Origin of the sequence: Delftia sp. DS1230 (genome assembly GCF_040112715.1) — a bacterium.
GTDB classification, from domain to species: Bacteria; Pseudomonadota; Gammaproteobacteria; order Burkholderiales; family Burkholderiaceae_C; genus Comamonas; species Comamonas tsuruhatensis.
On the sequence record NZ_CP157763.1, the window covers coordinates 4955565 to 5011900 of the forward strand.

General features: G+C 68.9%; 50 protein-coding genes (2 of these 50 cut by a window edge). 34 read left to right on the forward strand and 16 right to left on the reverse strand.

Annotated features, from left to right (window positions below):
• Positions 1-577 carry the 3' portion of a tripartite tricarboxylate transporter substrate binding protein gene (locus AAN986_RS22345; protein ID WP_047219779.1) on the forward strand. The gene continues 353 nt to the left of window position 1, outside the view, so only the last 577 of its 930 coding nucleotides appear in the window; its start codon lies beyond the left edge, outside the window; its stop codon occupies positions 575-577.
• Positions 578-640: 63 nt separating this feature from the next.
• Here AAN986_RS22345 and AAN986_RS22350 read toward each other — a convergent pair whose 3' ends face one another.
• Positions 641-1504 carry a DMT family transporter gene (locus AAN986_RS22350; protein WP_012203816.1) on the reverse strand — a complete coding sequence of 288 codons (864 nt, stop codon included), beginning with the start codon at positions 1502-1504 and terminating at the stop codon, positions 641-643.
• Between the two features lie 123 nt (positions 1505-1627).
• Between AAN986_RS22350 and AAN986_RS22355 the strand changes: the two genes are divergently transcribed.
• The gene (locus AAN986_RS22355; RefSeq protein ID WP_047219778.1) at positions 1628-3007 is read left to right on the forward strand and encodes a PLP-dependent aminotransferase family protein; all 1380 of its coding nucleotides are present in this window, start codon (positions 1628-1630) and stop codon (positions 3005-3007) included.
• Here AAN986_RS22355 and AAN986_RS22360 read toward each other — a convergent pair.
• Complete coding sequence (locus AAN986_RS22360) at positions 3004-3591, reverse strand: TetR/AcrR family transcriptional regulator (RefSeq protein ID WP_012203814.1); 588 nt, start codon at positions 3589-3591, stop codon at positions 3004-3006. The two genes, AAN986_RS22355 and AAN986_RS22360, sit on opposite strands and share 4 nt — an antisense overlap.
• A 95-nt stretch (positions 3592-3686) precedes the next feature.
• On the opposite strand from AAN986_RS22360, the gene AAN986_RS22365 reads away from it, so the two are divergent.
• The 5 genes from AAN986_RS22365 (at position 3687) to AAN986_RS22385 (ending at position 11230) form a co-directional block, all read left to right on the forward strand.
• A complete protein-coding gene (locus tag AAN986_RS22365; RefSeq protein WP_047219777.1) occupies positions 3687-4883 on the forward strand; it encodes an MFS transporter in 1197 nt (398 codons plus the stop codon).
• A gap of 249 nt (positions 4884-5132) precedes the next feature.
• Positions 5133-7628 (forward strand): TonB-dependent receptor, encoded by a 2496-nt coding sequence (locus AAN986_RS22370; protein ID WP_241150463.1) that lies wholly within the window; start codon positions 5133-5135, stop codon positions 7626-7628.
• Positions 7625-9793, forward strand: coding sequence for a TonB-dependent siderophore receptor (locus tag AAN986_RS22375; protein WP_047219776.1), 2169 nt, complete (start codon positions 7625-7627; stop codon positions 9791-9793). The genes AAN986_RS22370 and AAN986_RS22375 overlap by 4 nt, the downstream gene beginning before the upstream one ends.
• A gap of 100 nt (positions 9794-9893) precedes the next feature.
• Positions 9894-11036, forward strand: coding sequence for a PepSY domain-containing protein (locus AAN986_RS22380; RefSeq protein WP_047219775.1), 1143 nt, complete (start codon positions 9894-9896; stop codon positions 11034-11036).
• Positions 11033-11230, forward strand: coding sequence for a hypothetical protein (locus AAN986_RS22385; protein ID WP_016450117.1), 198 nt, complete (start codon positions 11033-11035; stop codon positions 11228-11230). The genes AAN986_RS22380 and AAN986_RS22385 overlap by 4 nt, the downstream gene beginning before the upstream one ends.
• Before the next feature lie 24 nt (positions 11231-11254).
• On the opposite strand, the gene AAN986_RS22390 is transcribed toward AAN986_RS22385, so the two are convergent.
• Positions 11255-12055, reverse strand: a complete 801-nt coding sequence (locus AAN986_RS22390; protein ID WP_047219774.1) for a response regulator — start codon at positions 12053-12055, stop codon at positions 11255-11257.
• Positions 12052-12702: a response regulator gene (locus AAN986_RS22395; protein WP_016450119.1), complete on the reverse strand. Its 651-nt coding sequence runs from the start codon at positions 12700-12702 to the stop codon at positions 12052-12054. The genes AAN986_RS22390 and AAN986_RS22395 overlap by 4 nt, the downstream gene beginning before the upstream one ends.
• A gap of 113 nt (positions 12703-12815) precedes the next feature.
• Here AAN986_RS22395 and AAN986_RS22400 point away from each other — a divergent pair, with 113 nt between their 5' ends.
• From AAN986_RS22400 to AAN986_RS22450, 11 genes are all read left to right on the forward strand, one after another.
• Entirely contained in the window at positions 12816-13187 is a 372-nt protein-coding gene (locus AAN986_RS22400; protein WP_017407052.1) for a response regulator, read from the forward strand.
• Positions 13187-13357 carry a hypothetical protein gene (locus AAN986_RS22405; protein WP_017407051.1) on the forward strand — a complete coding sequence of 57 codons (171 nt, stop codon included), beginning with the start codon at positions 13187-13189 and terminating at the stop codon, positions 13355-13357. The genes AAN986_RS22400 and AAN986_RS22405 overlap by 1 nt, the downstream gene beginning before the upstream one ends.
• 15 nt (positions 13358-13372) lie before the next feature.
• Positions 13373-15898 (forward strand): ATP-binding protein, encoded by a 2526-nt coding sequence (locus AAN986_RS22410; RefSeq protein ID WP_154835356.1) that lies wholly within the window; start codon positions 13373-13375, stop codon positions 15896-15898.
• Between the two features lie 146 nt (positions 15899-16044).
• Positions 16045-16608: an RNA polymerase sigma factor gene (locus AAN986_RS22415; RefSeq protein WP_047217939.1), complete on the forward strand. Its 564-nt coding sequence runs from the start codon at positions 16045-16047 to the stop codon at positions 16606-16608.
• On the forward strand, positions 16605-17681 hold the full coding sequence (locus AAN986_RS22420) for a FecR domain-containing protein (RefSeq protein ID WP_047217940.1): 1077 nt from the start codon (positions 16605-16607) through the stop codon (positions 17679-17681). Before AAN986_RS22415 ends, AAN986_RS22420 begins: the two co-directional genes overlap by 4 nt.
• Before the next feature lie 88 nt (positions 17682-17769).
• Positions 17770-20151: a TonB-dependent siderophore receptor gene (locus tag AAN986_RS22425; protein WP_047217941.1), complete on the forward strand. Its 2382-nt coding sequence runs from the start codon at positions 17770-17772 to the stop codon at positions 20149-20151.
• Positions 20152-20335: 184 nt separating this feature from the next.
• A complete protein-coding gene (locus AAN986_RS22430) occupies positions 20336-21523 on the forward strand; it encodes a muconate cycloisomerase family protein (RefSeq protein WP_047217942.1) in 1188 nt (395 codons plus the stop codon).
• 28 nt (positions 21524-21551) lie between these two features.
• Complete coding sequence (catC, locus tag AAN986_RS22435; RefSeq protein WP_012203794.1) at positions 21552-21830, forward strand: muconolactone Delta-isomerase; 279 nt, start codon at positions 21552-21554, stop codon at positions 21828-21830.
• A gap of 42 nt (positions 21831-21872) precedes the next feature.
• On the forward strand, positions 21873-22865 hold the full coding sequence (locus tag AAN986_RS22440) for a tripartite tricarboxylate transporter substrate binding protein (protein WP_012203793.1): 993 nt from the start codon (positions 21873-21875) through the stop codon (positions 22863-22865).
• 47 nt (positions 22866-22912) lie between these two features.
• On the forward strand, positions 22913-23827 hold the full coding sequence (locus AAN986_RS22445) for a dioxygenase (protein ID WP_047217943.1): 915 nt from the start codon (positions 22913-22915) through the stop codon (positions 23825-23827).
• Positions 23828-23938: 111 nt separating this feature from the next.
• A complete protein-coding gene (locus tag AAN986_RS22450) occupies positions 23939-24934 on the forward strand; it encodes a tripartite tricarboxylate transporter substrate binding protein (protein WP_012203791.1) in 996 nt (331 codons plus the stop codon).
• Between the two features lie 16 nt (positions 24935-24950).
• On the opposite strand, the gene AAN986_RS22455 is transcribed toward AAN986_RS22450, so the two are convergent.
• Positions 24951-25907, reverse strand: a complete 957-nt coding sequence (locus AAN986_RS22455; RefSeq protein ID WP_047217944.1) for a DMT family transporter — start codon at positions 25905-25907, stop codon at positions 24951-24953.
• 72 nt (positions 25908-25979) lie between these two features.
• On the opposite strand from AAN986_RS22455, the gene AAN986_RS22460 reads away from it, so the two are divergent.
• Positions 25980-26864 (forward strand): LysR family transcriptional regulator, encoded by an 885-nt coding sequence (locus AAN986_RS22460; protein WP_047217945.1) that lies wholly within the window; start codon positions 25980-25982, stop codon positions 26862-26864.
• On the opposite strand, the gene AAN986_RS22465 is transcribed toward AAN986_RS22460, so the two are convergent.
• From AAN986_RS22465 to AAN986_RS22475, 3 genes are read right to left on the reverse strand one after another with little or no spacing between them, the layout of a single operon-like run.
• A complete protein-coding gene (locus AAN986_RS22465; protein ID WP_047217946.1) occupies positions 26861-27103 on the reverse strand; it encodes a formate dehydrogenase subunit delta in 243 nt (80 codons plus the stop codon). The genes AAN986_RS22460 and AAN986_RS22465 overlap by 4 nt on opposite strands.
• The gene (gene fdhF / locus AAN986_RS22470) at positions 27103-30039 is read right to left on the reverse strand and encodes a formate dehydrogenase subunit alpha (RefSeq protein WP_047217947.1); all 2937 of its coding nucleotides are present in this window, start codon (positions 30037-30039) and stop codon (positions 27103-27105) included. The genes AAN986_RS22465 and fdhF overlap by 1 nt, the downstream gene beginning before the upstream one ends.
• Before the next feature lie 12 nt (positions 30040-30051).
• The gene (locus AAN986_RS22475; RefSeq protein ID WP_047217948.1) at positions 30052-32238 is read right to left on the reverse strand and encodes a formate dehydrogenase subunit gamma; all 2187 of its coding nucleotides are present in this window, start codon (positions 32236-32238) and stop codon (positions 30052-30054) included.
• A gap of 300 nt (positions 32239-32538) precedes the next feature.
• Here AAN986_RS22475 and AAN986_RS22480 point away from each other — a divergent pair, with 300 nt between their 5' ends.
• A complete protein-coding gene (locus AAN986_RS22480) occupies positions 32539-32982 on the forward strand; it encodes a MarR family transcriptional regulator (protein WP_016449026.1) in 444 nt (147 codons plus the stop codon).
• 92 nt (positions 32983-33074) lie between these two features.
• Here AAN986_RS22480 and AAN986_RS22485 read toward each other — a convergent pair whose 3' ends face one another.
• The 4 genes from AAN986_RS22485 to AAN986_RS22500 form a co-directional block, all read right to left on the reverse strand.
• The gene (locus tag AAN986_RS22485; protein ID WP_016454172.1) at positions 33075-34391 is read right to left on the reverse strand and encodes an MFS transporter; all 1317 of its coding nucleotides are present in this window, start codon (positions 34389-34391) and stop codon (positions 33075-33077) included.
• Between the two features lie 353 nt (positions 34392-34744).
• Complete coding sequence (locus tag AAN986_RS22490) at positions 34745-37744, reverse strand: c-type cytochrome (protein ID WP_349335489.1); 3000 nt, start codon at positions 37742-37744, stop codon at positions 34745-34747.
• Entirely contained in the window at positions 37741-38298 is a 558-nt protein-coding gene (locus tag AAN986_RS22495) for a (2Fe-2S)-binding protein (RefSeq protein ID WP_046985986.1), read from the reverse strand. Before AAN986_RS22495 ends, AAN986_RS22490 begins: the two co-directional genes overlap by 4 nt.
• A 102-nt stretch (positions 38299-38400) precedes the next feature.
• Positions 38401-39558, reverse strand: a complete 1158-nt coding sequence (locus AAN986_RS22500; protein WP_016449030.1) for an FAD-dependent monooxygenase — start codon at positions 39556-39558, stop codon at positions 38401-38403.
• Positions 39559-39881: 323 nt separating this feature from the next.
• Here AAN986_RS22500 and AAN986_RS22505 point away from each other — a divergent pair, with 323 nt between their 5' ends.
• The 5 genes from AAN986_RS22505 to AAN986_RS22525 all read left to right on the forward strand — a co-directional run bounded on the left by AAN986_RS22505 (position 39882) and on the right by AAN986_RS22525 (position 45843).
• Complete coding sequence (locus tag AAN986_RS22505) at positions 39882-40670, forward strand: Asp/Glu racemase (protein WP_047217950.1); 789 nt, start codon at positions 39882-39884, stop codon at positions 40668-40670.
• Between the two features lie 11 nt (positions 40671-40681).
• Complete coding sequence (locus AAN986_RS22510; protein WP_047217951.1) at positions 40682-41533, forward strand: alpha/beta hydrolase; 852 nt, start codon at positions 40682-40684, stop codon at positions 41531-41533.
• Positions 41534-41651: 118 nt separating this feature from the next.
• Positions 41652-42737: a hypothetical protein gene (locus AAN986_RS22515; protein ID WP_012203775.1), complete on the forward strand. Its 1086-nt coding sequence runs from the start codon at positions 41652-41654 to the stop codon at positions 42735-42737.
• Positions 42734-43411 carry an N-carbamoylsarcosine amidohydrolase gene (locus tag AAN986_RS22520; RefSeq protein ID WP_047217952.1) on the forward strand — a complete coding sequence of 226 codons (678 nt, stop codon included), beginning with the start codon at positions 42734-42736 and terminating at the stop codon, positions 43409-43411. The genes AAN986_RS22515 and AAN986_RS22520 overlap by 4 nt, the downstream gene beginning before the upstream one ends.
• Positions 43412-43518: 107 nt before the next feature.
• Positions 43519-45843: a molybdopterin cofactor-binding domain-containing protein gene (locus AAN986_RS22525; protein WP_047217953.1), complete on the forward strand. Its 2325-nt coding sequence runs from the start codon at positions 43519-43521 to the stop codon at positions 45841-45843.
• Here the strand turns inward: AAN986_RS22525 and AAN986_RS22530 are convergent.
• Complete coding sequence (locus AAN986_RS22530; RefSeq protein ID WP_047217954.1) at positions 45840-46799, reverse strand: LysR substrate-binding domain-containing protein; 960 nt, start codon at positions 46797-46799, stop codon at positions 45840-45842. The two genes, AAN986_RS22525 and AAN986_RS22530, sit on opposite strands and share 4 nt — an antisense overlap.
• A gap of 19 nt (positions 46800-46818) precedes the next feature.
• Positions 46819-47910, reverse strand: a complete 1092-nt coding sequence (apbC, locus tag AAN986_RS22535) for an iron-sulfur cluster carrier protein ApbC (RefSeq protein ID WP_012203771.1) — start codon at positions 47908-47910, stop codon at positions 46819-46821.
• A 138-nt stretch (positions 47911-48048) separates the two neighbouring features.
• Here apbC and AAN986_RS22540 point away from each other — a divergent pair, with 138 nt between their 5' ends.
• The 4 genes from AAN986_RS22540 (at position 48049) to AAN986_RS22555 (ending at position 52406) form a co-directional block, all read left to right on the forward strand.
• Entirely contained in the window at positions 48049-48609 is a 561-nt protein-coding gene (locus tag AAN986_RS22540) for a restriction endonuclease (protein WP_016449037.1), read from the forward strand.
• Positions 48610-48665: 56 nt separating this feature from the next.
• Positions 48666-49904, forward strand: a complete 1239-nt coding sequence (locus AAN986_RS22545; RefSeq protein ID WP_047217990.1) for a patatin-like phospholipase family protein — start codon at positions 48666-48668, stop codon at positions 49902-49904.
• A gap of 138 nt (positions 49905-50042) precedes the next feature.
• Positions 50043-52109 carry a methionine--tRNA ligase gene (gene metG, locus AAN986_RS22550; RefSeq protein WP_047217955.1) on the forward strand — a complete coding sequence of 689 codons (2067 nt, stop codon included), beginning with the start codon at positions 50043-50045 and terminating at the stop codon, positions 52107-52109.
• Positions 52110-52121: 12 nt separating this feature from the next.
• A complete protein-coding gene (locus AAN986_RS22555) occupies positions 52122-52406 on the forward strand; it encodes a hypothetical protein (protein ID WP_047217956.1) in 285 nt (94 codons plus the stop codon).
• A gap of 2 nt (positions 52407-52408) precedes the next feature.
• On the opposite strand, the gene AAN986_RS22560 is transcribed toward AAN986_RS22555, so the two are convergent.
• Both AAN986_RS22560 and bamE read right to left on the reverse strand, forming a co-directional pair.
• Positions 52409-53059, reverse strand: a complete 651-nt coding sequence (locus AAN986_RS22560; RefSeq protein WP_016449041.1) for a YitT family protein — start codon at positions 53057-53059, stop codon at positions 52409-52411.
• A gap of 163 nt (positions 53060-53222) precedes the next feature.
• Positions 53223-53720, reverse strand: a complete 498-nt coding sequence (gene bamE, locus AAN986_RS22565) for an outer membrane protein assembly factor BamE (protein ID WP_016449042.1) — start codon at positions 53718-53720, stop codon at positions 53223-53225.
• Between the two features lie 46 nt (positions 53721-53766).
• On the opposite strand from bamE, the gene AAN986_RS22570 reads away from it, so the two are divergent.
• The 5 genes from AAN986_RS22570 to panD form a co-directional block, all read left to right on the forward strand.
• Positions 53767-53970 carry a DUF3460 family protein gene (locus AAN986_RS22570; RefSeq protein WP_016449043.1) on the forward strand — a complete coding sequence of 68 codons (204 nt, stop codon included), beginning with the start codon at positions 53767-53769 and terminating at the stop codon, positions 53968-53970.
• Between the two features lie 48 nt (positions 53971-54018).
• Positions 54019-54912 (forward strand): ScpA family protein, encoded by an 894-nt coding sequence (locus AAN986_RS22575; RefSeq protein WP_016449044.1) that lies wholly within the window; start codon positions 54019-54021, stop codon positions 54910-54912.
• A gap of 59 nt (positions 54913-54971) precedes the next feature.
• Complete coding sequence (queE, locus tag AAN986_RS22580; RefSeq protein WP_016449045.1) at positions 54972-55610, forward strand: 7-carboxy-7-deazaguanine synthase; 639 nt, start codon at positions 54972-54974, stop codon at positions 55608-55610.
• Positions 55611-55618: 8 nt separating this feature from the next.
• Entirely contained in the window at positions 55619-55984 is a 366-nt protein-coding gene (locus AAN986_RS22585) for a 6-carboxytetrahydropterin synthase (RefSeq protein ID WP_016449046.1), read from the forward strand.
• A 150-nt stretch (positions 55985-56134) separates the two neighbouring features.
• Positions 56135-56336 carry the 5' portion of an aspartate 1-decarboxylase gene (gene panD, locus AAN986_RS22590; protein ID WP_012203760.1) on the forward strand. The gene runs 179 nt beyond the window's last position, so the window shows 202 of its 381 coding nt (coding positions 1-202); it begins with the start codon at positions 56135-56137; the stop codon falls past the right edge of the window.

Sequence of the window (56336 nt, forward strand, 5' to 3'; positions counted from 1 at the left end):
CGTGATGCGCACGCCCATGCTGCTGGTGGGCACGCCGGCGCTGAAGGCCGCAGATTTCGAAGGCATGCTGGCCGAGGCACGCGGCATGCCCGGCGGCATACGCTGGGCCACCACGGGCGAGGGCACGACGGGCCACGCCGTGCTGCAGCGCATAGAGCAGGCCACGCGCATTCCCATCGTGCATGTGCCCTACAAGGGCGGGGGCCAGCAGCTCAACGATGCGCTGGCCGGGCATTTCGAGCTGCTGTCCACCAATGTGGCGCCGCTGCAACTGCAGGCGCTGCGCGCGGGCCGCCTCAAGGCCCTGGCCGTGGGCGCGCCGCAGCGGCTGGCAGCCCTGCCCGATGTGCCCACGCTGGCGCAGCTGGGCCATGCGCAGGCCAACCTGGATTCGCTGTTCGGCCTGTTCGCGCCGCCGCAGATGGCGCCAGCGCTGGCCCAGCGCATCAATGCCGCGGTGGCCCAGGCGCTGCGCGCGCCGGCCATCCGCAGCCGGCTGGAGGCGGCCAGCAACCAGCCGTTCGAGGGTTCGGCCGCAGAGTTCGCGCAGCAGGTGATGCGCGAGGCCGGGCGCTGACCGCCCTGCATCGCTCCCCCCGCACCACGCCCTGCACCACGCCCTGCACCACGCCGGACGGGCTCAGCGCGCGTACTTCTTGGCCCCGGCCACGCAGACCACGGCTGCCATGGTGACCAGCACCATGCCCCAGCTCACCTGTTCATGCAGCAGCAGGGCCGCCAGGCCCAGGCCCATGAAGGGCTGCAGCAGCTGGATCTGGCCCACGGCCGCAATGCCGCCCTGCGCCAAGCCCCGGTACCAGAACACAAAGCCGATGAGCATGCTGAACAGCGAGACATAGGCCAGGCCCAGCCATGCGGGCCGGCCCACATCGGCCAGCGATGCCGGCATGCTGAGCAGGGCGGCCGGCAGCATGACGGGCAGGGCCAGCACCAGCGACCAGCTGATGACCTGCCAGCCGCCCAGCGTGCGCGACAGGCGCGCGCCCTCGGCATAGCCCAGGCCGCAGACGATGATGGCGGCCAGCATCAGCAGATCGCCGCGCAGCGAGCCCCCGGCCCCGCCCACGGCCGCATAGCCGGCCACGAAGGCCGCGCCCGCCAGCGAGAACAGCCAGAAGGCCGGGCGCGGCCGCTCGCCGCCGCGCAGCACGGCAAACACGGCCGTGGACAGGGGCAGCAGGCCCACGAAGACGATGGAATGCGCCGAGGTGACGTACTGCAGCGCCAGCGCGGTCAGCAGCGGAAAGCCCACCACGCCGCCCAGCGCGCTCAGCGCCAGCGAAGGCATGTCGGCACGCGCGGGCCGGGGCTGGCGCAGCGCCAGCAGCATGGCCAGGGCCAGCAATGCCGCGATGCTGGCGCGCGCACAGGTCAGGAAGGTGGGGTCCAGGTCGGCGACCGCCACGCGGGTGGCCGGCAGCGATCCCGCAAAGATCGCCACGCCGATGAATCCGTTGATCCACCCGCTGCTTGTCTTGTCCATCAAAAAGCTCCTTGGTTTGCAGCGGGCAGTGGGCCATTGCACGGCCGGATCTTCCATAGACAGTCCAATACAATTCAAAAGAACTGTTATGCACACAAATCCACTACAGAAGAGAGAGCAACCATGCGCAGCGGCACACGCATCCAGGCGGTGATGGAAGAGATCCAGTCGCGCATCGCCGCGCGCACCTACCTGCCCGGCACGCGCCTGCCCTCGGTGCGCGCGCAGGCGCAGGCCATGCAGGTGTCGGTGTCCACGGTGGTGGAGGCCTATGAGCGGCTGGCGGCCGAGGGGGTGATCGCCTCGCGCCCGGGCTCGGGCTTTTATGTGGCGGGGCCGGTGGCGCCGCTGGCGCTGGGCGGTATCGGGCCGCGCGTGGACAGGGAGGTCGACCCCCTGTGGCTGGCCCGCCAGTCGCTGCAGGCAGATGCCCACGCGCTCAAGCCGGGCTGCGGCTGGCTGCCGCCTTCATGGCTGTACGAGGAAGGCGTGCGCCGCGCGCTGCGCTCCCTGGCGCGCTCGGGCACGCTGGAGCTGACGGAGTACGCAACGCCGCTGGGCCACCCGGCACTGCGCCGCCTGCTGGCGCGGCGCATGGCCGCCATGGGGCTGGAGACCTCGCCCGAGCAGATCCTGCTGACGGAGTCTGGCACGCACTCCATCGACCTGGTCTGCCGTTTCCTGCTGGAGCCCGGCGATACGGTGCTGATCGACGACCCCTGCTATTTCAATTTCCATGCGCTGCTCAAGGCGCACCGCGTGCAGGCCGTGAGCGTGCCCTACACGCCGCAGGGGCCCGACGTGGCCCGGTTCGCCGACGCGCTGCAGGCCCATTCGCCACGCCTGTACATCACCAATTCGGCCATCCACAACCCGACGGGCGCCACGCTGTCGCCACTGGTGGCGCACCGCATCCTGAAGCTGGCCGACAGCTCGGACCTGGTGATCGTGGAGGACGACATCTTCTGCGACCTGGAGACCCATGCGGCGCCCCGGCTGGCGGCCTTCGACGGCCTGTCGCGCGTGATCCAGATCGGCAGCTTCTCCAAGACCGTGTCGGCCTCGCTGCGCTGCGGCTTCATCGCGGCGCGGCCCGACTGGACGCAGGACCTGGCGGACCTGAAGATCGCCACCAACTTCGGCGGCGGGCGCATGGCCGCCGACATCGTACTGCGCACGCTGACCGACAGCGGCTACCGCAGGCACATGGAGTCCGTGCGGCTGCGGCTGGCGCAGGAGATGGAACGCACGGCCGCGCGGCTGCAGGCCCTGGGCATGAAGCCCTGGCTGGTGCCGCAGGCCGGCATGTTCCTGTGGTGCCAGTTGCCCGGGGGCATGGATGCCACGGCGCTTGCGCGCACCTGCCTGGAAGATGGCGTGGTGCTGGCGCCCGGCAATGCCTTCAGCCAGTCGCAGAGCGCGGGCGATTTCCTGCGCTTCAATGTGGCGCAGTGCTCGGATGCGCGGATCTTCGAGGTGCTGGCGCGGGCGCTGAAGGGCTAGGCCGTTTCAGCCTGCAGCAGGCCGCGCACCCGTGCCTGCACGTGTTCCAGGGACGGCGGCAGGTCGAACAGCACGCGGTAGACGATGGGCGCGGCCAGCGCGTCGATCAGGGTGTCCGCAGCGGGCATCGCCTCGCCACGCCGCGCTGCGCGCTCGCCGATCTGCGCCAGTTGCCCGCGCAGGATTTCCACGCAGGCGCAGGGCGTGTGCTCGTTGCCCGCTGCGGCGGCCATGTCGCGCAGCATGGTGCGGCCCAGCGGCGAGGCCGATTCCTCCAGGAACTGCTCGGCCCAGGCCAGCAGGTCGCCCTCCAGCGTGCCCGTGTCCAGCGGCGGCGCCGTGGGCCGGATGATTTCCACGGCCACATCGGCCAGCAGCTGCTGTATGTCGCCCCAGCGCCGGTAGAGGGTGGACGGCGTCACGCCCGCCTGGGCGGCGATGAGCGGAAAGCTCAGTTCCTCGCGCGGCATGGTTTCCAGCAGGCCCTTGACGGTCTGGTAGACCGTGGCCTGGATGCGCGCGCTGCGTCCGCCGGGACGGGCGGGACCGCCTGTTTTGGAAAGGGATGGGACTTGCGTGCTCATGGTTATTAAAGCTAAAAATTTGCGTTAGCAGCGCACAAGCGCAGAATTCGCTAACGCAAAAACTTTGCATTAATTGTGCAGCAGGGCTCTTAACCATGTCGGTACTGCAACCATCCAACTCCACTCCCGCTGCCCGGCCCGGCCGCAGCCTGGCCGTCCTGGCCTTCGGCCTGGGCAGCTTCTTCGCCGCCTCCAGCGCACCCACGCCGCTGTACCGGCTCTACCAGCAGGACTGGGGCTTTTCCTCCGGCATGCTGACCCTGGTCTTCGCGGTCTATGCGCTGAGCCTGCTGCTGGCCCTGCTCACCACGGGCGCGCTGTCGGACCACCTGGGCCGCAAGCCCGTGATCCTGGCGGCGCTGGTGCTGGAGATCGTCTCGCTGGCGGTGTTCGCCCGCGCGGGCGACGTGCAGGCCCTGGTGCTGGCGCGCGTGCTGCAGGGCTTTGCCACCGGCATGGCCAGTGCGGCCATGGGCGCGGCGCTGCTGGACCTGCACCGCGAGCGCGGCACGCTGGTGAGCACCATGGCGCCCATGGTCGGCATGGCGGCGGGCATTGTCGTGGCGGGCGAGTTCGCGCAGCTGTGGCGCCAGCAGCTGGGCCTGGTGTTCTGGCTCATGGCGCTGATCTTCGTGGCCGTGGCCGCCGCCATGGCCGTGCTGCCCGAGACGGGCGCGCGCCGCCCCGGCGCACTGGCCGCCATGCGCCCCCGCGTGCGCATTCCGGGCCAGGCCCGGGCCGACTTCATGCGCGTGCTGCCCATGAGCATCACGGTGTGGGCGCTGGGGGGCTTTTACCTGTCGCTGGGCCCGTCGATGATCCGCTCGGTCACGGGCTCGGAGGTCGCCGCCAGCTTTGCCGTGTGCATCAACACGCTGAGCGCCGCCGCCGCCATCTGGACGCTGCGCAGCCGCGCGCCGCGCGCCATGCTGCAGTTCGGCGGCAGCGGCCTGCTGGCCGGGGTGGCCCTGCTGCTGGTCGGCGCCCATCTGCAAAGCCTGCCCCTGGTGCTGGGGGCATCAGTGGTGGCGGGCGCGGGCTTCGGCGTGGGCTTCCAGGGCGCGCTGCGCAGCGTGATCCCGCTGGCCGAGCCGCACGAGCGCGGCGCCCTGATCTCGGCCATCTACATCGCCAGCTATATGGCGTTCAGCATGCCGGCCATCGCGGCGGGCATGGCCGCCGCGCGCTTCGGCCTGTTGCCGGTGACCTATGCCTACGGCCTGATGCTGATGCTGTTCGCGGGCCTGGCGCTGGCGGGGACGCGCCAGCCCAGGCCGGTGGTGGCGTCCTGATGCGTTGGCTGGAAAAATAAAACCATAGCAATCCAGCCTTACTCCACCTGGTGATCAACGGGAAATAAGGGAGAAAATCTCAGCAGCAGCGCAAAAAAAGTCCAGCCGAACTTGCAGGATGGGCATGGCTTGTTCGGCATACGGGGAGTCACGCCACTTTTCCCAGCCACCATGCCACGCCCGCACTCCCGACAGCCCCAGCACGGCTGCCCCGCCGCCCCGGTGTGGCGTGCGTCCAGGGGCAGCGCCGTGCTGCTGGCAATCGCGCTGCTGCTGGCCGCTGCGGCGCCGGCACCCTCCCGGGCGGCGTCGTCAGCCCAGGCGGCGCAGCGCAGCTTTTCCGTTGCGGCCGGACCTCTCGCGCATGTGATCGCCCAGTACGCCAACCAGGCCGGTGTGGCGCTCTCGTTCGATGCGGCCCAACTGGGTCGGCGGCAGTCTCCGGGCCTGCAGGGCCGCTATGCCGTGGACGATGGTTTTGCGAGGCTGCTGCAGGGCACGGCGCTGCAGGCCGTGCACGAGTCCGGCGGCGTCTATACGCTGCGGCCCCTGCCAGCGGCGGCCTTGGGCACGAGCGGGCAGACGCTGGGCACGGTCACGGTCCGGGCCACGGCGCCGGCCAGTGCAACGACCGAAACCTCGGACAGCTATGCCGCCAGCCTGGTCACGGGCTACAAGGGGCTTCAGTCGGTGCGCGACATCCCGCAGCCCGTGACCGTGCTCACGCGCCAGTGGCTGGACGAGCAGGCCCTGCCCGACCTGCATGCCGTGCTGCAGCACACGCCGGGTGTGACGGTGGAGTACATCGACAGCGAGCGCATCGCCTATTACTCGCGCGGCTACCAGATCGATTCGCTGCAGGTGGACGGGCTCAATGTGAACCAGGTGGCCTCGGCCTCCACCTTCATCCAGCCCGACATGGCCATGCTGGACCGCGTGGAGGTGCTGCGCGGCGCCACGGGCCTGCTGCGTGGCGCGGGCTCGCCCTCGGCCATGGTGAACATGGTGCGCAAGCGGCCCACGGCGCAATGGCAGGGCTCGGCCGCGCTGACGCTGGGTTCCTGGGACCGCCAGCGCATGGAGGCCGACCTGTCCGGCCCTCTGAACGCAGCCGGCACGCTGCGCGGCCGGCTGGTGGCGCTGGCGGACGACAAGGCATCGTTCCAGACCGCGCGCAAGGAAAAGCGCCTGGGCCTGTACGGCGTGCTGGAGGCGGACCTGGGGCCGCGCACCACGCTCACGGCCGGCCTGCAGCACACGGACCTGCAGGCCACGGGCTCCTGGGGCGGCCTGCCCGCCGCCGCCGACGGCAGCCAGCTCGGCCTGCCGCGCAGCACCTACCTGGGCACGCCCTGGAATACCTGGGACCGCCACAACCAGCAGGCCTTTGCCGAGCTGGAGCACCGGATGGACAGCGGCTGGCAACTGAAGGCCCAGGCGGCGCACACGCGCTTTCGGTCGGACGGGTTCAAGCAGACCTCGTTTTCCAGGGCCAGCGACAGCAATCCCTACCTGTTCGACGTGAGCACCTCCATCTATGGCGGCGACGGCAGCACGCAGAACGCGCTGAGCCTGCTGGCCAGCGGCCCCTTCGAGGCCCTGGGCCGCAGGCACGAGCTGTCGCTGGGCGCCGACCTGCAGCGCATCCGCAGCACGGGCGCCACGGGCTACTGGGGCGTGAGCCCGCTGCGCAATGTGGACATCCGCGGCTGGAATCCGTACACCAGCTACCCCGAGCCCTTCTACAGCGAGGGCAACGGCAACGCCTATTCATCGCCCGTGTCCCACATCCACCAGTACGGCGGATTCGCGCGGGCCCGGCTGTCGCTGACCGACTCGCTCACCGCCATTGCCGGTGCGCGCCTGAGCTGGTGGAGCTATCTCGAACCCGGCAATGCCCAAAGCGGCTACAGCGTGCGCCGCGAGCTGACGCCCTATGCGGGCCTGGTGCATGCGCTGTCGGACACGCTCGACGCCTATGCCAGCTACAGCGAGATCTTCAGCCCCCAGGACAAGAAGGCCGCCGACGGCAGCATCCTGGCGCCCGCCCGGGGCGAGGACCTGGAGGCCGGGCTCAAGGGCAGTTTCATGGACGGCCGGCTGCAGGCCAGCGTGTCGGTGTTCCGCATCCAGCGCGTGGGCAGCGCCATGCAGGACACGGCATCGGCCATGCCATGCCTGCCGTGGTACCCGACCAGCCACTGCTTCATGGCCGGCGGCAAGAGCCGCAGCCAGGGCTGGGAGCTGGAGCTGTCCGGCGAGCCCGCGCCAGGCTGGCAGGTGCTGGCCGGCTACACCTACACCCAGGCCAGGTACCTGCGCGACGCTTCCGAGGCCAACGTGGGCCAGCCGCTGCGGCCCGTGGACCCGCGCCATGCGCTGCGCCTGTTTGCCAGCCACCGCTTCAAGGGGCCCTTGCAGGGATGGACCGCAGGCGCCGGCGTGCGGCTGCAAAGCGATGCCTACGCCAGCGTGGGCAATGCAACCACCCGCCAGGGTGGCTATGCGCTTTTTGACGCGCTGCTGGCCTACCGCCTGGACGACACCTACTCGCTGCAGCTGAACGTGAGCAACCTGCTGGACAAGCGCTACTACGCCAAGTTCTCGCCCAACAGCACCTACTTCAACAACTACTACGGCGATCCGCGCAACGTCACGGTGTCGCTGCGCGCGCTTCTAGGGCCACGGCCGGCCTGCCCTCCCCTCCCGGCTTTTCTTCCCGGTTTTTCCAACCTTTGCACATGACTGCCATGACGCACCACAGCACTCCTGCGGACTTCCGCTTCGCTCCCCATCCCCTCACGCGCCTGATCCGCCAATGCCTGGGCGCCGGCCTGGCCCTGGCCGCCGTGGGCGTGGCGGCCCAGACGGCCGAGGGCCCGGCCCTCAAGGAGGTGACGGTGAGCGACCAGGCCGAGGCCATCGGCGGACTGCAAAAGACCTATGCCGGCGGCCAGATCGCGCGCGGCGGCGACCTGGGCATCCTCGGCAAGACCGACCAGATGAACGTGCCCTTCAGCACGACCAACTACACCTCGGAGCTGATCGAGAACCAGCAGGCGCTGACCATCGCCGACGTGGTGATGAACGACGCCTCGGTGCGCACGCTGCAGGCGCGCGGCGGCTATGGCGATGACTTCCAGGTGCGGGGCTTTTCCCTGTCCATGCGCGATGTGTCGGTGAACGGCCTGTACGGCCTGTCGCCCTCCACGCGCCTGCCGCTGGAGGTGATCGAGCGCGTGGAAGTGCTCAAGGGCCCCGGCTCGCTGACCAATGGCGTGGGTCCCAGCGGCAGCATCGGCGGCAGCATCAACGTGGTGACCAAGCGCGCGGGCGACGTGCCGCTGAACCGCCTGACCGCCACCTACATGGGCAAGGCCCAGTTCGGCACCCACCTGGACGTGGGCCGCCGCTTTGGCGAAGACAACCAGTGGGGCGTGCGGGTGAACGGCGTGTGGCGCAACGGCGAAGGCAACATCGACGGCGGCCGCCAGCGCCTGGGCCTGGCCTCGGTGGGGCTGGACTACGAAGGCCAGGGCCTGCGCTGGTCGCTGGACGCGCTGACCACCAGCGGCAAGACCACGGAGTTCCGCCCGCAAAGCGCCTTCCTGGCCGGCATCACCCAGGTGCCCGCCGTGCCCGACAGCCGCATCAACTTCAACCCGGGCACGGAGCTGCTGGACAAGGCCAAGACCGTGATCTCGCGCGTGGAGTACGACATCAACGCCAACACCTCCGTCTACGGCGGCGTGGGCTACAGCGATGTGTCCAGCGACCAGAGCTTCCCCACGGCCGTGCAGCGCATCGACTCGCTGGGCAACTTCACGGTGCGCAACGGCTTCTACGACGAGTTCAACAAGACCACCTCGGCCGACGTGGGCCTGCGCACACGCTTCAAGACCGGCGCCATCGGCCACACCGTGGTGGCAGCGGCCAACTACATGGACCGCGAGAGCGGCTACTTCTACCAGCTGACCACCAAAGCCGTCCCCTCCAACATCTACAACCCGTCGCCCCTGCCTGCCATCGACTTCGTGCGCGGCGCGCCCACCAAGAACGCCGAGCTGACGCAGCACAGCCTGGCGCTGGCCGACACCATGGCGCTGTTCAGCGACCGCGTGCTGGTAACCGTGGGCCTGCGCGACCAGACCATCGACCAGAAGAACGCCAGCGGCACCACGCTGTACAAGGCCAGCGCCGTGACGCCGCTGGCCGGCGTGGTGTTCAAGCCGCAGAACCATGTCTCGGTCTACGCCAACTACACGGCTGGCCTGTCGGCAGGCGGCACGGCCGGGCCCAACACGGCCAATGCCGGCCAGGTGTTCGCGCCGCAGAAGTCCAAGCAGTACGAAGTGGGCGTGAAGGTGGACTGGGGCCGCATGACCACGCAGGCCGCGCTCTACCAGATCCAGCGCCCGGGCTCCATGACCGACCCGGTGACCAATGTCTACAGCTTCGGCGGCGAGACGCGCAACCGCGGCCTGGAGCTGACCGCCTACGGCGAGATCCACAAGGGCCTGCGCCTGCTGGCCAGCGCGGCCTTCAACAACGCCAAGCTCTCGCGCACGGCAGGCGGCGTGAACCAGGGCAACGATGCCAACGGCGTGCCCGAGCGCACCTTCAACCTGGGCCTGGACTGGGATACGCCCTGGGTGGAGGGCCTGAGCCTGAACGGCCGCGTGATCCACACCTCGTCCATGTACTACGACGCGGCCAACATCCTGCGCATGCCCGGCTGGACACGCATGGACCTGGGCGCACGCCTGCGCACCCATGTGGCCGGCAAGCCGGTGGTGCTGCGCGCCAGCCTGGAGAACGTCAGCAACAAGAGCTACTGGGTGACTGCCGCCGGCTACACCACCACGGGCGCGCCGCGCACGCTGATGCTGTCCGCACAAGTGGACTTCTAAGCCACCGGCCACCGGCAACCGCCCCGCCCCCGGCATGGCGCCGGGGGCGCGGTGATGGCGGGGGCCGCAGGCCCCCTTCTGTCAGAGAAAAAAACACCCCATGCAAAGCCACACGATCAAGACCTGGGCCTGGTTGCACAAATGGAGCAGCCTGGTCTGCACCGTCTTCATGCTGCTGCTGTGCCTGACCGGCCTTCCGCTGATCTTCCACCACGAAATCGGCCACCTGCTGGGCACCGAGGTGGAGGCCCCGCCCATGCCCCAGGGCACGCCCCATGCCAGCCTGGACAAGGTGCTGGAGGTGGCCCGTGCCCAGCACCCGGACCGCGTGGTGCAGTTCGTCTCCAAGTCCGACGACACCGACGACCTCTGGTTCGTCACCATGACGCCCACGCCGGCGCCCACGGACGATTTCCGCTCCGTGGTCATCGATGCGCGCACGGCCGAGCTGCTGGCCCAGCCGCGCTTCGACCAGGGCTTCATGTGGGTCATGTTCAAGCTGCACGTGGACCTGTTCGCGGGGCTGCCGGGCAAGCTGTTCCTGGGCTTCATGGGGCTGCTGCTGCTGATCGCCATCGTCAGCGGCGTGGTGCTGTACGCGCCCTTCATGCGCAAGCTCGATTTCGGCACCGTGCGCCGCACGCGCCAGCCGCGCCTGAAGTGGCTGGACCTGCACAACCTGCTGGGCATCGTCACGCTGGTGTGGCTGTTCGTGGTGGGCGCCACCGGCATGATCAATACCTGGGCCGACCTGCTGATCAAGTACTGGCAGCATGACCAGCTCAGCAGCGTGCTGGCGCCCTACCAGGGCCAGGACACGGTGCCGGTGGCGGAGCGCGCCTCGCTGCAGCAATCGCTGCAGGCCGCCCAGCAGCAGGTGCCGGGCACCAGGCTGTACTTCATCGCCTTCCCCGGCACCACGTTCTCCAGCCCGCACCACCACACCTTCTTCCTGCGCGGCAACGAGCCCCTGACCTCGCGCCTGTTCCTGCCCGTGCTGGTGGACGCCAGGACCGCCCAGGTCACGGCCGCGCCCGCCCTGCCCTGGTATCTGACGGCGCTGCTGGTGTCCCAGCCGCTGCACTTCGGCGACTACGGCGGGCGGGCCATGCAGATCCTCTGGGCGTTGCTGGACATCGCCAGCATCATCGTGCTGGGCACCGGCCTGTACCTGTGGGTCAAAAAGGGCAAGAGCCTGCCGGCCGCGCAGCCCGCGCCGCGCGGCAAGGAGGTCTCGGCATGAGCGGCGCGCGACACCGGGGCTTTCTCGCCCTCTGGGGCTGGCCCATCGCGCTGGGCGTGCTGACGGCCATCGGCCTGGTCTCGGCCCTGTTCAGCGACGGCGGCCTTGGCGACATGCTGGCCGGAGTCTGCCTGGCCGTTCCCACGGCGGCAGGGATCTGGCATGGATGGCTGCGGCGCAGGCCGCCGGGCTGAAGCCGGGGCAGGCCGGCACGGCGCTCAGTCGCGCGGGTCGCGCTGGCCTGCGCTTTCCAGCAGCTGCTGCAAGGCTTCGCCCAGTGGCCGCCAGACATCGGTGACACCGGCCCAGTCGCCGGCCAGGCAGGCCTGCTCCAGGCTCCTGGTCAGTCCGCTGGCCCGCTCCTGTCCCAGCAGGCGCAAAACGCTCTGCAGGCTGTGCGCCTGCCTGCGCAGGGCCATGGCGTTCTGCTCCGCGATAAGGACCTCCATCCGGGCGATATCGTCGGGCAAGTGTGCAAGGCAGATGTCACGGTAGCTGTGGAACAGGCCTGCGTCGCCACCAAAGAAATTGGCGATGGCGAGCGCGTCCGACGGCGCCTCCGGTTGCACATCCGGTCGCACATCCGGCTGCGCATCGGCGCCCTCGCCCGTCCCGGCCTCCTGCCTGGGAGGGGGAGGCGGCGCATGCTGCTGGAGCACCGACTCCACGCAGTCCACCAGTTGCGCCACCGACACCGGCTTGAGCAGCACGCGCCACACCTTCAACTGCTCCAGCTGCAGCGCAACATCGGCCCGCACGCCCGCACTGAAGACCACGGCGCAGCAGCCCGCCTGCGGCGAGCGGCGCAGCCACTCGATCAGCTCCACGCCGGAGGCGCCGGGCAGCATCAGATCGGTGATCAGCAGGGCAAAGGGCTGGGTTTGCAGCAGTTGCTGGGCCTGCTCCGCACTCGTGCAAGACACCAGCGTGAGGGGCAGGCCCTCCAGCGCCAGCGCAACGAACCGCGCAATCGAGGCATCGTCCTCGACCAGCAGGACCGCGGGAAGGGGCGCGTTCACGCCGCCGGCCCGCCCAGCAGCCCGCCCAGCGCTTCGGGCAGTTCCTGCACCAGCTGGGGCTTGTGGATCACGCGCACGCCGCCCAATGCGAAGGCATAGGCCTCGCGCTCTGACGCCTCCAGCGAGGTGACCACCAGCAGCTTGCAGCGCGCGAACTGCTCATGGGTGCGCAAGGTGGTGATCAGTGCGGCGCCGTCGATGTCGGGCAGCAGGATGTCCACCAGCAGCACATCGGGCTGGATCTGGCCGTACAGCGCCATGCCCGTGATCCCGTCGTTCGCCACATGCAGCTGGACGTCGGGAAAGTGACGCTGCACCAGCATGCGCACCAGATTCTGGAAGTGCACGGAGTCCTCGATCAGCAGCACGCGCTGCCCGGTGCCCGAACCCGCCTGAGCAGGGGCCGGCGCCTGTGCCACCGCTGGTGCGCCGGGCACCCCGGGCGCTGCGCGCTCGCCCTGCCTGCTGCGCCAGCGCTCCACGGAAGCGCGCGTAATGCGGCGATGGCCTCCGGGCGTCTTCCAGGCCTCCAGCTCGCCGCGATCGACCATGAGCTGGACCGATCGCACGGCCATGCCCAGCAGCTTTGCCACCTCGGCAGTCGTGTAGTGCGGAATTTGGCCTGATGGGGTGCTGTTCTCGGACATGGCAGCAATTTTGCATCAAATACGATTGAAAAATTCAATATAAATTTGATGAATTTGATATTTATGATTTAACCTCACGCAGCCCCCTTCAACTGCGTTGTGAAAGGTCCGCCATGAAGAAGATACTGATCGTCGAAGACCAGGCCGACATCCGCAAACTGCTGCGCATGACGCTGGAGTCCGGCGCCTACGAGGTCATGGAGGTGCCCACCGCCGACGAAGCCTGGGCCGTGGCCCAGCGCAACAAGCCCGATATCGTGCTGCTGGACATGATGATGCCCGGCACGCTGGACGGCCTGGAGGTGTGCTGTCGCATCAAGACCTCCTACGATCTGCGGCATACCCTGGTGGTGCTGCTCACCGCCCGGGACAGCGCAGAGGACCGCGAGGCGGGCTTCAATGCGGGCGCCGACGAATACCTGGTCAAGCCCTTCAGCCCGACCCGGCTGCTGCAGATCCTGGCCAGCCTTGAAAGGAGCGACTGATGATGATGCGCGCACGGGAGACCGGCCGCGTGGACCTGTCCATGGCAGACGGCCCGTCCAGCCGCAGGCTGGCGGACGGCTGGCACTGGATGCAGGCGTTCGCGCCGGCCCGGCCCGTTCCTGTGCCGCACGACGGGTTGACCGCCATCGTCGCGCCCCGGAATTTCTGATGGAGCATCTTCATCATGTCTGATCGAGCTACCGCGCATCATTTCCTGGGTGCCGGACGCAGCGCCCACATCAAGGCACTGGTGCTGACCTTTGCCCTGTGCGTGCTTGCCGGGCTGGTGCTCTTCGTCTGGAGCCAGCTGCACGCCGAGGCCGACCAGAGCAAGTCCCAGGCCGCACTGCTGGCGCGCGTGCTGGAGGACCAGACGGCCAAGACCTTCGAGAACACAGAAATGGCCCTGTCCAGCCTGGCGCACCACCCCGCCATCCTGGCCGCCGGCAGCACGCGCAGCACGCGCGAGGCCGCCATGGCCCAGCTGATCGCCCAGCTGCCCTACCTGCGCAGCATGGCCCTGCTCGACGACAAGGGACTCATCCTGGCCAGCACCCAGGCGGGCGAGGCCGGCCAGCAGATCGACATGCAGGAGCTGCTGCACGACAAGAGCGCCGTCGTCGTGCCCGGCAAGCCCCTGCTGGGCCGGCTGGTGCCCGGCCGTGGCCTGTCGGCCCTGGCGCCCCGCGCGCACCCGTCGCCGCGCGGCGTATCGTTTCTGCCGCAGCTGCTGGGCTTTCACCAGGACAACGGCATGCCCGCCGTGCTGGTGGCCCTGATCAACCCCGACGCCGTGGCCAACTTCTACCAGGCCACGCTGGAGATCCTCAGCTACGAGGCCGTGCTGCTGACCTACGACGGCCGGCCGCTGGCCAGCACCAATGCGGGCACGGGCGTGCAGGCGACCGCCGTGCTGCAGACACCGCTGTTCCGGCAGTGGCTGCCGCACAGCGAATTCGGCTCCTACATCGGCGCGGGCATGCTCGGCTCCCATGAGATCGTGTCGTTTCGCACCGTGCGCAACTGGCCGCTGCTGCTGGTGGTGGAGGAGCCCTACGCAGCCCTGGTGGCGCGCTGGAGGGATGACGCCTTCGCCTTCTTCGTGGCCGGCGTGGCCCTGCTGGCCCTGGTGCTGGGCCTGAGCTGGTCGGTGCTCAAGACGCGCAGGGAGCAGAAGACGGCACAGCAGGCCATGGAGCAGGCCCAGGCACGCCTGGCGCGCAGCGAGCACGAGATGGCCGTGCTCATGCGCAGCGTGCAGGAGCTGATCTTTCGCACCGACAGCGAGGGTCTGCTGACCTTCGTGAACGCACGTTGGGAACAGCTGACCGGCCAGCCCAGCTCCGAGGCCGTAGGGCAGCCGCTGGAGAACATCGTGGACGGCCCGTACCGCGCGCAGATCCAGGCCCTGCTCGATCCCCTGGCCCGGCTGGCGCCGCGCAACTGCCAGGCCATGTTCCAGTTGCCGGGCCACCGGGAAATACTCTGCGACATCGCCGTCGTCCCCCTGCTGCGCGACGGCCGGCTCGTGGGCTTCGCGGGCAGCGCCGTGGACGTGACGGCCCGCTGGAAGGCGCAGCAGGAGCTGCAGACCCAGCTGGCCTTCCAGCACCTGCTGTTCGAGACCACGCCCCTGCCCATGCTGGTCACCGACGCGGACCACCGCGTGGTACTGGTCAACAAGGCCTGGGAGGACTTCTTCGGCCGCGGCCGCTATGCCGTGCTCGGCCACGAGATCAAGGGACTGCACTCGCGCGACGATGCCCTGCTGCAGATACGCAGCAACCAGGTCGTGATGCGCTCGGGCCAGCGCATGGTGCTGGAGGCCCGGCTGCCCCACGTGGACGGCAGCTACCGCGACGTGCAGATCTCCAAGGCGGCGGTCAAGGATGCCCAGGGGCAGACCACCGGCGTGCTCAGCATCTTTGTGGATGTGAGCGAATTCCGCGCGGCCGAGCATGCCACGCGCGAGGCCCGCGACGCGGCCGAGGAGGCCTTCCGCGTGAAGTCGGAATTCGTCGCCAACATGAGCCATGAGCTGCGCACCCCGCTGCAGTCCATCATGGGCTTTGCCGAGCTGGGCAGCCTGCGCTCGCGCGGCAATCCCGCCATGGCCGACATGTTCAACGACATCCATGCGGCGGGCCAGCGCATGCTGGCCCTGGTCAATGACCTGCTCGATGTGGCCAAGCTGGACAGCGCCGTGGGAACCATCCACCTGGAGCGCACGGACCTGCGCAGCCTGATCCGGCCGGTCGTGCGCGAGCTGGAGCCGCAGCAGCAGCACAAGCTCATCGACCTGCGGCTCGAACTCGACGACGCCCCGCTGATCGCCAAGGCCGACCCCGTGCGCTTCCAGCAGGTGGTGCGCAATGTGCTGGCCAATGCCATCAAGTTCTCGCCCATCGGCGGGCGCATCGATGTGCAGGGCCGCATCGACGGGCAGGGCGACATCTGCATCGCCTTCTCCGACCAGGGCCCGGGCATTCCGCCACAGGAGCTGGACAAGATCTTCCAGCCCTTCGTGCAGTCCAGCAAGACCCGTAACGGCTCGGGCGGCACGGGCCTGGGGCTGGCCATCTGCCGCAAGATCATCGACGCCATGGACGGCACCATCGTGGCCAGCAACCGGCCCGAGGGCGGCTCGCTGTTTCGCATCACCCTTCCCTGCCGCAGCGCATCGGAGACGCGCCCGGCGGAGCTGCTGTAGCGGCACCGCCGGCCGGCGCGCCTGCGGCCGGCAAACGGGTGGTGAACAAGTGGCAAACGGGCGGCAACAAATGAGAAAAAGTCTCATTTAGAATGCCAGCACTTCGTCCCGCCCTGCCCGCCTGCCTTCCCTCCCCGCTTGCTTGTATGACACGCCATCCGACTCCTGCCGCCTGGCTGGGCCTGGACCTGCACTGGGCCTATGGCAGCCTGCTGCCCGCCATCTGGCGCAGCACGCGCTGCATCCACCGCGCGCAGGATGTGCTGCATGACGCCTTCGTGCGCTACGCCCTCAGCGGCCGGCACGAAGGCATCGCTCAGCCGCATGCCTACCTGCGCGTGGTGGCGCGCACCGTGCTGGCCGACCAGATGGCGCATGAGCGCCGCTTCGTGCCCCTGCCCGAGCTGGCAGGCGAGGCCGGCGCCGCGCAGCACCCGGTGGCACGCGCGGACGAAATCGCCTTGCAGGAAGCCTTCACGGTGCCTTCGGCCGAGATGCTGGCCGACCTGCAGCAGCGCCTGGGCGCCGTGCAGCGTGTCATCCAGGGATTGCCTGCGCGCTGCCGCGAGGTGTTCTGGCTGTGCAAGGTGGAAGGCCACTCCCAGCCCCAGATTGCCGCCATGCTGGGCATCAGCCTGAACATGGTGGAGCGCCACCTGATGCGCGCCCTGCTGGACCTGCGCGCCGCACGCGAGCTGCTCGCGCCATGAGCACGCCGCGCGAGGAAGCCGCGCGCTGGTTCATACGCATGCACCGGGATGCGGGAGCGCGGCCGGGCGCCGCCGATGCCGCTGCCTGGCGCCGCTGGATGGACGCCGACCCGCGCCACGCCGCCGAATACGCCGCCTTCGAGGCGCTGTGGCAGGACTTCGACTCCACGCCCCGCACCGAGGCCCTGGCCACGGCGGTGGACACCGCCGCACGCCAGCGCCGCGACACACGCAGCAACGCGCGCCGCGCGATCATCACCCGCGGCGTGCTGGGCGTTGCCGGCCTGGGCACGGCGGGCCTGCTGGCATGGCGCGGCTGGCTTGAATGGCAGGACACCACCGTGTTCGCCCTGGCCCGCGACAGTGCGATTGGCGAACGCATCGTGCTGAACCTGCCCGACGCCAGCGTGCTGACCCTGGGACCGGCCAGCCGCATCGCCACGCGCTACACACGCCGCCAGCGCGCCGTGGTGCTGGAGCAGGGCGAGGCCCTGTTCGACGTGGCCAGGGATGCAGGCCGCCCCTTCACCATCGCCGCCGGCCAGGCCCGCATCACCGTGCTGGGCACGCGCTTCACCGTCAACCGCCTGCCGGGACTGGTGCGGGTGGGCGTGGAGCATGGAACGGTGCGTTTGGCGGTGAAAGGTGGTGACGGAGAACCGTCCTTGCTGCTGCAGGCGGGCGAAGTGGGGGAACTGCCGGACGAAAGCGCCGGTGCCGCCCCCGGTGCCGCACCCGGAGCCGATGGCGCCCACGCCAGCCCCCTCCCCCGCCGCGTGCAACGCGATGCGCGCGACAGCTTCTCGTCCATCGAACGCGGCCTCATCGTCTTCGACAGCGCCGGGCTGGGCGAGATCGCGGCCACGCTGTCGCGCTGGCGCCGCCAGCCCGTGCGTGCGGCCGTAGCCGACGGCACGGGCGGGCCGCGCATCACGGCCGCCTTGCAGCGCGCCGATGTGGAGAGTTTCCTGGACGCGCTGCCGCGCATCGCCGCCGTGCGCGTGCAGGAGCGCGACGGCGCCACCTGGCTGGCCCCGCGCAGCACGGCGCCGGAAAAAATCCGGAAAAACTGAAAAAAAGCGGCCAACGCACATCAGGGATCCGGCGGGCTGCCCCGTCATACAGGCGAGCACAACCGATACCCAGGAGAACGTTCCCGCCATGCCCGCCCGCCCTCTTTCCTCCCGCCCGGCACGCGCCTGCCTGTCCCTGCTCGCCTGCGCGGCGGCACTGGCCTGCACGCCAGCCCTGGCCGCCCCTGCCGACATCGACCTGCCGGCCCAGCCACTGGCCGACGCCATCAAGGCCCTGGCGCGCGCCACCGGCACCAGCATCGCGGCCGACAGCGCCCTGCTCGCAGGCAAGTCCGCGCCCGCCGTCCAGGGCCGCCTGGAGCCGGCCGAGGCACTGCAGCGCCTGCTGGCCGGCAGCGGCCTGCAAGCCTCTGCCCAGCCCCAGGGCGGCTGGCTGCTGCGCCCCGCCCCGGCGCGCCCGCAGACCGCGCTGGACGAAGTGCGGGTGACAGCCACGGCCCTGCGCGACGGCCGCACGGAAGGCACGGGCAGCTACCGGGCGCCCTATGCCAGCGCGGCCACCAAGATCGAGCTGACGGCCCGGGAGACGCCGCAGTCCGTGTCCGTGATCTCGCGCGCACGACTCGATGACCAGAACTTCGTGGAGCTCACCGAAGCCGCCAAGGTGGTGCCCGGCATCGTCGTGCGCCGGCAAAGCAGCCCGGGCGGGCGCAGCGACATCCTCTCGCGCGGCTACCAGTCGTCCACCTACCAGTTGGACGGTCTCACCGTCAGCGGCAACCCGGCCACCCAGGAAACGCTGGACCTGGCCCTGTTCGACCGGGTCGAGGCCCTGCGCGGGCCGGCCGGGCTGTTCTCGGGCGCGGGCGAGCCCAGCGTCATGCTCAACCTGGTGCGCAAGCGCGCCCTGCCGGACTACCAGGGCCAGGGCGCCATCGGCCTGGGCTCGCGGGGCCGCAAGCGGGCCGAGGTGGATGTCACCGGCCCGCTGTCCGAAGATGGCCGCCTGCGTGGCCGGGTGGTGGCGCTGCACGAGAACTTCGGCAGCCCCGTGATGGCCATGGACGGCCACAAGCAGGCCCTGTACGGCACGGTAGAGCTGGACATCACTTCCCAAAGCACGGTCTCGGTGGGCGCCACCTGGCAGCGCGGCCGGGGCAACTACGACACCGGCCTGCCGGCCCACGCTGACGGCAGGCTGGCCCCCATTCCGCGCGACGTGGCCATTGCCGCCGACTGGGGCCGCGCCGCGCCCGAATCGCTGGCCGGCTTCATCGAGTCGGAGACGCGGCTCGACGGCGGCGGCCTGTTCAAGCTGGCCGCGCGCCGTGTGCTGCGCCAGCAGCGCGACAAGTACATCAACGGCTACTCGGCCGTCTCTGACACCGGCATCAGCCGCCTCACCCAGGCCCAGACCGTGGACCGCGACTATGCTGACACCACGGCCGACATCTACTACAGCACCCCCTGGCAATGGGCCGGGCAGACGCACCATTTCATCGCGGGCGCGGACTACCGCAGCTCCAACATGCACCTGCGCATGCTGCGCGGCGCCATGAACACGCCGGCCGACCTGTTCCACTACGACCCCTCCTCCATCCCCGAGCCCAGCTTCAAGCCCTTTGCCGACGACATTACGCGCACCAGCCTGCGCGGCGTCTACGGCCAGTTGCGCATCAAGCCCACGCAGGCCCTCACCCTGGTGGCGGGCGCGCGCAAGAGCTGGTGGAAGACAGAAACCTCGGATCGGCTGCAGAACACGCGCTCGGGCTACGAGGTCGATGGCCAGTTCACGCCCTTCGCCGCCGTGCTCTTCGATCTGAACGACAGCTGGACGCTCTACGCCAGCCAGTCGCGCATCTTCCAGCCGCAAGGCGGGCGCCTGGCCGGTGGCGGCCAGATCGCCCCGCGCGAGGGCCGGCAGGTGGAGGCCGGCATCAAGGGCAGCCTGCTGGACGGACGCCTGAATGCCACCGCCGCCGTCTACCGCATGCAGGACACCAACCGCGCGCTGGCCGACCCCGCCGACGCCGCCTTCGTCATCCCCGCAGGCAAGGTGCGCTCCGAAGGCTTCGAGGCCGAAGTGGTCGGCTCGCTGTCGCCGCGCTGGGACGTGGCGGCCAGCTACGCCTACATGCGCTCCAAATACCTGCAGGGCACCGTCACGCAGACGGGCACCGACTTCAGCACCATGTCGCCGCGCCACAGCGTGAACCTGTGGGCGCGCTACCGCGTGGCCGGCCCCGTGGCCCAGGGGCTGGAGCTGGGCGCGGGCGTGCGCGCCGTCAGCGAGTTCTACGACACCCTGGGCACCGTGCGCTGGCGAGCGGGCGGCTACGGCGTCTGGTCCGTCTATGCCGCCTACCCGCTCACCCCCCAGGTCAAGCTGGCCGTGAACATCGACAACCTCTTCGACCGCGTCTACTGGGAGCGCGTGGGCACGGCCACGCGCAGCAACTACTACGGCCTGCCGCGCAGCATCATGGTCACGCTGCGCAGCAGTTTCTGATCCCGTCGCCACAGGGCGTGCGCAGCACAAGGCTGCCGCGCCCCCTGCCTGCCGCGCAGGCATTCAACACATCGACACCATCGAATGATTTCTCACAAATAATTCAATAGATCCACACAATGCATGGATTTACGCTTGTGTCCATTGCTGGCAGCCGCCGCCAGCCAGGACACCAGCCATTGCCATGCAAGACCGTTTTCTGATCGAGCGCATCGAGGCGCGGATCCTCGACATTCCCACCATCCGCCCGCACAAGCTGTCGTTCGGCTCCATCAGCCGGCAAAGCCCGGTGATCGTGCAGCTGTGGCTGCGCAACGGGGCCACGGGCTTTGGCGAGGCCGCCACCATCGGCGGCCCGTCGTGGAACGAGGAATCGCCCGAGAGCATCCACCATGCCATCGCCAACCACCTGGCGCCCAGCCTGATCGGCCAGGACGGCGCGCGCTTCGAGGCCTGCCTCTCGCGCATGGACCTGGCCTGCAAGGGCAATGCCTTTGCCAAGAGCGCCGTGGAAATCGCGCTGCTGGACGCCGTGGCGCGCAGCCTGCAGTTGCCCGTGTGGCAGTTGCTGGGCGGCAAGCAGCGCGACAGCCTGCCCCTGGCCTGGACGCTGGCCAGCGGCGACATCGAGCGCGACCTGGCCGAGGCCCAGCTGCGCCTGGAACAAAAGCGCCACCGCATCTTCAAGATGAAGATCGGCGCGCGCACGCCCGAGGCCGATGTGGCCCATGTGAGCGAGATCGCACGCGGCCTGCAGGGCCGCGCCACGCTGACCGTGGACGTGAACCAGGCCTGGGACGGCGCCACGGCGCGGCGCTTTCTGCCGCAGCTGATCGATGCCGGCGTGACCCTGATCGAGCAGCCCGTGGCCGGCTGGAACGTGCCCGCGCTGCGCGAGCTGACCGCCACGCTGCAGGGCGCGCTGGTCATGGCCGACGAGAGCGTGTGCACGCCCTATGACGCCATGCGCCTGGCGCGCGAGCAGGCCAGCCATGTGTTCTCGCTCAAGGTGGCCAAGCACGGCGGCCTGCTGCGCACGCGCAAGGTGGCGGCCATTGCCCAGGCGGCCGATATCGGCTGGTACGGCGGCACCATGCTGGAGACCTCGATCGGCTCGGCCGCCTCGGCCCATGTCTTTGCCACGCTGGGCGGGCAGCACTACAACTGCGAGCTGTTCGGCCCCCAGCTGCTGGTGGACGACATCGTCACCGAGCGCATGGCCATCCGCGACTTCGAGCTGCAACTGCCCGACGGGCCCGGCCTGGGCTTGGAGATCGACCTGCAGCAGTTGGCGCGCTTCGACCGCGCGCTGGCCGGCAGCCAGCCGCAGCACTTCGACATGGGGCAGGCCCGGACCGGGGCTGCGACCTGAATTCCTTTCATTCCTCCTGGAGACAAACATGCTTTATCTGGTCCGCATGGACGTGAAGATCCCCCACGACCTGCCCGCCGACGTGGCAGCCGAGATCAAGGCCCGCGAGAAGGCCTACTCGCAGCAGCTGCAGCACGACGGACGCTGGCCCCACATCTGGCGCGTGGTCGGCGAGTACGCCAACTACAGCGTGTTCGACGTGGCCTCCAACGACGAGCTGCACGAGCTGCTGCAGGGCCTGCCGCTGTTCCCCTACATGGACATCCAGGTCACGCCGCTGGCCCGCCATCCCTCGGCCATCGCCTGAGCACAGCCCAAACCAAGACCAAATTGTTCGGAGACAACTGAAGTGAATGTGAAACGCCGTTTTCTGACCGCCGCAGCCGCAGGCCTGTGCCTGTCCGCCGTGATGCCCGCCGCCCATGCGCAGGCACCCGAGGCCAACTGGCCCAGCAAGCCCATCCGCTGGATCGTGCCCTTCCCGCCGGGCGGCGCCATGGACGCCATTGCGCGCACCCTGGGCGAGAAGGCCGGCCGCACGCTGGGCCAGCCCTTCGTGATCGAGAACCGTCCCGGCGCCGGCGGCAACATCGGCGCCGACTTCGTGGCCAAGCAGCCCGGCGACGGCTACACGCTGATGATCACCTCCATCGGCATGGCCACCAACAAGCCGCTGTACCGCAAGCTCAGCTACGACCCGATCAAGGACTTCGCCCCCGTGGGCGTGCTGGCCGTGGTGCCCAACATCCTGGTCACCAACTCCACCCAGCCCAACGTCAAGAGCGTGGCCGACGTGGTGGCCGCCGCCAAGGCCTCGCCCGGCAAGCTGACCTATGCCTCGGCCGGCAACGGCACCTCCATCCACCTGGCAGGCGAAGTGTTCAACTCGCTGGCCGGCGTGGACATCCTGCACATCCCCTACAAGGGATCGGGCCCGGCCGTCTCCGACCTGCTGGGCGGACAGGTCAACTACATGTTCGACTCCATCACCTCGGCGCGCCCGCACATCCAGTCGGGCAAGCTGCGCGCCCTGGCCGTGACCACGGCCAAGCGTTCGTCCAGCATGCCCGACGTGCCCACCATGGAAGAGGCCGGCATCAAGGGCTACGAGGTCTCGCCCTGGTTCGCCGTCTTCATGCCCGCCAGCACGCCGCCAGCCATCGTCAAGAAGCTCAACCAGGTCTTCGTGGCAGAGATGAAGCAGCCCGACGTGCTCGAACGCTTCAAGGCCATCGGCGCCGAAGTCGTGGGCTCCACGCCCGAGGAAGCGGCAAAGCACCTGCAGGCCGAGTCCGTGCGCTGGACCAAGGTGATCACGGAGCGCAACATCAGCATGGACTGAGCGCTTCTCTTTTCCAGGACATCCCATAAAACCACGAGGAGACAAACATGTCCGAACTGTCCCAGGACCAGCTGCTGAATCTGGTCAACAGCAACCAGATCGCCCCTGGCAGCGACCGCGTGCGGGCGCTGACCCAGCGCATCGTCAGCGATCTGTTCCACACCATCGACGAGATGGATGTCACGCCCGACGAGTTCTGGGCCGCCGTGGACTGGCTGGGCCGCCTGGGGAGCAGCGGCCAACTGGGCCTGATCACGGCAGGCCTGGGCTTCGACCGGCTGCTGGACATCCGCAGCGACGAGGCCGATGCGCGTGCCGGCCGTGCGGGCGGCACGCCGCGCGCCATCGAAGGCCCGCTGTTCGTGGCCGGCGCACCGCTGTCGCAAGCGGAGGCGCGCCTGGACGAGGGCGAACCCCAGGGCGAGGTCTTCGTGATGGAAGGACGGGTGCTGGACCTTGACGGCCGGCCTCTGCCGCATGCGCTCATCGATGTCTGGCATGCCAACGTCCAGGGCGGCTACTCGCACTTCTTCCCGGGCATGAAGCCCTACGAGCTGCGCCGCCGCATAGAAGCCGACGACCAGGGCCGCTACCGCTTTCGCAGCTATGTGCCGCCCGGCTACTCCATACCGCCGAACAGCCCCACCTCGGAACTGTTCGACGCGCTGGGACGCCACGGCCATCGTCCCGCCCACATCCACTTTCTCGTGGTTGCACCCGGCATGCGCACGCTGACCACCCAGGTCAACCTGCCCGGCGATACCTACCTGGACGATGACTTCGCCTTCGCCACGCGCGACGGCCTGATCGTCGAGCTGGAGCGCGGCGTGTCGCCGGCAGGCTATGAGTCGCTGGGCGTGAACGCGCCTTTCGTCCGCACGCGCTTCGACTTCGTGCTGCAGCCCGCAGTCAGCGAAGGCGAGTCCTTGCCGCTGACACGCATGGAGCGTGTGCGCGCCTGAGGCGCCTCCACCTTCCGGGGCCTTCCGGCCTGCCATTTTTTCGATTCTTCCGTTCCACAGCAGGCCGCCCCTTGGAGTGCGGCCTGCTTCACCGTATCCGCTTCCCACACCATGTCCAGCCTGCATCGCATCGCCGCAACCCTGCTGACCGCCACCGTGGCCCTCGTGCCCGCCCTGGGCCACGCCCAGGCTCCGGCAGCCTTTCCTTCCAAGCCGGTGAACATCGTCGTGCCCTACGCGGCCGGCGGCCCCGTGGACAACCTGGCACGCGCGCTGGCCACGCGCCTGAACAAGGTCTGGTCGCAACCCGTGGTCATCCTCAACCGCACAGGCGCCAACGAGATCATCGGGGCCGAGTACGTGGCCAAGAGCGCACCCGACGGCTACACGCTGTTCGCCGCGACCGAAGCGTCGCTGACCATGAACCCGCACCTGTACCGGAAGCTGCCCTACAACCCGCAAAAGGACTTCGCCCCCATCTCCCGCCTGATCAGCGTGCCCATGGTCTTCTTCGTGCCCCAGAGCTCCAAGGCCGGCACGCTGCAGGAGTTCATCGCTCAGGCACGCCAGGCAGGCAAGACCAAACCGCTGACCTATGGCTCATCGGGCGCGGGCGGCATCGTGCACCTGCCGCTGGCCATGTTCGCCAAGCAGGAAGGGCTGGAGATGGTGCACGTGCCCTACAAGGGCGCTGCACCGCTGATCCCCGAAGTCATCGCCGGCCAGATCGACGCAGCGGTGCTGGGCGTGTCGGTGATCGAGCAGCACATCAAGTCGGGCAAGCTCAAGGCCCTGGCCGTGTCCTCGGAGACACGCAGCATCGCCCTGCCGGATGTGCCCACCTTCAAGGAAGCCGGCGTGCGCGACATCCAGGCTGTCTTCAACATCGGCCTGCTGGCACCGGCTGGAACGCCGGCGCCCCTGGTGGAGAAGATCGCCGCCGATGTGCGCCGCGTGCTGCTGGAGCCCGAATTCCGCAAGACCCAGGTGGACGCGTTCTCCTACGTGGCCGTGGCCTCCAGCCCCGCCGAATACCGCGACTTCCTGGCGCGCGACTACCAGGTGCAGGGCGAGCGCGTGCGCACCTCGGGCGCCTCGCTGGATTGATCCGGACGGAGTCCGTTCAGCTCTGGACTGCGGTGCGCTTGGCAACCACGTGCACCGCAGCCGCAGGCCTGCGCCCCCAGTTCATCAGCGCCGTGCCGGCCACGGCCATGCCGCCGCCCAGCACGATGCTGGCATCGATGCTCTCGCCCAGCCACAGCGCCGACAGCGCCACGCCGATCACGGGCACCAGGGTGATGTAGCCGGAGGCCGCGCCCGCGCCCAGCGCCTTGACGCCGTCGAAGTACCAGGCATAGGCAAGCGCCGTGGCGCCGAAGGCCAGGAAGGCCAGCGCGCTCCAGGCAGTGCCGTTGCCAAGCACGGCAGCCTGCAGGCCGGCCGGCCCCTCGACCACCAGGCTGGCCACCAGCAGCATGGCCGCGCCCATGGTCGAGGTCACGGCCGTGGCCGACAGCGCATCCACGCCCATGAGCAGCCAGCGGCCGATCAGGGTGTAGGTCACCCAGCACACCACGCAGCCCAGGATCAGCAGCTCTCCGGCGCCCACCGATCCCTGCAGCAGCGCCAGCGGCTGGCCATGCGAGATCACCACCACGGCGCCGCAGGCCGCCAGGGCCATGCCCAGGGCAATGGTGCGGTTGAGCCGCTCGCCGAACAGCCAGACCGCCAGCGCCAGCGTGAGCACGGGGTTGAGCGTGATCACCAGGGCCGCCTTGCCGGCCGGCACATGCTGCAGCCCCATGAGGAAGAAGGCCGCATAGCCGAACACGCCCGTGGCGCCAGCGGCCGCCATGCCCAGCCAGCGCCTGGCGCTCCAGTGCCTGAGACCGGCCATGCCACCGGCCCAGTACAGCCACGGCAGCAGCACGGAGGCGGCCAGCAGGAAGCGCAGGCTGGCGGCTGCCAGCGGCGGCATGTTCTGTGCCACCACGCGGCCCGCAGGCCAGGAAGCGCCCCACAGCAGGGCCATGCCGACAAGCCGCAGGTGGGGACCGAAGAAGCGTTGAAAATTCATGGCGCGTACTATGTGCTCATATCGATTCATAGACAAATGAGCGAATGCTCATGACCTGGACAACGTGATCCCATGACCTTCACCCAGCTCGAAGTGTTCGCGGCACTGGCCCGCGCCGGCAGTTTCTCGCGCGCGGCCGCGCTGCTGGGCATTACCCAGAGCGCCGTCAGCCATGCCCTGCGCGCGCTGGAAGGCGAGCTGCAGGTTCAGCTGGTGCGGCGCGAAGGCCCCCACTCCCCGCTGACCGACGCAGGCACGCGGCTGCTGCAGCGCGCCAACGACATCCTCCAGCAAAAGGAGGCCTTGCGGCAGGAGGCCGATGCCGAGCGCGGCATGGCGCGCGGCACGCTGCGCGTGGCCTCGTTCGGCGCCACCTCTTCGCTGCGGCTGCTGCCCCCGCTGATCACCGAGTACCGGCGCCGCCAGCCCGCCGTGCTGGTGCAGATCGACGAGCAAAATGACGACACCGTGGTCAAGTGGCTGCTGGAGCGGCGCGTGGAGATCGGCTTCGTCGTGCTGCCCGACGAGCGCTTCGAGACCGTGCCCCTGGTGGAAGACGAACTGGTGGCGCTGCTGCCCGCCGCGCACCGGCTGGCGGCCCAGCGCAGCATCCGCGCCGCCGACCTGCAGGGCGAGGCCTTTGTGCGCACCTCGGCCGGGTCGGGCGCGCACATCGACCGCTTCCTGGCCGAGGCCGGCGCCCAGCCTGCGGCCATCTACCACTTCGAGCAGATGTCCTCCATGCAGGGCTTCGTGGCCCAGGGCCACGCCATTGCCATTGCCGCACGCCTGGCCGTGCCCGAGCAGGCGCCCGAAGGCATGGTCTACCGCAGCCTCTCGCCCCGCCAGCGCCGCGTCACCGGCCTGGCCGTGCGCAGCATGGAACGGCTGTCGCCGGCCGCTGCCGGCTTTGTGGAGCTGGCGCGGGAGATGGCCAGGAAGAAGCGGTTTGGCTAAGCCTGCGCCGCCGACGGCAAGGTCAGCGGATGCAGCACCAGCGCCTCGCGCACGATGGGCTTGAGCGCCTGCGCCTTGTCGGGACTGGCCAGCACGCGGGCCAGTTCGGCGCGCATGCGGGGCTCCCAGAATTTGCGGATGTGTTCGGCGATGCCCTGCAGGGCCTCGTCACGCTCGGGCATGGCCTCGAAGAACTCGCCGATGCGGTTGGCCATGCGGACCAGGTTGGCGCTGTCCATCACTTGCCTCCCGCCACGGCCATGCTGCCTGCCTGCGCGGCTTGCAACAGGCCGATCTGCTCTTCATGCATGCGCGCAAAGCCGCGCTGCCAGTCGGACGGCTGGGCGTGCTGGGGGACGGGCAGCACCTGCACGGCCGTGACCTTGTATTCGGGGCAGTTGGTGGCCCAGTCCGAGCTGTCGGTGGTGATGACGTTGGCGCCCGATTCGGGAAAGTGGAAGGTGGTGTAGACCACGCCGGGCTGTATGCGCTCGGTGACGGTGGCGCGCAGCACGGTCTCGCCCGCGCGGCTGGCGATGCCGACCCAGTCTCCGTCGCGTATGCCGCGGTCCTCGGCGTCATGCGGATGGATTTCCAGCCGGTCCTCGCTGTGCCAGTGACTGTTGTGCGTGCGTCGGGTCTGGGCGCCCACGTTGTACTGCGACAGGATGCGGCCCGTGGTCAGCAGCAGCGGAAAGCGCTGGGTGACCTTCTCGTCGGTGGCCACGTACTGGGTGATGATGAAGCGGCCCTTGCCGCGCACGAAGCGGTCCCTGTGCATGATGGGAGTGCCGGCCTCTTCGGTGCTGTCATTGCAGGGCCATTGCACGCTGCCCAGCCGGTCGATCTTGTCGTAGTTCACGCCCGCGAAGCTGGGCGTGAGCGCGGCGATCTCGGCCATTATTTCGCTCGGGTGCGTGTAGTGCATGGCATAGCCCAGCGCATTGGCCAGCAGCTGGGTGACTTCCCAGTCGGCATGGCCGGCCAGCGGCGCCATGACCTTGCGCACGCGCGAGATGCGGCGCTCGGCATTGGTGAAGGTGCCGTCCTTTTCGAGGAAAGAGGCGCCCGGCAGGAAGACATGGGCGTACTTGGCGGTTTCGTTGAGGAAGATGTCCTGCACCACCACGCATTCCATGGCCGAGAGCGCGGCCGTCACATGCTGGGTGTTGGGGTCGGACTGCACGATGTCCTCGCCCTCGCAGTACAGGCCCATGAAGCTGCCGGCCAGGGCCGCCTCGAACATGTTGGGAATGCGCAGGCCGGGCTCGGGGCTGAGCGCCACGCCCCAGGCCCCCTCGAACTCGGCGCGCACCGTGCTGTCCGAGATGTGGCGGTAGCCGGGCAGCTCATGCGGGAAGGAACCCATGTCGCAGGAGCCCTGCACGTTGTTCTGGCCGCGCAGCGGGTTCACGCCCACGCCCTCGCGGCCCACGTTGCCCGTGGCCATGGCCAGGTTGGCAATGCCCATGACCATGGTCGAGCCCTGCGCATGCTCGGTCACGCCCAGGCCGTAGTAGATGGCCGCGTTGACGGGGCGGCCCGCTGGGTGGTCCTCGGCGCCCAGCGCATACAGGCGCGCGGCGCCGCGCACGAGTTCGGGAGCGACCCCGGTGACCTCGGCCATGGCCTCGGGCGAGTTCTCGGGCCGGGCCACGAATTCCTTCCACTGCGCGAAGGACTTGGCATCGCAGCGCTCGGCGATGTAGTCCTCGGCCAGCCAGCCTTCGGTGACGATGACATGGGCCAGCGAGGTGATCATGGCCACGTTGGTGCCGGGCCGCAGTTGCAGGTGGTAGTCGGCGCGGATGTGGGGCGACTTGACGAGCTCGATCTCGCGCGGGTCGATGACGATGAGCTTGGCGCCCGCACGCCGGCCGTCGCCGCGCAGGCGCTTTTTCATGCGCGAGCCGAACACCGGGTGCGCGGCCGTGGGATTGGCGCCGATGACCATGACCACGTCCGTGTGCTCGATGGACTTGAAGGTCTGCGTGCCGGCCGAGGTGCCATAGGTCTGGCCCAGGCCATAGCCCGTGGGCGAGTGGCACACGCGCGCGCAGGTATCGACGTTGTTGTTGCCGAAGGCCGTGCGCACCAGCTTTTGCACCAGGTAGGCCTCTTCGTTGGTGCAGCGCGAGGAGGTGATGCCGCCAATCGAATCCTTGCCGTGCTTGGCCTGGATGCGGCGGAACTCGCTGGCCGTGTGGGCAATGGCCTCTTCCCAGCTCACTTCGCGCCAGGGGTCGGTGATCTTCGCGCGGACCATGGGCCGGGTGATGCGGTCCTTGTGCGTGGCATAGCCCCAGGCAAAGCGGCCCTTGACGCAGGCATGGCCCTCGTTGGCCTGGCCGTCCTTCCAGGGCACCATGCGCACGACCTGCTCGCCCTTCATCTCGGCCTTGAAGCCGCAGCCCACGCCGCAGTAGGCGCAGGTGGTGATGGCGCTGTGCCCGGCCTGGCCCAGCTCGGTCACGGTCTTTTCCTGCAGCGTGGCCGTGGGGCAGGCCTGCACGCAGGCGCCGCAGCTGACGCAGTCGCTGTCCATGAAGCTGCCGCCCTGCCCCGCCGTGACGCGCGAGTCGAACCCCCGGCCCGAGATGGTCAGCGCAAAGCTGCCCTGCGTCTCCTCGCAGGCGCGCACGCAGCGGTTGCAGACGATGCACTTGCTGGGGTCGTAGCTGAAGTACGGGTTGGAGACATCGACCTCGGCGCGCGCCTGGCCCTTGAAGTGGTTGGCGCCGTCGAAGCCGTAGCGCACCTCGCGCAGGCCCACGGTGCCGGCCATGTCCTGCAGTTCGCAGTCGCCGTTGGCGCTGCAGGTCAGGCAGTCCAGCGGATGGTCGGAGATGTACAGCTCCATCACGCCGCGGCGCAGCTCCTGCAGTTGCGGGCTTTGCGTGCGCACCTTCATGCCCGGCTCGGCCGGCGCGGTGCACGAGGCCGGAAAGCCCTTGCGGCCTTCGATCTGCACCAGGCACAGGCGGCAGGAGCCGAAGGGCTCCAGGCTGTCGGTGGCGCACAGCTTGGGCACGCTGACGCCGCCTTCCATGGCAGCGCGCATCAGCGAGGTGCCCTCGGGAACGCAGACCTCGCGGCCGTCGATCTGCAGGGTGATCAGGCGTTCGGACGGGCTGGCGGGTGTGCCCCAGTCGGCTTGCTTCAAATGGTCGAGCATGGTGTTCTCCGGTCAGGCAGCCGCTGCGGCCGTGGTGGACTCGATGCCGAAGTCCTGGGGGTAGTGGTTCAGCGCCGAGCGCACGGGATACGGCGTCATCCCGCCCATGGCGCACATGGAGCCGTGCTGCATGGTGTCGCACAGGTTCTCCAGCAGGGCCACCTGGCTGGCGTGGGCGGCAGGGTCGCTGCCGGCGCGCACGATGCGGTCGATGACCTCCACGCCGCGCGTGGAGCCGATGCGGCAGGGCGTGCACTTGCCGCAGGACTCGATGGCGCAGAACTCCATGGCGTAGCGCGCCAGCTGCGCCATGTCGGCCGTGTCGTCATGCACGACGATGCCGCCGTGCCCCACCACATTGCCCTTGGCGGCATAGACCTCGTAGTCCAGCGGCGCATCCCAGTCGGCCGGCGCCACATAGCTGCCCAGCGGGCCGCCCACCTGCACGGCCTTGACGGTGCGGCCGGTGGCCGTGCCGCCGCCGAAGTCTTCCACCAGCTCGCGCAGGCTCAGGCCGAAGGCCTTTTCCACCAGGCCGCCGCGCGCAATGTTGCCGGCCAGCTGGAACGGCAGCGTGCCGCGCGAGCGGCCCATGCCGAAGCCCTGGTAGAAGGCCGCGCCGCGCGCCAGGATCAGCGGCACCGTGGCCAGCGTGATCACGTTGTTGATCACCGTGGGCCGGCCCCACAGCCCCGCTATGGCCGGCAGCGGCGGCTTGGCGCGCACGATGCCGCGCCGCCCCTCGATGCTCTCCAGCATGGCCGTTTCCTCGCCGCAGACATAGCTGCCCGCGCCCTTGCGCACCTCCATGTGGAAGGCCCGCCCGCTGCCGGCCACGTCGCGGCCCAGCCAGCCTGCGGCCTCGGCGCGCGCAATGGCTTCGCGCAGGGTGGCGATGGCATGCGGATACTCGCTGCGCACATAGACCAGGCCCTGCGTGGCGCCCACGGCCAGGCCGGCAATGGCCATGCCTTCGATCAGCGTGTAGGGATCGCCCTCCATCAGCAGCCGGTCGGCGAAGGTGCCCGAGTCGCCCTCGTCGGCATTGCAGGCAATGTACTTTTGCGGCCCCGCTGCGGCGGCCACGGTCTTCCACTTGATGCCGGCCGGAAACGCCGCACCGCCACGGCCGCGCAGGCCCGAATCCAGCACCTCCTGCACGATGGCCGCGGGCTCCATGCGCGCCGCGCGCTCCAGCCCCTGCCAGCCGCCATGGGCTGCGTAGTCGGACAGGTCCAGCGGGTCGATGACGCCCACGCGCGCAAAGGTCAGGCGCTCCTGGCGCGCCAGGTAGGCAATGGCCTCGGTCAGTCCATGGCACAGCGCATGGCTGCCGCCCTGCAGCATTCCGGCATCGATCAGGCCCGGCACCGCATCGGCCGTGACCGGGCCGTAGGCCACGCGGCCTTCGGGCGTCTCGACTTCCACCAGGGTCTCCAGCCACAGCAGGCCGCGCGAGCCGTTGCGCACGATCTGCACCTGAAGGCCGCGCGCCGCGCACTCGCGCTGCAAGGCGCCGGCCACGGCGTCAGCGCCCAAGGCCAGCGCGGCGGCATCGCGGGGCACGTAGACGCGCACGCCGGTGCCTGCCCCTGCTCCTGCCTCTGCCCCTGCATGCGCAGGCTGGGCCACCGGCTCGCCGGCCTGCTCCGGCTGGCGGCATTGCGCGATGAGTGCATCCAGGCCGTTGGCCGAGACATGCGCATGGGGCTGGCCATCGAGCATCACGGCAGGCGATGACGCGCACAGGCCCAGGCAGTAGACCGGCTCCAGCGTGACGGCGCCATCGGCACTGGTTGCATGCCCATGCCCATGCCCACTCGATCCGCAGCCCAGCGCCTGGCCTGCGTGGGCCAGCAGCGCGTCGGCACCGCGCGACTGGCAGGCCTCGGCGCGGCAGACCTGCAGCACATGGCGGCCCGCTGGCGTGCTGCGGAAATGGGGGTAGTAGGAGATGACGCCATGCACCTCGGCACGCGAGAGGTTCAGCGCATCGGCGATGCGCGGCACGGCGGCTTCGGGGATATGGCCCAGCATGTCCTGCACGGCGTGCAGCAACTCGATCAGGGGGCCGGGGCGCAGGGCGTGGACGGCAATGGCGTGCTCGACGGCCTCGCGCTCATGGGCGCCGAGTGCGCTGCCGGCAACAGCAGCATTGAGGACGGCAATGGGAATGATCTTCCCTTGTGTGGCTGGCATGGGTGTCCCTGCTGGCTTTCGTTGTGGGGAGCGGCGCGGTCCGGTCCGCTGGCGCTTTGTCTCTGATGCCCATTTCAAGCCTTGCCGGGCAAGCCGTCAAATTCAAACGGATGATTGCGCCATTCAATCGGCAAATGAGCCGCCGGGCAGTGCTGCGCCTGCTGCCCCAGGTCTTGCGGATGCCGCAGCCAGCGCGGGTTTGCGCCACTTGGCAAATGCGCCCGGCTTGTCGCAAATCACACGGTATTTGGTGTGAATTTTGATAAGCTCACGCGCACCATGAACCACCCGCCATCAGCCATGACGCCACAGGATGGCTATCATTTTTCAGACCAGATCGGCCACCTGCTGCGGCGTGTCTATCAGCGCCACACTGCACTCTTCCAGCAATACATTCCCGACTCGCAGCTCACGGCCGCGCAATTCGTGGTGCTGTGCTCCGTGCGCGACAACAGCGGCAGCTCGCTGGCCGACATCGTCAAGGCCACCGTGATCGACCAGGCCACCATCCGCGGCGTGGTGGACCGGCTCAAGCAGCGCGAACTGGTGCAGGTGGACCATGACCGCATCGACCGCCGCAAGGTCGTCATCAACCTCACCGAGGCCGGCCAGGACCTGGTGCGCGACATGGAGCCCTTCGCCAAGCAGATCACCGAAAGCACCTACGGCAAGCTCAATCCGGCCGAGCGCCTGGCGCTGGATTTTTTGCTCAAGAAGATGCTGGAAGGTGGCGAGGCGGATTGAGCCCTTGCAGCCTCCCCCCAAAAAAAAGGCCAGAAGGACAAATCCTTCTGGCCTTTTTGCTGAGCCGACCTTTCAGTCAGCTCAGGCCGTCATCAATCCAGCGCCCGGTTGCGCGATTCCACATCCACGGCCCAGATCGACAGGGCGCCGCCCACCAGCATGGCAGACAGCACGGCCAGCGCCAGGGTGAAGTGGGTGGCCATGATGGGCGCAATGATGGCCGGGGCGAACAGGCCGCCGAAGCGCGCCACGGCGCCGGCCATGCCCATGCCGCTGGCACGCAGGTCGGTGGGGTAGACCTCGGGGGTGAACGCATACAGCGCGCCCCAGGTGCCCAGCAGCGAGAAGCTCATCAGCAGGGTGGAGCCGATGACCACGAAGGGCGACGAGCCCAGGCTGTAGAACATGCAGCCGACGGCGCTGAGCAGCAAAAAGCCGATCAGCGTGGGCTTGCGCCCCCAGCGCTCCACGCCATAGGCCGACAGCGCAAAGCCGGGCAGTTGCACCAGGGCCAGCACCACCAGGAAGACCTGGCCGCGCATGAAGGCGAAGCCCTCGCTGCTGAGCTTGACGGGCAGGTAGACGAAGACACCGTAGTAGGCGATGGAGATCAGCGCCCAGGCCAGGAACAGCGAGAGGCTGCGGCGGCGCAGGCCGCCGTTGAACAGCGCGAGGATGGACTTGCGCTCCTGCTTTTCAGGCTGCAGCGCGGGGATTTCCGCCGTGGTGCCGTTGACCTTGGCCACCCGCTGCAGAACCTTGCGCGCCTCTTCGGACTTGCCGTTGCGGTTGAGGAACATGGGCGACTCGGGGATGTAGAAGCGCAGCACCACGCCGATCAGCGCCGGCAGTCCGGTCACGAAGAAGATCACGCGCCAGGCATCGTCACCCCAGGACACGGCCACCAGCGCCAGGATGGCCAGGAAGATGGTGCCCACGGCCCAGAACGATTCCAGCAGCACCAGCCAGCGGCCGCGGCGGTCGCTGGGCAGGAACTCGGCCATCATGGTGTAGTCCACGGGCAGCGTGCCGCCCACGCCGATGCCGGTGATGAAGCGCAGCACCAGCAGCCATGCGAACTCGGGCGCAAAGGCCGAGGCCACGCCCGCGAAGGCATCGATCACCACGGCCATCATCAGCACCGGGCGGCGCCCGATGCGGTCGGCCAGGCGGCCGAAGACGAAGGCACCGATCAGCATGCCGATGAAGAAGAAGGTGCCGGTCTGCAGCGCCTCGGGCACGGTCTTGCCGAAGGTCTTGGCAATGGACGGCGCGCTGAAGCCGATGGACAGCACCTGCATGGCGTCGGCCAGCCAGACCAGCCCGAAGATGACGAACAGCCGATATTGGAACTTGCCGACACCCGCTGTCTGGATGCCTTTTTCCACCGAAATGTATGTAGATGACATGCAGGGACTCCTTTTCTAGCCATCGCAATTGTTGAATCTGTCTTTTCCCAGGCAAGGCCGTTCAGCTTGTGTTGCCGTCTCCTGCCGTGCCTTCCACCCTTCACACATCCGGAGCGAACCGCTCCCTCGGCGCCATCTCCATGGCCCGATGAAAAAATTCAGGATGTCGGTCTCTGCATCCGGGCGATGGGCGCATTGCGGACAGGCTGCACATCGACAGCGCCGTCCGTTGTTGCCCATCACCCGTCCCCAGCATCAGATGTCAGGACCCAGGCCCTGGAGAGATTCCAGGGCAAGGTGTCCATATCCGCGGCATCGCCCATGCCGCCGCCCATTGCTGCCCATTGCCGCCCTCAGTGCGCATGCGCCTGTGCCTGCATGCGCAGCCGGTTAATCGTCTTCGTGTCGTCTGGCCAAGCTTTTTCCTCCGGTGCAAATCGTTCGCGCAAATATCCGAGCAGGTCCGCGATCTGCCTGTCGTCCAGGCTGTCCCCGAAGCCGGGCATGTAGCCCAGCGCATCGTCGGCCGGCGCCTGTATGCCGTTCAGGATCACCTGGACCAGGTTGTCGGGGCTGGCCGCATGCAGGTTGGTGTTCAGGGCCAGCTGCGGCTTGACGCCGAACAATGTGGGACCGCTGCCCGCCTCATGGCAGACGGCGCAGGCGTTCTGGTAGATGCGTTCGCCATTGGCGTGGCGGTCCAGGGCCCTGGCAGGTGGCGCCGCAGGCGCCGCCGCCTGCACGGCGGCCGGCGCCGGTGCCGGCATGGCCGGGGCGGCCTGGGCGGCCTGTGGTGCCTGTGGGGCCTGGCCCGGCAACTCCATCAGATAGGTGGCCATGGCGCGCACATCGGCTTCGGGCAACTGGGCCAGGCCGTGGATGACGGGCGCCATGGGGCCGGCCGCCACGCCGTGGCGGGCCGAGAAGCCGGTGCGCAGGTACTGGTACAGCTCTTCGCGGCTCCAGGGCAGCTTGCCCCCGGCCAGTTGATTGAGCGCGGGCGCCGTCCAGCCTTCGGCCTCGCCGCCGCCCAGGTAGTGGATGCCGGTCTTTTCGGCACCCAGCGCATTGCGCGGCGAGTGGCAGGCCGCGCAGTGGCCCGCGCCTTCGACCAGGTAGGCGCCCCGGTTCCATTCGGCGCTGCGCGCGGGGTCGGCCTTGAAGGGCGTGGCGTCGTGGAACAGCAGGTTCCAGCCCGCCATGGCCGGGCGCAGGTTGTAGGGGAAGGCCAGCTGCGTCTCGGGCGCCTTGGCCTTCACGGCAGGCTGGGACATCAGGTAGCCGTAGAGGGCCTGCAGGTCGCCATCGCTGAGCTTGGCGAAGGCCGTGTACGGGAAGGCCGGGTACAGCTGCCTGCCATCCTGGTGGATGCCGTGGCGCATGGCGCGCTCGAAGGCCGCGTAGGACCAGCGGCCGATGCCGGTTTCGTTGTCGGGCGTGATGTTGGTGGAGTAGATGGTGCCGAACGGCGTCTCCAGCCCGAAGCCGCCGGCATTGGCCGCGCCGCCCGGGGCCGTGTGGCAGACCACGCAGTCGCCCGCAGCCGCCACCAGGCGGCCGCGCTCCAGGGCCTGCGGCGAGTACAGGGAAACATCGGGCCCGTCGGTCAGCGGCAGGGCCGGCTTCAGCGGCCAGGCCATGGCGGCCATGCCGGCAAGGCCTGCGGCGCCTGCGGCCAGCCAGCCCCAGCCACGGCCAGGCCGCGCCGCACCGGGCTTGCCGGCACCCTCGCCCGCCAGGGCCAGGCGCAGCTGCTCGGGCTGGAAGGGCACTTCGCGCAGGCGCACGCCTGTCGCATGGTGGATGGCGTTGGCAATGGCGGCGGCGGCGGGCAGCGTGGCCACGCCATCCAGCGCCAGATTGCCCTGGCGGATGACCGAGACATCGCCGGGCACATGTTGCGCCAGGCCGGAGCCGGGCTTGGCGATCACATCGAAAGAAGCAGCGGAGGCTGTGGCCTCTGCCCAGTCGTCAAAAGCGGGCGCCGTGCCCAGCAGCCGGCGCGCATCGGCCAGCAGTTGCGGGTCCTGCTGGACGATCTCGGGCCGCGTGCTGGCGGCCTGCGCCGCTTGCAGGCTGCGGCTGTCATGGCCGGCCACGACGCGGGTCACTTCGATCTCGCCCGTTTGCGGGTGCACGGCCACCTCGGCCACCCAGGCGCTCCAGGCATGGAGGTCGGCGCCCTGCGCATCCAGGGTCTGCAGCTGGGCGGTGGCAAAGCCCCGGCCCAGCAGGCGGCCATCGGCACCCTGGTGGGACGGTGCCTGCTGCGATGCCTGCGCACGCTCGGCCACCTCCTGCGCCAGATCGCGCACCGGGCCTTCGGGCAGGTGCTGCAGCCGCCATTGCAGCGGATCACGACCCTGGTCCAGCGCCTGCTCATGCCAGTGGCTTTCGCGGGCAAAGACCTGGGCGGCATTCAGATCATCGACGCCGGCATGCCGCAGGCCGGCGGCCAGCCTGCGTTCATGCACTTCGCCGGCATCGAGCACGGTGGCCAGGGCCGCGGCGCGCGCCAGCTCGGGCTGGCTCAGCAGGCGCGCCATGCTGGGGCGCACGGCCCAGGGCGTGTCGGACAGCAGCAGGTCTGGCTGCGGCGATGCATTGCCCGGCTGAGGCTGCACCACCGTGTCGGCCTCAAGCCCTTGCGAAGGCCGCGCATCCACGCGCAGCACCAGCTCCCGGCTGTCTGCGCTGCCCGCAGCAGTCCAGGCCTCGCAGGCCACGCTGACGGGCCGGCCCACGGCCTGGGACAGCAGGGCCGCATCGGCCGCTGCGTCCATGAGATCCAGCACATGCGGGGTGACGGCCGCCGTGGCCGGCAGGCTGAACAGCCGCAGCGCGGACTCGGGGCATTGCAGCAATGCGGCCAGTTCGCGGCCGATCATCTGCTGCACATCGGCGTCGCAGGGCGGCAGCCAGACGCTGGCATGGCCGTCCAGGCACCACACGGCTGCGCGTGCGGCACCCTCGCAAGACACGGGCGCCGCCATGCGCCAGACATAGCGGCCGGCATCGGGCAGGTCGGCCTTGCCAGCCTTGCCAGCCTTGTCGGCTCTGTCGGCAGCACGGGGCGCGCTGGCGGCCCTGGCTTCCTGCCGGTCATCCCAGGCAGGGGCCAGGCTGGCAGCGGCCTGCCGGGCATGGACAGGCGCCACGGCCACCACGCCCAGAAAATGCCCGCGCTGCACCGCGGCCACCACGCCGGCCATGGCCTGGGCTTCCTGCAGCCGTGCATGCAGGGGCACGCTGCCCCGGTAGCGCAGACCGTCCCAGGCCGCGACGGGCGGGCGCAGCGCCAGGCCGTGCAGCAGGTCGGAAGGCAGGGCGGGTGTGTTGCCGGCCGGGCTCATGGCTGGACCTCGCCCGCGCTGGAAGATGGAAAACCGGGGGGCGCCTGCAGCGCGGCGCGTTGCGCACGCAGCTGCACGGCGCGCAGGGCGGCCTGCATGATCTCCACATGCGTGCCGCAGCGGCACAGGTTGTGGTGCAGCTCGTTGCGCAGCTCCTGCTCGGTGGGATTGGGGTTGCGGCGCAGCAGGGCCTCCACGGTCATGATCATGCCGTTGAGGCAGTAGCCGCACTGGGCCGCCTGGCAGTCGATGAAGGCCTGCTGCGTGGGGCCGGGGCACTGGCGCGAGCCCAGGCCTTCCAGCGTGGTGACCTCGCGGCCCACGGCCGCCCGCACGGGGATCACGCAGGAACGCGCGGCCACGCCATCGATCAGCACCGTGCAGGCGCCGCATTCGCCCAGGCCGCAGCCGTACTTGGGCCCGTTCAGCTCCAGGTCATTGCGCAGCACATGCAGCAGCGCCGTCCCGGGCGCTGCCGGCACCTCGCATGCGCGTGCATTGACCTGCAGGCGGATGGGGTGGGGGGTACTGCTTGGATGGACTGGGGTTCCCATGGGACGAGGCTCTTGCAACTTGGCTGCGGTTCAGGATGTCGGCGTTCTGCGGCCGGACAGGAGGGGGAGATTCCCTCCCCTCGTCCGGCAAGGCAGCGAGTATCAGGCCGCTGCCTTGACCTTGGGCTCGACCAGGGGCACGTTGAACACGTCGTAGCCGAAGCACCAGGACGGATCTTCGTTGGTGCGCAGCCAGGTGTTGTCGTGCGAGATGCGCTGCACCTTGCTGGCGCGCTCGGCACGGTTGGCTTCGTACAGGGCGAAGGCCAGCTCATGGTTGTGCGCGCCGACTTCCTTGAGGCAGCGCGCCAGCATGGCGCCGTCCTCGATGGCCATGGCGGCGCCCTGGGCCATGTGGGGCTTCATGGGGTGGCAGGCATCGCCCAGCAGCACCAGGCGGCCACGGCTCCACAGCGGCAGCGGATCGCGCTCGAGCAGCGACCACTTGGTCACTTCCACGGTGGCGTCGATCAGTGCCTGCACGGTGGGATGCCAGCCCGAGAAGGCCTCGCGCATCTCTTCCTTGCTGCTGGGCAGCCAGCGGTCGTTGAGGTCCCACTTCTCGACGGGCACGCCGGTCACGTAGTACAGCTCGTCGGCCTTGCCGGTGACGAAGTAGGTCATCATGTGGCGGTCATCGCTCCACCACTTCACGCAGGCGTCGAAGGGCAGCATGCCGGCCTTGACCTCGGGCGTGGGGAACACGGCGCGGTGGGCCAGGTAGCCCGCGTACTTGGGCAGCTCGGGGCCCAGCAGTTCCTCGCGGATGCGGGAGTTCACGCCGTCGGCGCCGATGACGATGTCGGCCTCCTCGGTCGTGCCGTCGGCAAAGTGCATGACGACCACATTGCCGCGGTCCTCCACCTTGGTCAGGAACTTGCCGTAGGCCATCACGCTGTCGGGCAGGGCCTCGACCAGCAGCGCATGGAAGTCGCCACGGTGCACGGTCAGGTAGCTGGCACCGTATTCCTTGACGGCGTAGTCGCCCAGCGGGATCTGGGCCAGCACGTCGCCCGTCTGCCAGTGGCGGCTGTACCAGTAGTCGGGATGCGAGCCCTGCTCGTTGAGCGCGTCCTCGATGCCGATGCGGCGCAGGATCTTCATCACATTGGGCCCGACGTGGATGCCGGCTCCCAGGCGCGAGAAGCTGGGCGCCTGCTCATAGACGCGGACATTGAAGCCTTCCTGGAGCAGCAGCTTGGCAGCTGCAGCCCCGCCGAGACCGGCGCCGACAACGGCGATTCGAGGGGATTGAGACACAGTTTTCTCCTTGCAGGAATGTTGAAAGCCAGACGGGGCAACCGTTGCTTCGGCGCGTCCTTGCAGGGTGTAGAGCAGGAAGCGTGCCAGGCAACAAAACACTTAATTCAGGTGTATGCGCTTGAATTTTTCAAATCGACGCATGCACCATAGGGCGGCAGAATAAATTGAAGTTCGCCATTTTTGGTGCAATTTCTGCACCAAATCAGTACAAACCCCGAGAAAATTCTCATTTGCAAGGCGGCACGTCTTTTGCAAGAATAAAGCGTACACACTCAGTTGATTCTGATCAGAAACCCTCGAAACTTCGCAAAGGCAAGTCCATGACCAAAACGTTCCGCATCGGCCAGATCGTCCCCAGCTCCAACACCACCATGGAGACCGAGGTGCCGGCCATGCTGCAGGCCCACTCCACGCTGCGCCCGCAGGACCGCTTCACCTTCCACTCCAGCCGCATGCGCATGAAGAAGGTCCAGAAGGAGGAACTGGCCGCCATGGACGCCGAAAGCGACCGCTGCGCGCTGGAGCTGAGCGACGCGCGCGTGGACGTGCTGGGCTATGCCTGCCTGGTGGCCATCATGGCCATGGGCAAGGGCTACCACCGCGTCTCGCAGCAGCGCCTGACCGAGCGCACGGCCAGCAATGGCGCCACCGCCCCGGTGATCACCAGCGCCGGCGCGCTGGTGGAAGCGCTCAAGGTCATGGGCGCCAGGAAGATCGCCCTGGTGGCGCCCTACATGATTCCGCTGACCCAGCTGGTCATGGACTACGTGGCCGCCGAAGGCTTCGAGATCGTGGACTGGCGCGCGCTGGAGATCCCCGACAACCTGGACGTGGGCCGCCACGACCCCGCCAAGCTGCCCGGTATCGTGGCCGGCATGAACTACGCCGACGCCGACGTGATCGTGCTGTCGGCCTGCGTGCAGATGCCCTCGCTGCCGGCCGTGGCCCAGGTCGAGGCCCAGACCGGCAAGCCCGTGCTGACCGCCTCCATCGCCACCACCTATGCCATCCTCAAGGAACTGGGGCTGGACCCCGTGGTGCCGGGCGCGGGCGCGCTGCTGTCGGGCGCCTACCCCTACGACACCGGCACCAGCGCAGCCAAGGCCTGAGGAACACACGCATGACCAGCACCTCCAGCACCCCCAGCACATTCCGCTACGGCGGCAACGTCCACGCCAACGGCATCCGCCAGCACTACCTGCGCTACGGCGGCGCCGAGGGCGAACGCGCGCAGCGCGACGCCGTCATCCTGATCCCCGGCATCACCAGCCCGGCCGTGACCTGGGGCTTCGTGGCCGAGCACCTGGGCCGCCAGTTCGACACCTATGTGCTGGATGTGCGCGGGCGCGGCCTGTCGTCCTCGGGCCCGGGCCTGGACTACAGCCTCGATGCCCAGGCCGCCGACGTGGCCGCCTTCGCCCAGGCCCTGGGCCTGCAGCGCTGGGCGCTGGTCGGCCACTCCATGGGCGGGCGCATCGCCGTGCGCGCCGCGCGCAGCCAGCCGGTGGGGCTCACGCGCCTGGTCATCGTCGATCCGCCGGTCTCCGGCCCCGGCCGCCGCGCCTACCCGGCCGCCCTGCCCTGGTATGTGGACTCCATCCGCCAGGCCACGCTGGGCATGGATGCCGAGGCCATGCGCGCCTTCTGCCCCACCTGGACCGAAGAGCAGCGCCAGCTGCGCGCCCAGTGGCTGCACACCTGCCACGAGCCGGCCATCGTGCAGAGCTTCGAGGACTTCGGCCGTGACGACATCCATGCCGACCTGCCCCGCATCCAGCACCCGCTGCTGCTGGTCACGGCCGAGCGCGGCGACGTGGTGCGCAGCGAGGACGTGGCCGAGTGGCAAGGCCTGGCACCCCAGACCGAGCATGTGCGCGTGCCCAACGCCGGCCACATGATCCCCTGGGACAACGAGGCCGGCTTCTACGCTGCGCTCGGCGATTTCCTCGGCGCAAGCATATGCCCCCCCTGAGCGGCTGCGCCGCTTCCCCCAGGGGACGACACCCTCGCTGCGGGGCGGCCCTTGCTTGGTGTCTCTGGCGCAATTCACGCGCCCACCACCCATATCCCAGTCAATCAAGGAGCCGACCATGTCCGTCAGCGATATCGATCTGATCCACGCCTGGAAGCAGGTGCTCACGCTGTCCCGGCTCGAAGCCGGCCAGACCGTCACCGTGCTCACGGGCGCCGACACGCACCCGCAGACGCTGCGCTGCGCCATTGCCGCCTCCAGCGAAATGGGTGCGCGCGTCAACCGCCTGGACCTGCCGCCCGTCAATGCCGAAAAATCACTGAGCCGCGACTCGCTGGCCTACCTGGGAACCACGCCACTGACCGGCAACCCCGCCGCCATCGCCGCGCTCAAGGCCAGCGACCTGGTGCTGGACCTGATGACGCTGCTGTTCTCGCCCGAGCAGCACGAGATCCTGCAGACCGGCACCAAGATCCTGCTGGCCGTGGAGCCGCCCGAGGTGCTGTGCCGCCTGGTGCCCACCGAGGGCGACCGCGCGCGCGTGCAGGCCGCATCCAAGCTGATCGAGGCGGCCGGGCAGATGCACATCACCTCGGCCGCGGGCACCGACCTGCGCTGCCGCCTGGGCAGCTTCCCGGCCATCTGCGAATACGGCTTCGTGGACCAGCCCGGCCGCTGGGACCACTGGCCCAGCGGCTTCGTGCTGACCTGGCCCGACGAGGGCGAGAGCAACGGCCGCGTGGTGCTGGACCGGGGCGACATCCTGCTGCCCATGAAGGACTACGTGACCGAGCCCATCGAACTCGTCATCGAAAAGGGCTACGTCACGCGCATCAGCGGCGGCCTGCAGGCCGACATCCTCAAGGAGTACATGGCCTCCTACGAGGACCCCGAGGCCTATGCCGTCTCCCACATCGGCTGGGGGCTGCAGCCGCGCGCCCACTGGTCCATGCTGGCCCACTACAACAAGGAAACCCACATCGGCATGGACGCCCGCGCCTTCGAGGGCAACTTCCTTTGGTCCATGGGCCCCAACAACGAGGCCGGCGGCAGCCGCACCACGGCCTGCCACATCGACATACCCATGCGCCACTGCTCGGTGGCGCTGGACGGCAAGCCCACGGTCATCGACGGCGTGGTGCAGGACGAGGAAGGACTGGCGCGCGCCGCCAAAAGGTCCAAGCAAGGAAAGGACATCGCATGACAACCGCCACCATCAGCACGCAGAGCGTTCCCACCGAGGGCGTGCAGGGCGACATCTCTGCCTACGCACGCCAGGGCTTCGGCACGCCGCTGCCGCTCAAGGCCCCGTTCGGCCTGCTCATCATCGACTTCGTCAACGGCTTTGCCGACCCGGCCGTCTTCGGCGGCGGCAACATCCCCGAAGCCATCGCGCAGACGCAGCACCTGCTGGCCCATGCGCGCGAGCGCGGCTGGCCCGTGGCGCACAGCCGCATCGTGTTCTCGGACGACGATGCCGACCACAACATCTTCTGCCTGAAGGTGCCCGGCATGCTGACCCTGAAGGAAGACAGCCCCAACAGCGCCATCGTGCCCCAGCTGGCCCCGGCCGCTGGCGAATACGTGGTGCGCAAGAGCACGCCCTCGGCCTTCTTCGGCACCATGCTCGCACCCTGGCTGGCCCAGCGCGGCGTGCAGACCCTGCTGGTGGCCGGCTGCGTGACCAGCGGCTGCGTGCGCGCCAGCGTGGTCGATGCCATGCAGTCGGGCTTTCGCCCGCTGGTGGTGGCCGACTGCTGCGGCGACCGCGCCCTGGGCCCGCACGAGGCCAACCTGTTCGACATGGCCCAGAAGTACGCGGCCGTGATGCCGCTGAGCCAGGCCATCGTCGACACCGACGCCCTCGCCGCAGGTTGATCCCACCGCGCCAACGCGCCTATGGGGCCGGCCCTGCGCAGCCGGCCCCGGAGTGCATAACATGCACAGGGCACGCCTGAAGGCGTGCCCGCGAAGAACACCGCCCCATGAACCTGCCCCAGCCCCAAGCCCTGCACGCACAGCTGCTCACGCGCGCCGACACCCTGCTCGTGGTGCGCCAGCCCGTGGCGCCGCCGCGCCCTGCGCCCGGCCAGCCCGGCACGGCCTCCGACTATGTGCAATCCACGCCCGAGGTCTTCGTGGCCGTGCTGGCCGACGAAGCCGCGCCCCAGGGCTGGCGCGCCCTGGCCTTCAACGGCCATGTGGACCTGGGCACGGGCATACGCACGGCGCTGGCGCAGATCGTGGCGGAAGAACTCGAAGTGCCTCTGGAGCGCCTGGACATGGTGCTGGGCCACACGGCCGCCGCACCCAACCAGGGCCCGACCATTGCCAGCGCCAGCATCCAGATCTCGGCCGTGCCGCTGCGCCGCGCCGCCGCCCAGGCGCGCGAGCAACTGCTGGCACTGGCCGCGCAGCAATGGAGCGTGGCGGCAGACCGGCTCCAGGCGCGCGAAGGCCTGGTGCGCTTTGCCGATGGCAGTGATGCCCGTGAACTCGGCTATGGCGATCTGCTGCGCGGCCAGCAACTGCAGCTGACGCTGGCCCCGCCCGATCAGGAGGTGAAGCTCAAGCCCGCCAGCGAATACCGGCTGGTCGGCCGTGGCGCGGCGCGCGTGGACATCCCCGCCAAGGCCACGGGCGAGCTGAGCTTTGTCCATGATGTGCGCGTGCCCGGCATGCGCCATGGCCGCGTCATCCGCCCTCCGCACCCGGGCCGCGACGGCGGCAGCTTCATCGGCCGCTGCCTGGTGGCCGTGGAGCGCGACTCCGTGGCCCACCTGCCCGGCAACGTGCAGGTGGTCACCGAAGGCGACTTCGTCGGTGTGGTCGCCGACCGCGAGGAACAGGCCATTGCCGCCATGCGCGCGCTGCGCGTGCAATGGCAGGCCGTGCCGCCAGCGCCTGACTTATCCGATCTGGCTGCGGCGATACGAGCCAATCCCGCCCAGCACCGCTCGCTGGTGGACCAGGGCACTGTGGACGATGCCTTCGCGGGCGTCGGCACGGGTACGGCCACCGAACTGCGCCGCAGCTACGTCTGGCCCTACCAGATGCATGCCTCCATCGGCCCGTCCTGCGCCGTGGCCGATTTCAGCGAGGGCCGTCTCAAGCTCTGGGCCGGCACGCAGAACCCCCACATGCTGCGCACCGACCTGGACCGCCTGCTGCAACTGGGCGAGGACCGCATCGAGATCGTGCGCCTGGAGGCGGCCGGCTGCTACGGCCGCAACTGCGCCGACGATGTCTGCGCCGACGCCGCCCTGCTGTCCATGGCCGTGGGCGCGCCCGTGCGCGTGCAGCTCACGCGCGAGCAGGAACACCAGTGGGAGCCCAAGGGCACGGCCCAGCTCATGGACGTGAGCGCGGCCATCGATGCCCGGGGCGAACTGCTGGCCTATGACTTTGCCGTGCGCTACCCCTCCAACGACGCGCCGCTGCTGGCCCTGCTGCTCACGGGCCGCATCCCGGGCGAGCCGCGCACGCTGGAGATGGGCGACCGCACCGCCGTGCCGCCCTACCGCTATGCCAGCCAGCGCATCACCTGCCATGACATGGCGCCCATCGTGCGCTCATCCTGGCTGCGCGGCGTCTCGGCCCTGCCCAACTCCTTTGCCCACGATTGCATGATCGACGAGCTGGCCCATGCGGCCGGTGCCGACCCCGTGGACTACCGTGTTCGCCACCTCGATGACCCGCGCGCCGTCGAGCTGATCGAGGCCACGGCCCGCCACGCAGGCTGGCAGCCAAACCAGCCGGGAAGCCGGGGCCGCCCCGGCGCCGACGGCCTGCTGCACGGGCGCGGCGTGGCCTATGCGCGCTATATTCACAGCCGCTTTCCCGGCTTCGGCGCGGCCTGGGCCGCCTGGGTCATCGACATCGACGTGGACCCCGTCAGCGGCCGCATCGCCGTGCGGCGCCTGGTCGTGGGCCAGGACACGGGAATGATGGTCAACCCCGACGGCGTGCGCCACCAGATCCACGGCAACGTCATCCAGACCCTGAGCCGCAGCCTGATGGAGAAGGTCGCCTTCAACGAGCAAGGCGTGGCCAGCCGCGAATGGGGCAGCTACCCCATCATCGGCTTCCGCGACCTGCCCCCCATCGAAGTGGTGCTGATGCCACGCCAGGACGAGCCCCCCATGGGCGCAGGCGAATCAGCCTCGGTCCCCGGCCCGGCCGCGCTGGCCAATGCGCTGTTCGACGCCACCGGCCGGCGCTTCTATGCCGCGCCCTTCACGCCCGACGTGGTGCGCGCCGCACTGAATGCCGCGCCGAACGCCACGCCAGAGACTGCACAGCCCGCCTAGTCTTTCAGCGCCCCCGCATGCCGCAGGCACTGCGCACGCCAACCGGCGTCGTCCTGCAGTTGCAGCGCGGCCTGCAGCGCGCGCGTGGGCGCCACGCCCTGCTGGGCCATGAAGCCTATGGGGGTGACCAGTTCGGGCGAGCGCAGCGGCCGCGCCACCAGGCCCGGCATGTGGCGCACCGTGGCCACCATGGCGCCGGGCAGCACGGTGGTCATGCCATCCGTTCCTTGCGCCACGGCCATCACCAGGGTCAGCACGGAGTTGGTTTCCATGGCGGGCTGCACGGCCATGTCCACGGCGGCGAAGGCCTCGTCGATCACCGTGCGGTTGTGCATGTCGGGGGTGAGCAGGCACAGCGGCATGCCGGCCACTTCGCGCCAGGCGATGTCGGCGCCAAAGGCAAAGGGCCGGCCCTCGCCCTGCCCATCGCAGCACTCGCGGCACAGCAGGTAGTAGTGCTCCTCGTACTGGGGCCAGGACTGCAGGCGCGGTCCGCGCGGCGGCATGCGCGCGCTGTAGCCCAGGGCCAGGTCCAGGGACAGGTCTTCGAGCCCGCTCTCGATCTCGGCCGAGCTCATGGACAGCACCACGGGCGTGATGCCCGGATGGTGCTCGCGCAGCAGGGCCGCAAAGCGCGTGAGCATGGGCATGGCCGTGGGCACGGCCGCCATGCGCAGCTGCCCGCGCAGCGCGCCGGCGGCGGCGCTCAGTTCCTGGCGCAGGCCTTCCTCGGCCCGCAGCATGGCCAGGGCCGTGGCCAGCACCTGATCGCCCTCGGGCGTGAAGCCCGCGAACGAGCGGCCCCGGCGCACGATGACCGTGCCGAACTCCTCCTCCAGCGCGCGCAGCGCATTGGACAGCGCCGGCTGGGTGATGTGGCATGCCAGCGCCGCGCGGCCGAAATGGCGGTGCTCGTTGAGCGCCGCCAGATACCGCATCGAGGTCAGCAGGTTCATGCCGGCAGCGCCAGAAGGGTCAGGTTCCCTGGCTCACCGTGATGGTGGGGAACTTGCTCGTGAAATCGCGCGCCTTGAGCGCCACCTTCACGGCCAGGTCGCGCGCCACCTTCTTGTAGATCTGCGCGGCCTCGCTGTCGGGCTCGGCCACCACGGTGGGCTTGCCGCTGTCGGCCTGCAGGCGGATCTGCAGCGACAGGGGCAGGGCGCCCAGGTAGTCGATGCCGTACTCGGCCGCCATCTGCTTGCCGCCCTCGGCGCCGAAGATGTGCTCCACATGGCCGCAGTTGGTGCAGACGTGGGCTGCCATGTTCTCGACCAGGCCCAGGATGGGCACGCCCACCTTCTCGAACATCTTCACGCCCTTCTTGGCGTCGATCAGGGCGATGTCCTGGGGCGTGGTGACGACCACGGCGCCCGTCATGGGCACGCGCTGGGCCAGCGTCAGCTGGATGTCGCCGGTGCCGGGCGGCATGTCCACCAGCAGGTAGTCCAGATCCTTCCAGTTGGTCTGGCGCAGCATCTGCTCCAGCGCCTGCGTGGCCATGGGGCCGCGCCAGATCATGGCCTGGTCGTTGTTGACCAGGAAGCCGATGGACATGACCTGCACGCCATGGCTTTCCATGGGCTCCATGGTCTTGCCGTCGGGGCTTTCGGGGCGGCCGGAGATGCCCATCATCATGGGCTGGCTGGGGCCGTAGATGTCGGCGTCCAGGATGCCCACGCGCGCGCCCTCGGCGGCCAGCGCCAGCGCCAGGTTGGCCGTGGTCGTGCTCTTGCCCACGCCGCCCTTGCCGGACGAGATGGCGATGATGTTCTTGACGCCCGGCAGCAGCTGCACGCCGCGCTGCACCGCATGCGCGGCGACCTTGGACGTGATGTTGACCGAGACATTGCCCACGCCCTCGACGGTCTTGGCCGCCGCGACGAACTGGCCGCGCAGCGCCGGCACCAGGCTTTGCGCCGGATAGCCCATCTCCACGTCGAAGGCCACGTCGGCCCCCGTGACCTGCAGGTTGCGCAGGGCGCGGGTGCTCACATAGTCCTTGCCGGTGTGGGGGTCGAGCACGCTGGAGAGCGCGGCCAAGAGCGCTTGTTCTGTGACTGCCATTGCTTTGATTACTCCTAGAGCCGGATAGTCTATCCAAGGCCCCAAGCCCTCGCCCGCGCGAGACAATGCAGGCCCCGCTGGCTTTGTTCCCATTTCTCCCGCCTTTTTCCGCGAAAGATCCGCCCCGTGAAATTCAAGATGGCCCACAACTCCCTGTTCGCGATCCTGCTGCGCTCGCGCTGGTGGATCAGCATCGCGCTGGCCGCGCTGGTGACCCTGGTGTCCACGGCGCTGCTGCCCAAGGACATCGCGCCGTTCGCCGCCATCACCGCCCTGCCCTTCTTCGGCATAGGCTGCGTTGCCGCCTGGCGCCAGCTGCGCGCGCCCAGCCCCGCCAAGGTGGAGCAGGCCCTGGAGATCGCCGCCCAGCAAAGCTGGCGCGAGTTCGCCGATCGGCTCGATCGCGCCTGGCAGGCCGAGGGCTACACCGTCACCCGCCTGTCCGACAAGGACGGCGCCGACTTCGTGCTGGAACGCGAAGGCCGCACCACCGTGGCCAGCGCCAGGCGCTGGAAGGCCGGCGTGCACGGCATGGAGCCGCTGCGCGCCCTGCTGGCCGCAGGCCAGGCGCGCGATGCGGCCACGGTCTGCTACCTGTCGCTGCAGCCGCCGGCCGAGAATGCAGCCGCCTGGGCCAAGCAGCAGGGCATCGCCCTGATCTCCGGCAAGGACCTGGGCTCCCTGCTGGCCAAGGCCTGATCCCTTCGGGGTCATCCCCTGATCTGATGACGGCCGGCGCGCGGCACACTCCAGGCATGCCCGATGCCGCGCCCTCACCCGACTCCAGCCTCCCTCCCCCCAGCACCGGACTGCTGCTCAGCGGCGGCGGCGCCCGCGCCGCCTACCAGGCCGGCGTGCTGGAGGCCATTGCCGAGATACGCCGCGCCTGCGGCCAGCAGCATGGCCCCAATCCCTTCCCCATCCTGGTCGGCACTTCTGCCGGCGCCATCAACGCGGCCGCCCTGGCCTGCGGCAGCGACCATTTCGACCGGGCCGTGCGCCGCATGTCGCGCATCTGGCGCAACCTGCGGCCCGAGGACATCTACCTGTCCGACTCGCTGAGCGTGCTGCGCAGCGGCGCGCGCTGGCTGACCCTGCTGTCCCTGGGCTGGGCCCTGGCGCGCTGGGGCCGCATGCGCCCGCGCTCGCTGCTGGACAACCAGCCACTGGGCCGGCTGCTGTCGTGTGGCCTGGTTCCGCTGGAACGCCTGCCGCAATTGATCGCGGACGGCCACCTGCGTGCGCTGGCGGTCTCGGCCTCCAGCTACACCACCAGCGAGCATGTGACCTTCTGCCAGGCGCAGGACCAGCTCCAGCCCTGGGTGCGCAACCAGCGCAAGGCCGCCGCCGCCCAGATCACGCACGCGCACCTGCTGGCCTCCTCGGCCATTCCCTTCATCTTTCCGGCCACGCCGCTGCCGCTGGACGGCGCCACCGAATACTTCGGCGACGGCTCCATGCGCCAGACCGCGCCGCTGGCGCCCGCCATCCACCTGGGCGCAGAGCGCATCCTCGTCGTGGGCGCGGGCCGGCGCACCGAGCCGCCGGCCAGGCCGCCGCCGGAAGGCGCAAGCTACCCGTCGCTGGCCCACATCGCGGGCCACACGCTGTCGAGCATCTTCCTGGACGCCCTGTCCCTGGATGTGGAGCGCGCCGAGCGCATCAACCAGACCCTGGCCCTGATCCCGCCCGCCGACCGCGAACGCAGCCGGCTGCGCCCGCTGCAGTTGCTGGTCATCTCGCCCTCCGAGCGCATAGACGCCATCGCCGCGCGCCACGTGGGCCAGCTGCCGCTGCCCATGCGCACCCTGCTGGGCGCCCTGGGCGTGCGCCAGGACGCCAGCGACCCGCGCGGCGCCGCCCTGGCCAGCTACCTGCTGTTCGAGCGCAGCTTCACCCGCGAACTCATGGCCCTGGGCCGGCGCGACGCGCTGGCGCGGCGCAGCGATATCGAGCAGTTCCTGGGCTGGCAGCGCCCGCTGGTCGCCAACTGACGCCTGCAGCCAACAGGCCTGGCGCAGCGAAGGCCCTCAACAACTCCCCGTATGTCCGCCTGCACGGAAAAGCCATCGCCGCCCCACAACCGCCCAGCCCTTCTAGAATGTCAGGTTCCCCCGAGAAAGCCGCCATCCATGACCGCACGCAAACTCTTCGTCACCACCGCCCTGCCGTACGCCAACGGCAACTTCCACATCGGCCACATCATGGAATACATCCAGGCCGACACCTGGGTGCGTGCGCAGCGAATGCAGGGCAACGCGGTCAACTTCGTGGGTGCCGATGACGCCCACGGCGCGCCCATCATGATTGCGGCCGAGAAGGCCGGCAAGACGCCCCAGCAGTTCGTGGCCGACATCGCCGCAGGCCGCAAGCAGTACCTGGACGGCTTCCACATCGCCTTCGACAACTGGCACAACACCGACGCGCCCGAGAACCACGCGCTGGCCCAGCAGATCTACAGGGACCTGAAGGCTGCCGGCTTCATCGAGACGCGCACCATCGAGCAGTTCTTCGACCCCGAGAAGAACATGTTCCTGCCCGACCGCTTCATCAAGGGCGAATGCCCGCGCTGCCACGCCAAGGACCAGTACGGCGACAACTGCGAGGTCTGCAGCGCCGTCTACGCGCCCACCGACCTGATCAACCCCTACTCGGCGCTGTCCGGCGCCAAGCCTGTGCTCAAGAGCTCGGAGCATTTCTTCTTCAAGCTGTCGGACCCGCGCTGCGTGGAATTCCTGACCGAATGGACCCAGGACGGCCAGCACGTGCAGCCCGAGGTGGCCAACAAGATCAAGGAATGGTTCAGCGTGCGCACCAACCCGGACGGCACGACCAGCGAGGGCCTGGGCGACTGGGACATCTCGCGCGACGCGCCCTACTTCGGCATCGAGATCCCCGATGCGCCGGGCAAGTACTTCTACGTCTGGCTGGACGCGCCCGTGGGCTACCTGGCCTCGCTCAAGAACCTGCTGGACCGCCGTGGCGAGGACTACGAGGCCTACATGGCCGACCCCGCGCTGGAGCAGTACCACTTCATCGGCAAGGACATCATCACCTTCCACACGCTGTTCTGGCCCGCCATGCTCAAGTTCAGCGGCCGCAAGACGCCCACCAAGATCTGCGTGCACGGCTTCATGACCGTGAACAACGGCGAGAAGATGAGCAAGAGCCGCGGCACCGGCCTGGACCCGCTCAAGTACCTGGGTCTGCAGATGAACCCCGAGTGGCTGCGCTACTACCTGGGCGCCAAGCTCAACGGCAAGAATGAAGACATCGACTTCAACCCCGATGACTTCATGGCCCGCGTCAACTCCGACCTGATCGGCAAGTACGTGAACATCGCCTCGCGCGCGGCCGGCTTCATCGCCAAGCGCTTCGACGGCAAGCTGGGCACGGTCAGCGAAGACGGCCAGGCCCTGCTGGCCCAGCTGCGCGGCCAGAGCGAGGCCGTTGTCCAGGCCTTCGAGAACCGCGACACGGCCCGCGCCGTGCGCGAGATCATGCAGCTGTGCGACCGCGTCAACGAATACGTGGACGCCAACAAGCCCTGGGAGCTGGCCAAGCAGGAAGGCATGGACGCCCGCCTGCAGGACGTGTGCACCACCTGCATCGAGGCCTTCCGCCTGCTGACCATCTACCTGAAGCCCATCCTGCCGGCCGTGGCCGCACAGGTGGAAGGCTTCCTCAACGTGGCGCCGCTGCAGTTCGCCGACGCACAGAGCCTGCTGGGCGCCGGCCATGCCATCGGCCTGTACAAGCACCTGATGCAGCGCGTGGACGTCAAGCAGCTGGAGGCCCTGTTCGAGGCCCCCGAGCCCGTGGTCGAGAAGGTCCTGCCCGGCGGCGAGGAAATTGCCGAAACCATCAGCATCGACGACTTCGCCAAGGTGGACCTGCGCATCGCCAAGATCGTGGAATGCAAGCCCGTGGAAGGCTCGACCAAGCTGCTGCAGCTCACGCTGGACGTGGGCGAAGGCAAGACACGCAACGTGTTCTCCGGCATCTCCAGCATGTACCAGCCCGAGCAGCTGCAGGGCAAGCTCACCGTGATGGTGGCCAACCTGGCACCGCGCAAGATGAAGTTCGGCATCTCCGAAGGCATGGTGCTGGCCGCCAGCCACGCCGATGAGAAGGCCAACCCCGGCATCTACGTGCTGGAGCCCTTCCCCGGTGCCACACCCGGCATGCGCATCCACTGAAGCAAGGCATCCATGTCCCGCAAGCCCTCACGGTCCCCGGCCCTGGGGGCTTTTCTTTGCCTGTGCGCCGCGGCCCTGCTGTCCGGCTGCACCGTGGTGGCCGTGACCGCCACGGCGGTCAGCGTCACGGCCTCGGCCGTGGGGCTGGCCGCGGATGCGGCCGTGGGCACGGCAAAAATCGTCGGCAAGGGAGTGGGCAAGGCCGTCGATGCGATGAGCGATGACGGGGCAGCCGCAGACAACAGCGGCATCACGGTCCGCTACCGCACGCCCGATGGGCAGCCCCTGACGCCCTAAGGCTACTGCCCGGCGTAGCGCCCGGGCCGGTGGCTCACGGCCAGGAACACGCCCATGATCACGGCCGCCAGCACCGACCAGGCCACGCGCTCGAAGGGCACCACCCACAGCGCCAGCAGCACCACGCAGCAGTCGATGGCCATCTGCACTTTGCCGGCGCGGATGCCGTAGCGGTCCTGCAGGTAGAGCGAGGCGATGGTGGCGCCGCCCAGGCTGGAGCGGTGGCGCGCCAGGAACAGCAGGCCCGAGCCCATGAGCAGGCCGCCCGCAATCGCGGCAAAGGCCGGGTGCAGGTAGTCGATGTGGATGAGGCGCGGCCCCATTTCTGTGATCAGCGACAGCGCGCCCACGCAGATGAAGGTCTTGACCGTGAAGGTGCGGCCCACGCGCGTCCAGGCAAACCAGTAGAACGGGATGTTGATCGCGAAGAAGATGAGGCCGAACGGCCAGCCCGTGGCGTAGTGCAGCACGAAGGCCAGGCCCGCCGTGCTGCCCGTCAAAAGCCCCGCCTGGGCGAACATCATCATGGCGATGCCCACGAACAGGGTTCCGGTGAAGAGGGCCTGGACATCCTCGAAGAGGCCATGGCGCAGCGAAGCGGTGGCCGAAACAGGCGCAGCGGGCGCGGCAGCGGGTAGGGAGGGCGTGGACATTGTCGGGGTGATGACAGATCTATCGTCGCAAAGGCCCCGGTTCGGGGCCTTCACCGTACCCATGGGGTGTCATAGGTACAAACCCGGATTCTAGAGACTGTTGCCCCGGCGCGCTGTGGCGTGCAGGGTACAGCGCGCCGCAGGGGCTTGCAGGGACCTGTTGTCAGGCTCCGCCGTGCAGTTTCTCGCGGCCGGCGCTGCGCAGCACGCGGCCGTCGGGGCCGAAGGTCACGGTGAACTCCATGTCGCGCGTGGGGGGATCGATGTAGTTCCAGTCCCAGTCGGTTTCCTGCTTGAGCTGGTAGGTGGTGACCTTGGCAGGCTTGCCCAGCATGCGGCGCACCTGCTCCTCGTCCATGCCGGGGCGGATTTTCTCGAAGTTGTGCGGCGCCAGCACCTGGCGCAGCGCGCTCATGCGCCCATCGGTGCCGATGGTGATCATGTAGTTGCGGCTGCCGGCGGGCTGGCGGTTGTACTCGAAGGTGCGCGAGCCGTCGGGCTCGGTCCAGATGCGTTCGGGCTCGCCAAAGCGGGCGCGGACGTCGGCCTCGGTGGACAGGCCTTCTTCGAGTTCCTTGATGTTTTGGGGATCGCAGCCGGGCAGCCCAAGCATGCCCATCACGGCCACGGCAACGCCCAGAAGACGGGAGACTAGGTTCATCGGCGGTGTCCCGGTAAAATCACGCGATTCAAGAGGTTATCAGACTATGTCATTCTTTCGCCGCCCCGATTACCGTTCCGACGCCACGAACTTCATCAACGAGCTGAAGAAGCAAAAGCCCGAGCTGCCCAGCCAACAGCTGGCCGGCCGCTCGCTGCTGTGGGACAAGGACGTGAACCACGAAGTCTGGGAAGACCTGCGCGCCGGCCGCGTGGACCAGAAACCCTACGTCTACCAGACGAACTCCTGATTTCGGCTGCAATGACACATCAGCCTGTTTCGCTGTGGCACCGTGCGCATGCAGCTGATGCCTGCGCAGCAAGGCATGGCCGAGGCTGAGTCCGCACTGGCGCCTGCGGGCGCCGGCGCCGCATCCCCCGCTCCTGGCGACGATTCACCGGTCGTGATCGACCAGGTGGCTTTGGCGCGCCTGTACGGCGAGCCGCTGTTCGCCCTGCCGCAGGACCTGTACATCCCGCCCGATGCGCTGGAGGTCTTCCTCGAAGCCTTCGAAGGGCCGCTGGACCTGTTGCTGTACCTGATCCGCAAGCAGAACTTCAACATCCTCGACATTCCCATGCTGGACGTGACGCGCCAGTACATGCGCTATGTCGACGAAATCCGCAGCCGCAACCTCGAGCTGGCGGCCGAGTACCTGCTGATGGCGGCCATGCTCATCGAGATCAAGTCGCGCATGCTGCTGCCGCCCAAGAAGCAGGACGATGGCGAGGAAGCCGAGGACCCGCGCGCCGAACTGGTGCGCCGCCTGCTGGAGTACGAGCAGATCAAGCTGGCCGCCCAACAACTGGGCCAGGTGCCGCACTACGGGCGCGACTTCCTCCGGGCCCAGGTCCATATCGAGCAGAACCTGCAGCCGCGTTTCCCCGATGTGGACGTGGCCGAGCTGCAATCGGCCTGGCGCGACATTCTCAAGCGTGCCAAGCTTGTGCAAAGCCACAAGATCACGCGCGAGGAACTCTCGGTGCGCGAATACATGAGTCAGGTGCTCAAGGCCCTGCAGGGCCGGCGCTTTGTCGAGTTCGAGACCCTGTTCCAGCCAGAGAAGGGATCGACCGTGCTGGTCGTGACCTTCATCGCCCTGCTGGAGCTGGCCAAGGAAACGCTGATCGAGATCACCCAGGCCGAAGCCTTTGCGCCCATCTACGTGCGCCTGGCCTATACGCCCGTCTAGCGGGCACGGATACAGGCACGCGCACACCGACAGGCCGGCACCACCGGCCTCCATGCACCATGACTTACAGCGTCAAAGAAATCTTCTACACCCTGCAGGGCGAGGGCGGCCAGGCCGGCACGCCGGCCGTGTTCTGCCGCTTTGCAGGATGCAACCTCTGGACCGGCCGCGAGCAGGACCGCGCCAGCGCCATCTGCCAGTTCTGCGACACCGACTTCGTGGGCACCGACGGCACGCTGGGCGGCAAGTTCGCCACGGCCGACGCCCTGGCAGAACGCATCCTGTCTCAGTGGCCGGCCGGCGACAGCCGGCACCGCATGGTGGTGCTGACCGGGGGGGAGCCCCTGCTGCAGGTGGACGAGCCCCTGATCGCGGCCCTGCATGCGCGCGGCTTTCGCATTTCCGTGGAAAGCAATGGCACCGTGGCCGCGCCCGAGGGCATCGACTGGCTGTGCATCAGCCCCAAGGCGGGCGCCGACTGGGTGCAGCGCAGCGGCCAGGAGCTCAAGCTGGTCTGGCCGCAGCCCGGCTTCGATCTGCAGGCCATCGAGGCCGGCACCCGTTTCGACCACTATTTCCTGCAGCCCATGGACAACGTCCTGCAGGCCGACAACACGGCCGCCTGCATAGCGCAATGCCTGCAGCACCCGGCCTGGCGCCTGAGCCTGCAGACCCACAAGCTCACCGGCATCCGCTGATTTTTGCCATGCAGTTCACCGTTCACCAGCGCTTTTTCTTCGACGCCGCCCACACGCTGGAGCGTGCCATCGAGACCGAGAGCAGCCGCCGCATCCACGGCCACACCTACTACGCCGAAGTCAGCGTCACCGGCCCGCGCAATCCGGACAACGGCATGGTGATCGACCTGGGCTACCTGCGCTCGCGCCTGAAGACCCTGGGCGACGCGCTGGACCACCGCTTCCTCGACGAAATTCCCGGCCTGGGCAAGCCCACGCTGGAAAACCTGTGCCTGTTCATTGCCGATTCCCTGGCCGACCTGCAGCCCGCTCCCAGCCGCATCCGCGTATGGCGCGACAGCATCGGCGATGGCTGCGTGCTGGATCTGGGCTGACCTCAAGCCAGGCCTGCCAGAGAGCCGCCCCCGAAGAGCAACTCCACGGCCATCATGGGTTTGGCGGTTCGCAGATAGACTTGGTGGCTTTTTTTGCCAGTCCCCGCCACCGTCAAGATCGCGCCCAAGCGCCCCCTCGAGAGACAAAACATGTTCCGCACCCTGCTCAAATCCAAGATCCACCGCGTCAAGACCACGCAATGCGAGCTGCACTATGAAGGCTCCTGCGCGATCGACGAGGACCTGCTGGACGCCGCCAACATCGTCGAGAACGAGCAGGTGCACATCTGGAACATCGACAACGGCGAGCGCTTCGTCACCTATGCCATCAAGGGCCAGCGCGGCAGCGGCA

What these genes read in the sequence shown, in the direction of transcription:
- AAN986_RS22575 (WP_016449044.1), top strand. Translation starts at nt 54,019, where the DNA reads ATGCAGCTGATGCCTGCGCAGCAAGGCATGGCCGAGGCTGAGTCCGCA.
- AAN986_RS22510 (WP_047217951.1), top strand. Translation starts at nt 40,682, where the DNA reads ATGACCAGCACCTCCAGCACCCCCAGCACATTCCGCTACGGCGGCAAC.
- AAN986_RS22485 (WP_016454172.1), bottom strand. Translation starts at nt 34,391, where the DNA reads ATGTCATCTACATACATTTCGGTGGAAAAAGGCATCCAGACAGCGGGT.
- AAN986_RS22410 (WP_154835356.1), top strand. Translation starts at nt 13,373, where the DNA reads ATGTCTGATCGAGCTACCGCGCATCATTTCCTGGGTGCCGGACGCAGC.
- AAN986_RS22460 (WP_047217945.1), top strand. Translation starts at nt 25,980, where the DNA reads ATGACCTTCACCCAGCTCGAAGTGTTCGCGGCACTGGCCCGCGCCGGC.
- AAN986_RS22495 (WP_046985986.1), bottom strand. Translation starts at nt 38,298, where the DNA reads ATGGGAACCCCAGTCCATCCAAGCAGTACCCCCCACCCCATCCGCCTG.
- AAN986_RS22525 (WP_047217953.1), top strand. Translation starts at nt 43,519, where the DNA reads ATGAACCTGCCCCAGCCCCAAGCCCTGCACGCACAGCTGCTCACGCGC.
- AAN986_RS22455 (WP_047217944.1), bottom strand. Translation starts at nt 25,907, where the DNA reads ATGAATTTTCAACGCTTCTTCGGTCCCCACCTGCGGCTTGTCGGCATG.
- bamE (WP_016449042.1), bottom strand. Translation starts at nt 53,720, where the DNA reads ATGAACCTAGTCTCCCGTCTTCTGGGCGTTGCCGTGGCCGTGATGGGC.
- AAN986_RS22400 (WP_017407052.1), top strand. Translation starts at nt 12,816, where the DNA reads ATGAAGAAGATACTGATCGTCGAAGACCAGGCCGACATCCGCAAACTG.
- AAN986_RS22490 (WP_349335489.1), bottom strand. Translation starts at nt 37,744, where the DNA reads ATGAGCCCGGCCGGCAACACACCCGCCCTGCCTTCCGACCTGCTGCAC.
- AAN986_RS22415 (WP_047217939.1), top strand. Translation starts at nt 16,045, where the DNA reads ATGACACGCCATCCGACTCCTGCCGCCTGGCTGGGCCTGGACCTGCAC.
- apbC (WP_012203771.1), bottom strand. Translation starts at nt 47,910, where the DNA reads ATGGCAGTCACAGAACAAGCGCTCTTGGCCGCGCTCTCCAGCGTGCTC.
- AAN986_RS22545 (WP_047217990.1), top strand. Translation starts at nt 48,666, where the DNA reads ATGCCCGATGCCGCGCCCTCACCCGACTCCAGCCTCCCTCCCCCCAGC.
- AAN986_RS22350 (WP_012203816.1), bottom strand. Translation starts at nt 1,504, where the DNA reads ATGGACAAGACAAGCAGCGGGTGGATCAACGGATTCATCGGCGTGGCG.
- queE (WP_016449045.1), top strand. Translation starts at nt 54,972, where the DNA reads ATGACTTACAGCGTCAAAGAAATCTTCTACACCCTGCAGGGCGAGGGC.
- metG (WP_047217955.1), top strand. Translation starts at nt 50,043, where the DNA reads ATGACCGCACGCAAACTCTTCGTCACCACCGCCCTGCCGTACGCCAAC.
- AAN986_RS22385 (WP_016450117.1), top strand. Translation starts at nt 11,033, where the DNA reads ATGAGCGGCGCGCGACACCGGGGCTTTCTCGCCCTCTGGGGCTGGCCC.
- AAN986_RS22375 (WP_047219776.1), top strand. Translation starts at nt 7,625, where the DNA reads ATGACTGCCATGACGCACCACAGCACTCCTGCGGACTTCCGCTTCGCT.
- catC (WP_012203794.1), top strand. Translation starts at nt 21,552, where the DNA reads ATGCTTTATCTGGTCCGCATGGACGTGAAGATCCCCCACGACCTGCCC.
- AAN986_RS22555 (WP_047217956.1), top strand. Translation starts at nt 52,122, where the DNA reads ATGTCCCGCAAGCCCTCACGGTCCCCGGCCCTGGGGGCTTTTCTTTGC.
- AAN986_RS22465 (WP_047217946.1), bottom strand. Translation starts at nt 27,103, where the DNA reads ATGGACAGCGCCAACCTGGTCCGCATGGCCAACCGCATCGGCGAGTTC.
- AAN986_RS22505 (WP_047217950.1), top strand. Translation starts at nt 39,882, where the DNA reads ATGACCAAAACGTTCCGCATCGGCCAGATCGTCCCCAGCTCCAACACC.
- AAN986_RS22520 (WP_047217952.1), top strand. Translation starts at nt 42,734, where the DNA reads ATGACAACCGCCACCATCAGCACGCAGAGCGTTCCCACCGAGGGCGTG.
- AAN986_RS22445 (WP_047217943.1), top strand. Translation starts at nt 22,913, where the DNA reads ATGTCCGAACTGTCCCAGGACCAGCTGCTGAATCTGGTCAACAGCAAC.
- AAN986_RS22360 (WP_012203814.1), bottom strand. Translation starts at nt 3,591, where the DNA reads ATGAGCACGCAAGTCCCATCCCTTTCCAAAACAGGCGGTCCCGCCCGT.
- AAN986_RS22475 (WP_047217948.1), bottom strand. Translation starts at nt 32,238, where the DNA reads ATGCCAGCCACACAAGGGAAGATCATTCCCATTGCCGTCCTCAATGCT.
- AAN986_RS22585 (WP_016449046.1), top strand. Translation starts at nt 55,619, where the DNA reads ATGCAGTTCACCGTTCACCAGCGCTTTTTCTTCGACGCCGCCCACACG.
- AAN986_RS22365 (WP_047219777.1), top strand. Translation starts at nt 3,687, where the DNA reads ATGTCGGTACTGCAACCATCCAACTCCACTCCCGCTGCCCGGCCCGGC.
- AAN986_RS22570 (WP_016449043.1), top strand. Translation starts at nt 53,767, where the DNA reads ATGTCATTCTTTCGCCGCCCCGATTACCGTTCCGACGCCACGAACTTC.
- AAN986_RS22355 (WP_047219778.1), top strand. Translation starts at nt 1,628, where the DNA reads ATGCGCAGCGGCACACGCATCCAGGCGGTGATGGAAGAGATCCAGTCG.
- AAN986_RS22430 (WP_047217942.1), top strand. Translation starts at nt 20,336, where the DNA reads ATGCAAGACCGTTTTCTGATCGAGCGCATCGAGGCGCGGATCCTCGAC.
- AAN986_RS22540 (WP_016449037.1), top strand. Translation starts at nt 48,049, where the DNA reads ATGGCCCACAACTCCCTGTTCGCGATCCTGCTGCGCTCGCGCTGGTGG.
- fdhF (WP_047217947.1), bottom strand. Translation starts at nt 30,039, where the DNA reads ATGCTCGACCATTTGAAGCAAGCCGACTGGGGCACACCCGCCAGCCCG.
- AAN986_RS22515 (WP_012203775.1), top strand. Translation starts at nt 41,652, where the DNA reads ATGTCCGTCAGCGATATCGATCTGATCCACGCCTGGAAGCAGGTGCTC.
- AAN986_RS22420 (WP_047217940.1), top strand. Translation starts at nt 16,605, where the DNA reads ATGAGCACGCCGCGCGAGGAAGCCGCGCGCTGGTTCATACGCATGCAC.
- AAN986_RS22405 (WP_017407051.1), top strand. Translation starts at nt 13,187, where the DNA reads ATGATGATGCGCGCACGGGAGACCGGCCGCGTGGACCTGTCCATGGCA.
- AAN986_RS22530 (WP_047217954.1), bottom strand. Translation starts at nt 46,799, where the DNA reads ATGAACCTGCTGACCTCGATGCGGTATCTGGCGGCGCTCAACGAGCAC.
- AAN986_RS22480 (WP_016449026.1), top strand. Translation starts at nt 32,539, where the DNA reads ATGACGCCACAGGATGGCTATCATTTTTCAGACCAGATCGGCCACCTG.
- AAN986_RS22380 (WP_047219775.1), top strand. Translation starts at nt 9,894, where the DNA reads ATGCAAAGCCACACGATCAAGACCTGGGCCTGGTTGCACAAATGGAGC.
- AAN986_RS22395 (WP_016450119.1), bottom strand. Translation starts at nt 12,702, where the DNA reads ATGTCCGAGAACAGCACCCCATCAGGCCAAATTCCGCACTACACGACT.
- AAN986_RS22560 (WP_016449041.1), bottom strand. Translation starts at nt 53,059, where the DNA reads ATGTCCACGCCCTCCCTACCCGCTGCCGCGCCCGCTGCGCCTGTTTCG.
- AAN986_RS22450 (WP_012203791.1), top strand. Translation starts at nt 23,939, where the DNA reads ATGTCCAGCCTGCATCGCATCGCCGCAACCCTGCTGACCGCCACCGTG.
- AAN986_RS22425 (WP_047217941.1), top strand. Translation starts at nt 17,770, where the DNA reads ATGCCCGCCCGCCCTCTTTCCTCCCGCCCGGCACGCGCCTGCCTGTCC.